Here is a 56298-nt window from a genome sequence, read left to right on the forward strand (position 1 = left end):
TGGCAATGCGTGCCGGGTCCGTGGCGGTCTCCAGCTCGCTGAAGGCGGTATCGAAGGCCGCGTCGCGCCAATGGCCGGCGTTGGAACCGCGCGGCGTGAAGTTCGCCGAGTAGAACCAGCGCCCCATCTGCGCCGCGTCAGAGGAGACGAGGCTGATGTTCAGAGCATCGGCATTGAGCCAAGCGGGCTGCGTCGGTTCGGCACGCAGGCCGCCCAGCAGCGTGTTCCACTCCACCACCTCATAGTTCACGCGGACGCCGCAATGTTCCTGCAGCTGCTGCTGCAGATACTCGTTCATCGGCAGCGGCAGCATCTGGCCGGAGCCGCTGTTGGAAATGCCGATGCGCAGCGTCAGCGGGCGCTGGGCGTTATAGCCGGCTTCGGCCAGCAGGGCGCGGCCGCGGGCGGCATCCAGCCGGTAGCGGTTCTGCGGCGAGCCGAAATTGGGGTCGTTCGGCTTGAAGAAGCCCACGGAGGGCTCCGCCGTGCCGTTCAGCATCTGCACCATGCCGTCGCGGTCGAAGCAGTAGTTCAGCGCCTGGCGCACCCGCACATCGGCCACCGGGCTGTTGGGTCGGCCGGCGGCGAACACCCAGGGCCAGACATGCGGATAGCTGCCCGTGGTGATCTGGAAGCCCGCCGAACGCAGGGACTGAAGGGCATCGGGCGGCGGCACCTCGATCCAGTCCACCTGGCCGGAACGCAGGGCGGCGAGGCGGGTTGTCGCCTCAGGCATCGGCAGCAGCTGCACGCGGTCCACCTTCGGGCGGCGGGCCGGGTTCCAGTAGGTGTCGTTGCGCGACAGCTCGACCGACTGGCGTGGCACGAAGCGGGTGATGCGGAAGGGGCCGGTGCCGGCGGCGCCCGTGGCGGCGACGCGCGCCCAGTCGCGGCCCGCGGCTTCCCAGCTCTGCGGTGAGGAGAACAGGATCAGCGTGGCCAGATAGGGGAAGTAGGAGACAGGCCGGGCGGTGGTGATTTCCACCGTGCGGTCGTCGATCTTGCGGTAGCCCTCGATGCCCGCGACGCGGCCGCGCGCGATGGCGGCGGTGCCGGCATCGAATTGCGGGGCATCGTTGCGGAAGAAGCGGTCCATGTTCCAGATCACAGCGTCGGCCGTGAAGGGCGTGCCGTCATGGAAGGTCACGCCCTGGCGCAGGGTGAAGCGCCAGGCGCGGGGGTTGGCCGGGTCCTGGGCCCAGCTCTCGGCCAGGCCGGGGCGCAGGCCCGCCGGGCGGGAGGCATCGCTCAGGTCCCAATCCACCAGCGGCTCGAAGATCGGGTAGCCGAGGAAGCGCATCCCCTCATAGCCCTGGGTCGGCATGCCGGTGGTGGTCGGCACATCGGCCGCGGTCATGGCGATGCGCAGAACGCGCGGCTGCTGGGCCTGCGCCGGGGCGGCGGCCAGCAGGGCGCCGACCAGTGCCAGCGCGGCACCGAATTTCTTTTGCATACTGTCTACACTCCAAACTCTACCCCACCATGCAACCAATCCGGACCATGCCGGGGCAACAGGTAATTCCGGTAATTCAGTAAGGTGCGGCAGCGCTCTGCCTGCGGAGTGGGCGAAGGCCCTTCGGGCAGAGCGGCCAGGATGCAGGCCAGCCTCGGCCCGAGCGTGACATGTCAGCGCCGCCGATGGCGGGCCGTCCACCGGGTGAGGGGCGGAGTGCCCCAGGGGCTTCAGTTCGCCGGAGTCGGCGTGCCGCCGGAATGCCCGGACAGGCAGCGCCGCATGAATTCCTTGCGCGCGTCGCCGGTCAGGTTGTTCGTGCGCGCGTCGGTGTTGCACTGGCGCATGCGCTGCTGCTGCGCGGCTTGGGCCTCGGTGGGTTGGCGGGCTGGGCGGGTCTCGGCCACCGCGGGCGAAGCCAGGGCCAGCATGGCCGGAATCAGAAGCAGCGCGCGCATCCCACAACCTCCTGTTGGTGGTGGCAGGATGCGATACAACTTCGTGCCGTTCAATCCGCCCGGATGTTGGCGGCCCGGATCACATCGGCCCAGCGCGCCCGGTCCTCCTGGATCAGGCGGCGGAAACCGGCGGGGCCGTCGAAGATGATCTCCATCGCGTTCTCGGCCATGCGGCGCCGGAAATCCGGATGCTCCGCCACCTGGCGCAGGGCGATTTCCCAGGATTGCAGCACCTGCTCGGACATGCCGCCGGGCCCTGCTACGCCGAACCAGCTGCGCACCTCGAAGCCAGGCAGGGTGGCGGCGATCAATGGCAGGTCCGGCATCAGCGGGCTGGGGCGCGCCGCGCCGTAAGCCAAGGGCCGCAAGCCTCCGTCGCGGATCTGGCCCAGGAATTCCGGCATGTTGCCGAACATCATGTCCACCCGTCCCGCCGTGATCTCCAGAATGGCGGGCGCGCCGCCGCGGAAGGGGACATGCAGCATCTCCACCCCCGCCGCGCGCTGGAACATCGCGCCCGCCAGATGCTGGGAACTGCCATTGCCGGTGCTGGCATAGCTGAGCCGGCCCGGATTGGCGCGGGCGGCGGCGACCACATCCGCCACGCTGCGCAGCGGGCCGTTCGGGCTGACCACCAGCATGTTGTAGACATTGGCGATGCTGGCGATCGGCGTGATGTCGCGATCCACGTCGAAGGGAATGCGCAGGCCGGGGGTCACGGGCATCACCGCCGGCAGGTTCATGGGCACCACAAACACCAGATGCCCGTCCGGATTGCCGCGCGCCACCGCCTCGGCCGCGATCAGGCCGGTGGCGCCGGTGCGGTTCTCCACCACCACGCGCTGGCCGAGCACGGGGGTCAACTGCTCGGCCAGCAGCCGCGCCAGGATGTCGCAGGTGCCGCCCGGGGCGAAGCCGCAGAGCAGCCGCACCTCCCGCTCCGCGCGGAACGGGGCCTGGGCGAAGGCGGGAAAAGCAAGCAGCAATGCCGCCAGCAGGGGGATGATGCGCCTAGACATAGCCGGGGCCCTCGATGGCGGGATGGGCTCGCAGCCAGTCCTCGTCCACTTCCACGCCGATGCCCGGCGTATCGTTGGGCAGTACCGTGCCGTCGGGCCGGATGGACCAGGGCGTGCTGCACATCTCGTCGCGGAACTTGTTGGCGGTGCTGATGTCGGCCTCGAAATACCCGCCATTGTCGATCGCCGCGAGCAGATGGATCGAGGCCGCCTGGTTCACCCCGGTCATGGAGGAATGCGGGTGGAACGGGATCTTGAAGGCGCTGCCCATCGCCGCGATCCGCAGGCATTCCGTGATGCCGCCGGATTTGGACAGATCCCCCTGCCAGATGCGGATCACGCCGTCTTCCAGCACGCGGTTGAATTCATAGCGGGTGAAGTGGTTCTCCCCGGCCGCGAGCGGTGTGCGGCCATATCCCGCCGCCTGGCGATACAGGTGGTGGTCGTAGGCCGGGAAGGGTTCCTCCAGCCACCCGATGGCCAGGGCATCCATCGCCGGCATCACCCGGCGCACATCCTCGATCGTGTAGCCGATATTGGCGTCGGTCAGGATGTCGGCGTCGGGGTAGGCTTTTCGTGTCGCCTCCATGCGAGAGATGTCGGCGGCCACCGTGTCGCCCACGCGCAGTTTCACGGCGCGATAGCCCGCCGCCATGTGCGGCGCCATTTCGGCCAGCAGGGCCGAGGGCTCCTGGTATCCCAGCGCCACGCCACCGGCATAGGCGGGAATGGCGCGCCGCGCGCCGCCCAGCAGCCTGTAGAGCGGCCAGCCGGCCGCCTTGCCGCGAATATCCCACAGCGCCATGTCGATGCCGCTCATGGCCAGCGAGGCGCCGGCGCCCATCCCATGGGAGGCCAGCTGATACTTGTACATCCGTGCCCAGAGGCCGGTGGTGTCCAGCGCGTCCTGCCCCAGCAGCAACTGGCGCAGCGTGGTTTCGATCAGCCGTGCCACGGCGGTATGGGCGCGGCCGTGATGGGCCTCTCCCCAGCCGCTGATGCCGTCCTCCGTGGTGATTTTCACCATGACGGCATCGCGCTTCACCGCCTGGCCGATGCCGAGCTTCGGACCGCCCTTGGGCAACGGAAAGCTGGTTGGATAGGCTTTCACTTCGACGATTTTCATGGGTGCTGACATCCTCCCGGGGGTGGGCCCCCGTTGTTGCGCGCGGCCTTGTGGCCCCGCATTTGCTTAGTCGTTTACCTGGCGGGCAGCGTGGCATCCCATGACCCGGCCTGCAACCAGGAGAAAACGATGGAAGAACCGGCACTGGTGCCCCCCACCATGGAGCAGATCGCGCGCTGGCAAGGCGTGCAACTGCCCAATGCCACGGCACGTCACGGTCTCGGTGAGATGCAGGGGCTGATCGACGCCATGGCGAAGCTGCGCGGCACGATGGTGTTCGAGGACGAGCCCAGCAGCTTCGAAGCCGCCCTGCGCGACTGCAAGGAGCAGGAGGCATGAGCGCCCTCACCTCCCTCTCCATGACCGAGGCCGCGGATGCCGTGGCGCGCGGCGAAGTCACCTCCGAGGCATTGGTCGAGGCCTGCCTGGCCCGCATCGCCGCCCATGATGGCGGCGTGAACGCGGTGATCCGCCTGGATGCCGAGGAAGCCCGCGCAGCGGCCCGCGCTGTCGATCAGGCACGCGCCGCCGGCAAGATCCTGGGGCCCCTGGCCGGCGTGCCGATGATGCACAAGGACATGTATTACCGTGCCGGCAAGGTCAGCACCTGTGGCAGCAAGATCCGCAAGGATTTCGTGCCCAAGGTCACGGCCACCGTGCTGAACCGGCTGGATGATGCCGGCGCCGTGGACATGGGCACGCTGAACATGGCGGAGTTTGCTCAGAACCCCACTGGCCACAACGCGCATTTCGGCCACTGCCACAATCCCTGGAGCCTGCCCTACTGCACCGGTGGTTCTTCCTCGGGTTCGGGTGCGTCGGTGGCGGCGCGTTTCGTGTTCGCCGCGTTGGGTTCGGATACGGGTGGCTCCATCCGCCTGCCGGCGACCATCTGCGGCGTGACCGGGCTGAAGGGCACCCAGACCCGGGTGCCGCGCACCGGCGTGATGCCGCTCTCCTTCTCCGCCGACAATGTGGGCCCGCTGGTGCGCACGGCGCGCGATGCCGCGCGCTTCCTGAAGGTGACGGCCGGGCCCTGCCCGAAGGACCCGACCAGCGCGAAGGAGCCCGTGCCCGATTATGAGGCCGCGCTGACCGGCAGCATCGCCGGGCTGAAGATCGCGGTGGTGGAGGACTGGTTCCTCGACGGGATCGACCCCGAGGTGCTCAAGACCTTCGAGGCGGCGCTCGACGTGCTGAAGGGGCTGGGCGCCAGCGTCACCCGCATCGCCGTGCCGGAGATGGCGGCGATCGGCACCTACACGGCGCTCGTCTCCCGCTCCGAGGGCGCGGCCATCCATGCCAACTGGATGCGCGAATACCCGCAGGACTACGCGGTGCACCTGAACGCCCGGCTCTATGGCGGCTATTCCCTGCCGGCGACCTTCTACATCGAGGCGCTGTCCCGCCGGGGGCCATTGCTGCGGGCGTTCTGCGAGCGGGCGCTGACGCCGTATCACCTGGTCGCCACGCCCACGCTGCGCATCAAGGTGCCGACGCTGGCGGAGACGGACATCGATGTGGACCCCGCCAACTGGGATCGCTTCATGGGCGTCTCGGCGAACACCCGGCCCTTCAACTACCTGGGCCTGCCGACCTTGAGCGTGCCTTGCGGTTTCGACAGCAATGGCCTGCCGATCGGCCTGCAACTCTCTGCCCGGCCCTTTGCCGAGGCACGGGTGCTGCAGGCAGGCGATGCCTTCCAGCGCGTGACGGACTGGCACAAGCGCGAACCGGTCCTGTGACCTGACGGCGAGGGGCCTGGCCCCTCGCCACTTCCGGTACGCCATGTCACGCTATTCCTTACCTCCAGGGAGTTGATGCCGATGGCCGAGTTGGCGCCGGATGCAGAGATCGGGCTGATGCCCGCGACCCAGCTGGCCGCGAAGATCGCGGCCCGCGAGATTTCGCCGGTGGAGGCCACCCAGGCCATCATCGGCCGGATCCAGCGGCTGGACCCGGAACTGGGTGCCTTCGCGCAGCTTGATGCCGAAGGTGCCATGGCCGCGGCCCGGGAGGCCGAGGCGGCGGTGATGCGCGGCGATCCGCTCGGGCCTCTGCATGGCGTGACGGTCAGTATCAAGGATGTGACGGCGGCCAAGGGCCTGATGCTGGAACGCGGGTCGCTGTCGCATCGCGGAGAGATCGCGGCGGCGGATGCCCCGGTGACGGCCCGGTTGCGGGCGGCCGGGGCGATCATCCTCGGCAAGACCACCACCTCCGAATTCGGCTGGACTGCGGTCAGCCGCAGCCCGGCCAGCGGCATCACCCACAACCCCTGGAAGAAAGGGATGAATGCCGGCGCTTCCTCGGCCGGGGCGGCGGCTGCGGCGGGTGCCGGCTTCGGCGCGCTGCACCAGGGCTCGGACGGTGCCGGATCGGTGCGGCTGCCGGGCCATTTCTCGGGGGTGGTAGGGTTCAAGCCCAGCTTCGGCCGGGTGCCCTACGCGCCGCCGGGCAACAATGATTCCATGAGCCATATTGGCCCGTTGACCCGGGATGTGGCCGATACGGCGCTGATGTTCCATGTCATGTCCGGCCATCATCCGCTGGATTTCACCACGCTGGACGGCGTGCTGGATGCCCGGCCGCAGTCCCTGGTGGGCAGCGTGCGTGGCCTGCGCGTGGCCTACAGCCCCGATCTGGGCGTGGCGCGGGTGGACCCGGAAGTGGCCGCGCTGGTCGCCGCCGCCGCCCGGCGCTTCGAGGCGCTGGGCGCGACGGTGGAGCAGGTGCCCACCCCTTGGGCCGCCCCGGGGCCGGAGATCGCGCGCGGCATGTGGGCCGCGCACATGACGGCCTATGCGCATCTGCTGCCGAAATGGGCGGACCAGATGGACCCTGGCCTGGTGGCCTGCATCCGCTCGGCCCTGGATATGAAGGCCGCCGACTACATGACCCTGCGCGCCCGCAAATACCTGTACGCCATGGCCTGTGCCGAATGGTTCCAGGATTGGGACCTGTTGCTGACCCCCGCGGCCTCCGTCGCCGCCTTCCCGGTGGAGCGCCTGGCCCCTGAACATTGGCCGGAACCCGAATGGGATTGGCTGAGCTGGGCGGAGTTCAGCCATCCCTTCAACATGGCGCAGAACCCCGCGATCTCGGTGCCCTGCGGGTTGACGGCCGATGGCCTGCCGGTGGGAGTGCAGATTGTGGGCCGCAAGCTGGATGATCTGGGGGTGCTGCGGGCGGCCCTGGCCTTCGAAGCCGCGGAACCCTGGACGGATTCCCCCGCTCCGGCGGCCTTCGGTTAGGACTATCCACCGTTTCCGGGGGCTTGACTCGGTGTTTGTCCACAGAAATCTGATTCGGCCCCCTTCCCACCGCTTGTGTTCCCCGGCCGCCTTCCCCTACCGTATCTAGTGTCAGGGGAAGCTGAAGGGGGCCACATATGGACTGGACCGTGGAAGCCATCGACCGGCTTCGTGCCCTTTGGTCTGAGGGGCACAGTACTGCCGAGATCGGTCGTCGCATGGGCGTTTCGAAGAATGCGGTAGTGGGCAAGGCGCACCGGCTGAATCTGCCGGCTCGTCCCAGCCCCATCCGCCGTGATGCGGCGATGCCGCCCAAGCCGGCGCCCGCGCGCCGGCACACGCTGCCGCCGTTGCGCGCCGCTCTGCGGGAACCCCCGCCGATCCTGCGCCGGCCTGAGCCGCAGCCGGGCGTGCCCACCGCGGCTACCTCGCCGTTGTCGGTGCCTGTGCGCCCCGTCGCACCGGTGGCCGTGGCCCCGGTGGTGGAGCGCCCCATCGCCCGTGCGCCGCAGCCCGCACCGCGGCCTTTTGGCTCCATGAGCGCCAAGAGCTGCTGCTGGCCGATCGGTGAGCCTGGCACCAAGGGCTTCACCTTCTGCACGGCGGTGTCCATGGCGGGCAAGCCGTATTGCCAGGAGCACGCGGCGATCGCCTATGTCCGCGTGAAGGACAAGCGCGAGGACGCCGCCTGATGCGGCCACTGCCCGAGCGGGGCTACGGCTACGCGCCTGGAGTGTTCCAATACTCCTGTGGTGTGGCCGCCCTGCCGGGCTTCCGGCTGGAGCGTGCCCGCTTTCGCAAGCCGGTGCCGCTGGCCGAGGGCTTTGCCCGGATCAAGGCCCATATGACGGCGCTGGGCGTTCCTCTCACGGCCTTCGCAGCCTGTGAGCTGCGTAGCCCGGCCCCCTTCACCGAGGACGGCTTCGCCGCCTTCAACCGCATCTATGCGGGCACCTTGCAGGAATGGGGTGTCTTCATCGGTGAGGAGAACCCGGTGGCGCGCAGCAATGTCTGCCCTGAGGTTTCCCCGCCCGCTGAGCCGGGCTTTCATGCCTTCACCTACGCGGTGCCGGATGTCTCGGCGGGCACCAGCTTCGTCATCGCCGGCAATGGCGAGGCGAAGGAGGGTGGCGCCACCTATCGCGAAAGCGTCGTGGCCTATGGCGATACCTCGCCGGCCGGGCTTTCCGCGAAATGCGCCCATGTCATGACCGAGATGGAACGCCGGATGCAGACGCTCGGCGTTTGGTACGACACGGCGACGGCGGTGAACCTCTATACGGTGTTCGACCCGCACCCGATCCTGGCACAGGAGATTCTGGGCCGTGGCGCGCCCGCGCTTGGCCTGGAATGGCACTTCTGCCGCCCGCCCATCGAAGGGCTGGACTGGGAGATGGATTGCCGCGGCATCCCCAAGGAATTGGTGCTGTAATCCCGGGGGGGGGAATGGGCGCAACAGGGATCGAACCTGTGACCCCCACCGTGTCAAGGTGGTGCTCTACCGCTGAGCTATGCGCCCGGAATGCGGGCGTGATTAGCGTGGTCCGGCAGGGTGCACAAGGGTGGGGGCGCATATTCCGGTGGTGACATTGTGCATCGGCTGAGGCCAAACTCTCTCCAGCCGATGGATATGAACACCGCCACGCAGGAGCTTCTGGCTCCGCATCCCGCCCTTGCCGCCGACAGCACGGCTTTCAGCCTGTTGCGGCCTGTCCGTGCGCTCAGCCCGGTGATTTTCGCTTCTGCACATTCCGGCCGGGATTACCCCGCCGACTTTGTCGCGGCGGCCCGGCTGGACCCCGTGGCGCTTCGCCGGTCGGAGGATTGTTTCGTCGACCAACTGTTCGCCGCGGCCCCGGAACTGGGGGCGCCCCTGCTGCTGGCGCATTTTCCGCGGGCCTATTGCGATGCCAACCGCGAACCATGGGAACTCGACCCCGCCATGTTCGAGGGCACGTTGCCGCCCTGGGTGAACAGTGCCAGTGCCCGCGTGGGGGCTGGGCTGGGGACCATCGCCCGGGTGGTCTCGACCGGGGAGCCCATCTATCGCGGCAAGCTGCCCTTCGCGGAAGCTGAGGCCCGGGTGCGAGGGTGCTGGCAGCCCTATCACGCGGCGCTGGCGGCGCTGATCGCAGAAACCCGGGCCCAGTTCGGCACCTGCATCCTGATCGACTGCCACTCCATGCCCAGCGCGCCCACGGTGTATGGCCCCCTGCCGGACATGGTGCTGGGGGATGCCCATGGCACCACCTGCGCGCCGCGCATCACGCGCATCGTGGAGCAGTCGCTGGGCGGCTTCGGTTATCGCCTGGCGCGCAATGATCCGTATGCGGGGGGGTATGTCACCCGCCATTACGGCCGCCCGCGAGAGGGCGTGCATGTGCTGCAGCTGGAAATGTCGCGCAAGCTGTACATGGATGAGCAACGCATCGAGCCCAATGCCGGTATGGAGCGCCTGTGCGTGGACATACGGCGGCTGATCGCGGAATTGATCGGGGTGGACTGGGGCTTTCTGCGGTAGCCGGCTGATTCAGCCAGCCAGGGCAGCCCAGAGCATCTTCATTCCCACCAACCCCATGAAGCCGGCAAAGCCGCGCCGCAGCAGTACGGGCGGTAAGCGATGGGCCATCCGGGCGCCCAGCGGAGTGGCGAGAAGGGCCACAGGAAGCACGATCGCCACAACAAGCAGATCGAGGTATCCCACCCCGTAGAGCGGGCGCCCCGGGGCATCCAGCCCCGCCCAGATCAGGCCAAGCGTCGCGGGTGCGGCGATCAATACACCGAAGCCGCTTCCCAGAGCCACCGCAGGTCCGATCGGTGAGCCGAACAGCACCAGGGCCGGCACACCCAAGGTGCCACCGCCCACGCCCATCATGGCGGAAACCCCGCCGACGATGGCCGAGATCAGGGCGCGCCAAGGTTCGGGCGGCAGGGCATGCGCCATATGGGGGTGGGCGCCAGCCAGGCCGAGCCAGCAAGCGACTGCCAGGGCCACGACACCGAATACCGCCTGCAATACGCCGGCGGGCAGCACTGTGGCGCCCCAGCATCCCAGCATCACGCCGGCCAACATGCCCGGTGCCAGAGCCTTCAGCAGCTTCATGTCCAGCGCACCACGTCGCGCATGGGCGATCATGGCCAGCGCCGAAGTGGGCACCGTGACGGCCAGCGCAACGGCCAGAGCCACCTTCATCTGGCTGTCTGGCGTGACGCCTGGCGTCAGCGGCAGCGCGACCATCACAGGTACCAGCACCACACCGACACCCAGGCCGAACAGCCCGGCCAGGAAGCCGCCGGCTGCCCCGGCCAGCGCAAGGGCAGCACCCAGCGCCGCCAGTTCCATCAGGCGAACAGGCTGTAGAACATCCGCGCGCTGGTCACCGCCAGGAAGATGGCGAAGGCCCGCTTCAGCCACAGCGGCGGAATGGTGTGGGCGAGCGTGACGCCCCAGGGCGTGGCGATGATGGAACTCGGCACGATCAGCGCGAAGCCGATCAGGCTCACCCAACCCAGCGAATAGGGCGGGCGCCCTTCGGCGCCGATGCCTGCCAGGATCAGCCCGATCGTGGCGGGCACGGAGATGATCAGACCAAAGGCCGAGGCGGTGGAGACCGCCGCTCGGATCGGCGCACCGAACATGGTCATGATCGGCACGCCCACCGTGCCGCCACCAATGCCCATGACGGCGGAGAAGGTGCCGATCGCCGCCGCGATACCGGCCCGCGGGGCGCCTGTCGGCATCTGGTCGCGCAGGCGGAATTCCGTGCCCGTCAGGCCCATGTTCAGCGCCACCAGCAGCGCCACGCAGGCGAAGATGAAGGACAGGGTCGGCCCCTTCAGCCAAACGGCCAGCCAGGTGCCCACCAGCACGCCCAGGAACATCGGGATGGCCATGCTGCGCAACAGGGACACATCCATGGTGCCCTTGGCGAAATGCTTGCGGGCCGAGATGATGGAGGTGGGAATGATGGTCGCGAGCGAGGTGGCCACAGCGACCTTCATCTGCGTCGCCTCGGGGATGCCCAGCAGAGGCAGTACATAGAACAGCACCGGCACGATCACGATGCCCCCGCCGACACCCAGCAGCCCCGCCAGCACGCCGGAGACGAGCCCCGTCGCCATCATCGCGGCAGCCATGCCCAGCAACCACATCACGCTATGTTCCATAAGGCCCCTGCCTTCGCCACACTGTCCTCACGCGTTACACTCCGCCGCGTGAGGCGCAAGGGACCCGGCCGCTGATTCTCATCACTGATCCCCTCTTCTATGCGCTGGCCATTCCGGCGGTGCTGCTGACCGCCATCGGCAAGGGGGGCTTCGCGGGCGCCGCCGGGGGCGTGGCCGTGCCCGCCATGGCCGTGGTGCTGCCGGTGCCGCAGGCGGCCGCCATTTCCCTCATTCTCCTCTGCGCGATGGACCTGTCCGGGCTGAAGGCCTGGTGGGGGCAATGGGACAAGCGGGAGATGCGCGTGATCGTCCCGGGCGGCATCGTGGGCGTGGGGTTGGGGGCGCTGCTGCTGGGCATCCTGTCGCCGCGCATGGTGGCGGGGCTGCTGGGGGTCATCACCCTCAGCTTCGTGGGCTACCGGCTTTGGGTCACGCGCCGGGGCCTGCCGCCGGCGGAGCCGCATTCGGTGGTGAAGGGGGCGGTCTGCTCCGCCGCGTCCGGCATCACCAGCACCCTGGCCCATGCGGGGGCACCGCCGCTGCAGATCTATATGCTGCCGCGCCGTCTGCCGCGCGCCACCTTCGCCGCCACCAACGTCGTGTTCTTCGGCGTCATCAACTATGTGAAGCTGGTCCCCTATGGCGCTTTGGGGCTGTTCGACTGGACCAATCTTTTCACCTCCATCGCGCTGCTGCCGCTCTGCCCCATCGGCGTGCATCTGGGCATCTGGCTGCAGAAGCGGATCTCGGAGGTCGTGTTCTACCGCATCGTGGTCTGGGCCCTGCTGGCCTCGGGCTGCAAACTGATCTGGGACGGGTTTCTGGCATGAGCGATCGTATTCTCGGTGTCCTGGGCGGCATGGGCCCGCTCGCTTCGGCGGAATTCATGCGCCGCCTGACCCTGCTGACGCCCGCCGCGCGCGATCAGGACCACATCCCCGCCATCCTGGTCAGCGATCCGCGCGTGCCGGACCGCACCGAAGCCCGGTTGCATGGTGGTGAAGACCCGCTGCCCGCCCTGCTGCGCGGCATCCGCGTGCTGGAGGCCGCGGGTTGCGGCGCCATCGCTATCCCCTGCAACACCGCCCATGGCTGGTTCGAGGGCATGGGCGCCGCCACCCCTCTGCCGATCCTGCATATCGTGGACGCGGCGGAGGTCGACCTGCTGCGCCAGGGCGTGCGGCCGGGCCGCATCGGCCTGATGGGCACGGCTGCCACCCTGGCGATGCGGCTGTATCAGGAACGGCTGGAGGCACGGGGCTGGGAATGCCTGGTGCCGACGCCGGAGGAGATGGCGAGCCATGTCTCGCCCGCCATCGCGCAGGTCAAGGCCAATGACGTGGCGGGCGCCTATGCGCCGCTCGCCGAGATCGCGGGCCGGTTGATGGCCCGTGGTGCGCATGCCGTGGTGCTCGGCTGCACCGAGATTCCGCTGGGTGTCGATGCCGGGCCGACCTTGCCCTTCCCGGTCACGGACACGATCGCGGCCCTGGCCCGGGCCGCCATCGGCTGGGCCAGGGGTTAGCTCAGGTCAGATCCAGCAGCAGCGTCTTGGTCGCGATGGCGCCAAGCGCCGCCGCGGCGATCGCCCCACCCGAACCCAGCAGTGGCCGGGCGTAATGGAACGCGACAGCGGCCGCGATGATCGCCCATCCGATCAGGGCTCCGTATTGGAATGCGTCCGGCAGGTTATGGAACATGTCAGCCTCCCATGAAGTTCAGACTACATACGAGAAATTTACTCTGAATTCCATGGGAAACTTCAGGCACCTAGCCGCCGCTTCGCCACGCCGTCGGGGCCGAAATTCGTATCATCCAGCCAGGCCGCGATGCGCGCTCCGGCCGCCGGCCATTCATCTGCCAGGATGCTGAACCAGGCCGTGCTGCGGCTGCGCCCCTTGGTCACCAGCACGTTCCGCAGCGTGCCCTCATAGGTGAAGCCCAGGCGCTGGGCGGCCCGGATGGAGGGCTCGTTCAGCGCGTTGCACTTCCAGGTCAGGCGGCGATAGCCCAGATCCTCCATGGCGTGGCGCATCAGCAGATACATCGCCTCGGTCGCCGCGCGGCTGCGCTGCATGCGCGGGCTGAACCAGATATTGCCCAGTTCGATGGCGGCATCGCCCGGATGCACTTCCATCAGCGTCAGCCATCCATCCGCCGTGCCGGTGCGGTGCGGGCGCACGGCCCAGGCGTAACGATCATGGGCCGCGACGAAACCGCCCAGAAAGCCGCGCATCGCGGAGGCATCCGCGAAGGGGCCATAGCCCAGATAGGTCCAGGAAGCGCCGCTGGCGTCGCTTTGCGCGGCCTGCCACAGCTCCGCCGCGTGGCGCGCATGCAGCGGCTCCAGGTCCACCTGGTGGCCCTTATGGGCGATCCGGGCAGGCAGGGGGCGCGGCAGCGTATCGACCTTGGCGCCGACAGGCGGGTTGCTGCCGGGTTCGGGAGAGGGTGGGTGCAGGATCATGCCGCCATGCTGGCAATGGGTCGAATGACGCACAACCCAGCCCCTGACAGATTGCGGCTTGCGTGCGCCTCGCACCCGCAGCATATCGGAAACCCATGAGCGAAACCGCCACGCAGACCATCCCCGCCGCCTTCTATGGTGAGCGCGTGACCTGGGTCCATCACTGGACCGACAGCCTGTTCAGCTTCCGCTGTACGCGCGACCCGGCGCTGCGGTTCGTGGCCGGGCAGTTCTGCATGATCGGCCTGATGGTGGACGGCAAGCCCCTGACCCGGGCCTATTCCGTCGTCTCGCCGCCCTGGGACGAGGAGTTGGAATTCCTCTCCATCAAGGTCCAGAACGGTCCGCTGACCTCTCGCCTGCAGCACATCAAGGTGGGCGACACGGTGCTGATTGGCCGCAAGCCGGTGGGCACGCTGATCGCCGAGAGCCTGCTGCCGGGCAGGAACCTGTGGATGATGTGCACGGGCACGGGCCTCGCGCCCTTCATGTCCGTGATCCGGGACCCCGACACCTATGACAAGTTCGACCGCGTGATCGTGGCCCATACGGTGCGCAACGTGAACGAACTCGCCTATCGCCAGTACATGACCGAGGAACTGCCGCAGCATGAATTGCTGGGTGAGCTGGCGGCCGAGAAGCTGGTCTATGCCCCGGCTGTGACGCGCGAGCCCTTCCCCTTCCAGGGCCGCATCACCGACCGCATCCGCACCGGCCAGCTCTATACCGACACCGGGCTGGAGCCGCTGGACCCCGCCAAGGACCGCGTGATGCTGTGCGGCAGCGAGGTCTTCAACACGGATATGGAGAAGCTGCTGGAAGAGGCGGGCTTCGAGGAAGGCACCAACAACAAGCCCGGCACCTATGTGCTGGAGAAAGCCTTCGTCACCAAGTGACGGCGGCTTGGCGCGCTACATCGCGTAGCGCGCCAGGGCTGCGGATGCGCAGCCGGTTCAATGGTGCCGCCATGTCAGCTCCTGCGGGGCGGGTTCACGCGGGTCCATCTCCAGCCACTCCCCATTGCCCAGGGAACGGCCGGTGCAGGCCAGGATGAAACCCCAATGGCTGACGACCACCGTGTGGGCCCAATCCTCCCTCGCGGCGAGCTCGGCCCGGAAATCCCGGGCGCGGGCGACCACGCCATGTTCGGGTTCTTCCTCGGCGGGCCACCAGACATCCTCGATATGGTCCAGCGCTACTTCGGGGAACTCCGCGGCCACCATGCGGGCCGGGCGGCCGACATCGCAGGTGAAGGCGTAGCGTTCGCGCACCATCGGCGTCACATGGATGGACAGCCCCAGCCGCCGCGCCAGGGGCAGGGCCGTCTGCAGGGCGCGGGTATAGGGAGAGGCCAGGATGCGCCGGACATCGCGGGAAACCAGCGTCTCGGCGGCGCGTTCAGCCTGCTCATGGCCCAGATCGGTCAGTTTCGGGTCGATAATACCGGGGTCCACCCGGGTGCGGGTGAAATGCAGGTTGAATTCGCTCTGCCCATGGCGCAGCAGGATCATGCTTGGCCCTCCCTTATGCAGCGATAGCGAGCATTGAGCACACTGGTCCAGACGGATGATTGCAGATTGGTCAGCTACTTCCTAAGTAGAGGTGCGGAGAACGGAACCATCATGCAAGGCAGCTTCCCTATCGATCTCATCCTGTTTGGCATGGTGGCGGCCTTTCTGGTGCTGCGGCTGCGCAGTGTGCTGGGCAAGCGGCAGGGCTTCGAGCGCCCGCCGCAGCCTGTTGGCGCCCCCACGCCGGCCGTGGAACGCGATGTGCCGCCCCCGCCCAGCACCAAGGTGCCGCTGTCCGGCCCCGTCGCGCAAACTGTCAGCCGCATTCGCGCCGTGGACCCGGCTTTCGATCCCGCGCACTTCCTGACGGGTGCCGAGGGAGCTTTCCGCATGATCGTGGAGGGCTTCGCGGCCGGTGACCGTGCCACCTTGCGCAACCTGCTGGCCGACGATGTCTATGCCGGCTTCGAGCAGGCGATCACAGAGCGTGAGAACCAGGGCCACACCCAGCGCACCGAATTGCGCAACGTGCAGAGCCTGACCATCGAGGATGCCTCGTTGAACGGCACGCTGGCGGCCATCACGGTGCGTTTCGTGACCGATCAGGTGAACATGACCACCGCCCGCAGCGGGGAGATCGTGACCGGCTCCGATGCGATTACGGAGCTGACGGATGTCTGGACTTTCCAGCGCGATCTCAAGAGTGGTGACCCGGCCTGGAAGCTGGTGGCGACGCGCAGCCTGTAGCGCCGCGCTGTTCCTGGCGGGATGCGCCGGGGGGCTGCCCTTGGGTGCGGTCCCGGTGGGCTCCATCCCCTCCTGGCCCGGCGAGGAACCTGCCCAGGCATTGCCCGCTCTGGCCGCCAATTGCCAGGCCATGGCCGGCATGGCCGATGACGCACCGCTGGGCGGTTCGGGCCCGGGTAGCACCCCGGGGCGGTGGCGCGCCTTCTGTGGCGAACTCGCCACCACCCCGCCCGAGGGGCTGCAACGCCTGATCGAGCGCCGGTTGGTCGCTATCAACCAGGGCGAAGGCCGCATGACCGGCTATTACGAGCCCATGCTGCGTGGCTCTCGCCGGCGCTCCGCCCGCTATCCTGTGCCGTTGCTTCGGCGGCCGGCCCAGCCAGGCAGCCTGCCGGCGCGTGCCGCGATCGAGGCCGGAGCCCTCGCGGGCCAGGGGCTTGAACTGCTCTGGGTGGACAGCGCCGAGGACGCCTTCTTCCTGCAGATACAGGGCAGCGGCCGTGTGGTTCTGGACAGTGGCGAGGTGGTCCGCGTGTCCTACGCCGGGGCGAATGGGCATCCCTATGTTCCGGTCGGGCGGCTGCTGATCGAACGCGGGCTAGTGGCGCGCGAGCAGATGAGCATGCAGGCCATCCGGGCCTGGATGCGCCAGGCGGGGCATCGCGCCGCCATGGCCCTGATGCACGAGAACCCGAGCTACATCTTCTTCCGCGAAGTGCCCGGTGCCTCGCCGGACACGGGGCCGCCCGGCACGCTGGGCGCGCCCCTCACGCCTGGGCGCAGCGTGGCGGTGGACCGGGATTTCGTGCCGCTGGGCGCGCCGGTCTTCCTGCTGCCGCAGGGCGGGCCGGCCCCGCGCATCGCCGCCGCGCAGGATACGGGCGGCGCCATCCGGGGGCAGGCCCGGGCCGACTTCTTCGCGGGCTGGGGCGATGACGCGGGCGAGCAGGTGGGCGCCATGAACCTGCCCCTGCGCCTGTTCGTGCTGGTGCCCCGATAGGGCTTCAGCCCAGCAGCGTGCGCCGGGCCCAATCGGCATCCGCGTCGATGACAGGCGCACAGGCCTCAGCGATGGCCAGCAGCCGGGCATCATCCAGGCGGGGCCCCACGAGTTGTACGCCAACCGGCAGCTCCTTCGGGCCTCGGATGCAGGGGATGCCCACGCAAGGCACATGCAGCAGCGTCCACATGCCGTTGAACACCCAGTCCCCCACCGTGTGCAGGCCCTCCGGGGCTTCGCCAGGTGCCGCGGGCGTCAGCACCACGTCCAGGTCGGCGCCGAACAGGGCGTCGAAGCGCGGGCGGCAGGCATCGGCCAAGTTATAGGCGGCCATGACCTCCGCAGTGGGCAGCTGCGCGCGGTTCAGGGCCTTGTTGAGCAGCGCGGGCGCGAAGGCATCGCCGAAGACCAGGGCTTCCGGCAGGAAGGCGGCGCCGGCCTCATAGTCGCCGATCAGGGTGCGGGCATCCGGCAGCCCGGCGAATTCCACCGGCAGGGTCAGGTCGGTGACGATGGCGCCCGCCTGTTCCAATCGCTGCGCCGCCGCCATCAGGGCAGCCTCGCCGGCCGGTTCGATGCGGGACCACACCGGGCTGCGGCACAGCCCCACGCGCAGCCCGCGCACCGAGGGCGCCTCAGGCACCGCCACGCCATAGGCGCTGGCGACCAGCGCCAGATCGGGCACGGAGCGCCCATACCAGCCAACCGTATCCAAGGTGGCGGAGGAGTTCTTCAACCCCTCGCGACTGACCAGCTGCCAGCTAGGCTTCATGCCGTACAGGTTGCAGAAGCTGGCCGGGCGGATCAGCGAGCCGGCCGTCTGCGTCCCGAAGCTGAGCGGGGTCATGAAATCCCCGACCGCGGCAGCGGAGCCGGAGGAAGAACCGCCCGGCGTGTGCTTCGGGTTGAACGGGTTGGTCGAGAGTGCCTTGCGCCCCGTGGAGGCGAATTCCACCGTATCCGCCTTGCCCAGGATCAGCGCGCCCAGCGCCCGCACCACCGCCACCGCGGCGGCATCCCGGCCGGGCTGGAAATCCTCATAGAGCGGGGAGTTCAGCGTGGTCGGCATGTCCTTGGTGTCGAACACGTCCTTCACGGCGAAGGGTAGGCCGTGCAGCGGGCCCAGCTTCGCGCCGAAGGCCTGGCGCTTGTCCAACTCCCGCGCGCGGCGCAGGGCCAGTTCCGGGTTCAGATACAGGAAGGCGCGGGTCACGGGCTCGCGCTCGGCGATGCGTTCCAGGCAGGAGCGCAGCAGCGCCTCGGCGGTCAGCGCGCCGGCGCGGATCTGGGCGGCGGCTTCGGCGGCGGTCAGGGCATGGGGCTGCATGGCGGGCTCCGGAATTTTCGCGGGTACTCTGCGGCAGGGGCGGGTGGATACAAGAGGGGCAGCCCAGCCCCCTTGCGCCGGTGCGGCGCTTTGGTGCCTATCCTGGCGGCATGCGCATCTGCCAGGTTACCAACGTCGATTTCTCCCTGCGGCACTTCCTGTTGCCGCTGATGCGCGGTGCCCGGGACCGTGGGCATGAGGTGGTGGGGGTGGCCGCCGAGGGGCCGCTGCTGGATGTGCCGCGTGCCGAGGGTTTCCGCATCGTCACCATGCCTTTCGCGCGCAGCCTGAACCCGCTGGCGCAGGGGCGTGCCTTCCTGGCGCTGCGGCATTTCCTGCGGGAGGAGAAATTCGACCTGGTGCATGGGCATATGCCCATCTCCGGCCTGCTGGCGCGGGCGGCGGCGCGCTCCGTGGGCGTGCCGCGCATCGCCTATACCTGCCATGGCTTCCTGTTCAATCAGCCCGGCCCCGCCTGGCGCCGGCACCTGGCCCTGGCGCTGGAGCGCGCGGCGGGGCGCATCACCGATGTCTACATGACCGTCAGTGAGGAAGAGGCCGAGGACGCCCGGCGCCTGGGCATCCACCCCGGGGCCGTGGCAATCGGCAACGGCCGTGACCCCGCGATCTTCCGGCCAGACCCGCAAGCACGCGCCCGCATCCGCGCCGAGCTGGGCGCCGAGGGCCCTGTCATCATGGCCACCGCCCGCCTGGTCCGCCACAAGGGATGGCCCGAACTGCTGGAGGCGATGCGCGAGGTGCCCGCCACGCTCTGGGTGGTCGGCAGCCGGCTGCCCTCGGACCATGGCGACGCGATGGAACGGGAATTCAGCGAGGCGGAACAGGCGCTGGGGCCGCGCCTGAAGCTGCTCGGCTATCGCCATGACGTGCCGGCCCTGCTGGCCGCCGCCGACATCTTCTGCCTGCCGAGCCATTTCGAAGGCCTGCCGATGAGTATCATCGAGGCGATGCTGGCCGGGCTGCCGGTGGTCGCTACCGATATCCGGGGTTCGCGCGAGCAGGTGCGGGAAGGGGTGACCGGGGCCCTGGTGCCAGCGGGACAGGTGGCCCCGCTGGGCGAAGCCCTGGCGCGGCTCGCCCGTGATCCCGCGCTCTGCGCCCGCATGGGGGCGGCCGGGCGCGAGATCGCGCTCGACCGCTATGATGAGGCCCGGGTGGTGGGCCGGACGCTGGATCTGCTGGGGCTTTAACGCCCCACCGCATATCCCTGCATGCCGCGCGGGTTGGCGCCGGCGTGCAACTGGCCATCGGCCTCGCGCCGGGCGCCGGTGAGGCGGCCTTCGGACCAATCGCCGCCACGCTCCACGACATGGCCCTTGGCGGCCAGCGCGGCCTCGGCCTCGGCGCTGTAGCGGCCTTCCAGCACCAGCTTGCCGGGGCGGGCCCCGCGCGGCCAGAAGCTGGAAATCCAGTGCTCCGAATGGAAGGCCGGGGCGTCGATCGCTTCCTGGATGTTCATGCCGTAGCGGTTCATCCGCAGCAGCATCAGTGGCTGCCACTGGTCCTGCTGCTCGCCGCCCGGGGTGCCGAAGCTCATCCAAGGCTTGCCATCCTTCAGCGCCATGGCGGGGCTGAGCGTGGTGCGCGGCCGCTTGCCTGGCGCCAGCGAGTTCGCCAGCCCTTCCTGTAGCCAGAACATCTGGCAGCGGCTGCCCAGGCAGAAACCCAGCCCCGGCACCGCAGGCGAGGATTGCAGCCACCCGGCGGAAGGCGTGGCCGAGACCATGTTCCCCCACTGGTCGATCACATCCACATGGCAGGTGTCGCCCGAGGAGGCGCCGAGCCGCGAGACGGTGGGCTCGCCACTGCCGGCGGCGGCCTTGGCTTCCTGCGCACGGCGCACGGCGTCGGCATAGCTGGGGGCATTCGGCGCGCGGCCATTCGGGCTGCCGGGGCGGAACTCCATCGAGGCCATGTCGGTGATCAGCTTGCGGCGCTCGGCGGCATAGGCCTCGCTCAGCAGCGCTTCCATCGGCACATCGACGAAATCCGGGTCGCCGCACCAGGCTTCGCGGTCCGCGAAGGCCAGCTTCTGGGCCTCGACGAACAGATGCACCAGCTCCGGCCCGTTCGGGTCCAGCGAGGCGAGGTCGAAGCCGCGCAGGATCGCCAGCGTCATCAGCATGGCCGGGCCCTGGCTCCAGGGGCCGCATTTCAGCACGGTGGTCCCGTGGAAATCGACGCTGGCGGGCTTGTCGTAGCTGGCGCGCCAGGTGGCCATGTCCTGCCCGGTCAGCACCGAGGTGTGGCGGCGGCCTGAGGTATCGAGTGCCTCGAAGCTGCGGCCGAAACCGTCGATGGCCTCGGCCACGAAGCCTTCGTACCAGCAGCGGCGCGCGGCCTCGATCTGGGCGATGCGGTCGCCGCCGGCGGCCTCGGCCTCGCGCAGCACGCGCTCATAGGTATCGGCCAGCAGCGGGTTGGCGAACAGCTTGCCGGGCTGCGGCCCGCCATCGCGCAGCCAGAGCTGGGCGGAGGTCGGCCAGGCTTCCTCGAACAGCGGCTTCACCGTGTTCAGCGTGGCCCGCACGCGGCCGACCATATGCGCGCCGCGACGGGCATAGCCGATGGCGTATTCCAGGATCTCGCGCGGCTTCCATGTGCCGTGGTCGCGCAGCATCAGCATCCAGGCGTCGAAGGCGCCGGGGATGGGTGCCGCCAGGAAGCCGGTGCCGGGGATCAGATCGAGGCCCAGATGATCCCGCACATGCGCGATGGTCAGGCCGGCGGGCGCGGGGCCCTGGCCGCAGATCACCTGCTGCTGCCTGATCTTTTCGGAGTGGATGATGATGGGGCAGTCGCCGCCCGGGCCATTCAGGTGGGGTTCCACGATCTGCAGGGTGAAACCGGCGGCGGCGGCGGCGTCGAAGGCATTGCCTCCGCGCTCCAGCACTGCCATGCCGACCTGGCTGGCGATCCAGTGGGTGGAGGCGACGACACCGAAGGTGCCGGCGATCTCTGGGCGGGTGGTGAAGGCCATGGGCGGGATGCTCTCAGGTCAGGAAGGAATCCACCAGGGCCAGGAACCCGTTCGGGTCCTCGGCGTGCACCCAGTGGCCGGTGTCCAGGCTCGCATGCTGGACGAAGGGGAAGAGTTCGGCGATGCGGTCCATGTGCTTCTCGCGCACATAGGCGCTGCGGGTGCCGCGGATAAACAGGGTGGGGCCGGTGTAGCGAGCCCCTTCGGGCGGGGCGAAGGATTCGATGTCCGACATGCCGGCCGCTATTTCCGAGAGGCCCACACGCCAGCGCGGCATGTTGCCGTCGAAAGCGAGGTTCTGCACCAGGAAGGCCCGCACGCCTTCCTCCTCCACCGCTGGGACCAGCTGGGCCGCGGCTTCGCGCCGGGTCATCCCGGGGCGTAGTTCCATCGCCTGCATGGCCGCGACATAGGCGCGGCTGTCGGCCCGATAGCTGGTCGGGGCGATGTCGGCGACGACTAGGCGCTCCACCAGCTCCGGCCGTGTCAGGGCCAGCATCATGGCGATCTTGCCGCCCATGGAATGGCCGATCACCCGGGCCTGCGGAACGCCGTGCGCCGCCAGGGTTTCCGCCACATCGGCTGCCATGGAGGCGTAATCCATGCCGGGCGCATGCGCGCTGGCGCCATGGTTGCGGGCATCGAGGGCCAGCACGCGGAAGCGCTGCCCGAGCCGCTTGGCCAGCCCACCCCAATTCTGCGCTGCGCCGAACAGGCCGTGCAGCAGAACCAGCGGTTCGCCCGTGCCTGTCTCAATCGTGTTGAGGATCATCCCTTCGCCGCCACCATCACGCTTGCCACGATCAGGGCCCCGCCGATGACGAGATCCCACCCCATCGGCTCATGCAACCAGAATGCCGAAAGGCCAAGCCCCAGCACCGGCACCAGCAGAAAGCCAACCGAGGCGGTGACGGCATTCAGCAGCCGCCCGCTCTCGATCACGGCCCAGGTGCCGATCGGTGCGGCCACCAAACCCACAAAGGCGGCGTGCCACATGGCGCCGGGGCCGATGCCGCCCTGCGGTTCCCGGATCAGCGCCGCCACCAGCAGCAATGAGCCTGCGATGGCGAAGCAGAACGGCAGCAGCCGCACCATCGGGGAAACCGGTGGAAAGCGCCGCGTGATCAGGATGGCGAGAGACCAGGAGAGCGATGCCGCCAGCAGCCACAAATGCCCGGCCAGCATGTGGGGGTTCGAGGTGTCCATCGTCCAGGGGTTCAGCATGACCAGCACGCCCAGCGCGGCGAGGCCCACCGCACACCAGCGGCGCGCGGAAACCCGCTCCCCCAGCACCAGCATGGACAAGGGCACCAGCCACATCAGGGTGACGTTGCCCAGAATGGCCGTGCGCGCGGCGCCCACCATGGGCAGGGCGATGTGCGAGGCGAGGAAGAAGCCGGCCAGTTGGAAGCAGGCGATCGCCAGCATGGCGGGAATATCCCCGCGCACCGGCAGTTTGAAACGGCCGATCATCAGCAGCACGGCGGTGCTGCCCAGTGCCGCCAGCCCGGCGCGGGAGGTAGCGAACCACACCGGCGTCGCATCCTGCAGCGCATGTTTCGAGATGGGCCAGACCCCCCCGAACAGCACCACCGAGATCAGGAGAAGCCTGAGGCCCTTGGCCTGGTTCACGCCACGGTCAGCATGATCTTGCCCACATGCGCGCTGCTTTCCATCAGTGCATGCGCCTCCGCCGCGCGTTCCAGCGGCAGCACGGTGTGGATGACGGGCGCCAGGTCCCCTGCCTCCAGCAGGGGCCAGACCTGCTCGGCCAGGTCCATGGCGATGCGGCCCTTCTGCGCGGTGGTGCGCGGCCGCATGGTGCTGCCGGTCACGATCAGCCGGCGCAGCATGATGGGGCGCAGATCGACCTTCTCGGCGATCGCGCCGCCCAGGAAGGCGATGATGACCAGCCTGCCATCCGTGCCCAGGCTGCGTAGGTTGCGCTGGAAATAATCGGCGCCGACCATGTCCAGCACCACGTCGCACAGCTTGCCTTCCGTCAGGCGCTTCACTTCCTCGACGAAATCCTGCTCGCGGTAGTTGATGGCGGCATCGGCGCCGAGCTTCAGGCATTCCGCGCATTTCTCGGCGGAACCCGCCGTGGCGAAGACCCGCGCGCCGAAAGCCTTGGCCAGCATGATGGCCGTGGTGCCGATGCCGGAGGTGCCGCCATGCACCAGCACTGTCTCACCCGCCTTCAGCTTGCCGTGGCCGAACAGGTTGGCCCAGACGGTGAAGAAGGTCTCGGGCAGCGCGGCGGCGCGCACCGCGTCATAGCCCTTGGGCCAGGGCAGGCATTGCGTGCCGGGGGCGGTGCAGTATTCGGCATAGGCGCCGCCATTGGTCAGGGCGCAGACCTTGTCGCCGATCTTCCATTCCCCGGCATCGGGGCCGGTCTCCACCACCGTGCCGGCGCATTCCAGGCCGATGATCGGGCTGGCGCCGGGCGGGGGCGGATAGAGCCCCTTGCGCTGTTGCACATCCGGGCGATTCACGCCCACGGCTTCCACCCGGATCAGCACTTCATCAGGCTTGGCGGTGGGAAGGGGGCCGCGAGCGGGCGCCAGCACCTCGGGCTCACCGCCCGAACCGTAAGTGATAAAGGTCATCTCCGCCGGCAGGGCGGCGCTGGTGCTGGACATGGCTTATCCCTCCGGGATTCTGCGCACACCTCGCCCTGTGATGCTGATATCGTCAAGCCACGCCTTGCCCGCATGCGCGCGGGTTGCGATTGTGCAGGACAGAGATGTTCCGCTCCCGCCGCCGCAATATCCTCGCGTTACTGACCGCGCCAGCATTGGTGCGCGCTCCCTCAGCCCTCGCGCAGGGGGAGACGCGGGCGTTCGATTTTTTCCGCGCCCAGGCGGAGCCGCAGCGCGCCGCGGAGTTGCGGCTGGCGGCGGTCCTGCCCCTCTCCGGGCCCTTCTCCCTGCTGGGCGACGAAACCTGGCGTGGGTTGGAGCTGGCGGCCCAGGCGGCCGAGACCCCCATTCGCCTGACGCGCTTCGACACGCCCGATCCGGCGCAGGCGGTGGCCGAGATCCGCCGCATGCAGGGTGCGGAGAAGCCGCTGGCCATCTTCGGCTCCGTCTCCTCCGCGCTGGCGCTGGCGGCCAGCCAGGCGGCGGATTCGGCGGGCATCATGTTCTTCGAGTTGAACGCCACGGCCGATGCCATCACGGAACGCGGGCTGCGCCAGGTCTGGCGCCTGGGCACTCCGGCGCAGCATTTCGGCGTGGCGGTCGTCGAGGCGCTGAATGGCCCTCTGCGCCAGGCGGCGCATGGGCTGAAGTTGGCCATGCTGGGCGATGGCGGCGGTTCCGCTGAAAGCATCGCCGATGCCGTGCAGACTGCCTTGCAGGGGGCTGGCCTCAATCTGGCCCTGCGGTTTTCCGCCCCCGCCAGCGAGATGGCCGGTGCCGTGCAGCGCCTGCGTGCCGCGGGGGCGGAGGTCCTGCTGCACACCGGGCAGGAAGGCGACATCGCCGCCCTGTTTCGTGTGTTCCGTGAGGTGAATTGGCGCCCGAAGCTGATCCTGGGCTGCGGCGGCGCCCATGCCGTGGAGGATGCGGCCCGTGCCGCCGGGGCCGGCCATGACGGCTGCTGGGTGCTGGATGTGCCGCCCACGCCACCTGCGCACCCGTTCGTGGAGACCTATCGCCGCCGTTATGGCGCGGCGCCGCGTTCCGGGCATTCCCTGGCGGCCTTTAGCGTGACGCAGCCGGTGCTGATGGCGCTGCGCGCGCCGGACCCGCGCGCGGCCGTGGGGGCGCTGGATGAACCCCAGGGCCGCCTGCCCAATGGCTGGGGCATCGGCTTCGATGCCCGGCAGCAGAACACCCGCGCCCGCCCCGTGCTGGCGCGCTGGGAGGATGGGCGCCTCAGCCTGCCCTGATGCCGGCGGCGCGCACGATGGGTTCCCATTTCGCGATCTCCCGTGTCAGGAAATCGGCGGTCGTTTCCGGGGTGGAGCCCTGTACCACCTCGATCGCCAGCTCCGCGAGCCGGTTGGCCACGGCGGGGTTGGCGAGTGCGCGATTGGTGGAGGCATTCGCGGCCTCGATGATCCGCGCGGGCGTGCCCGCGGGCGCCATCAGCATGTGCCACGTATAGGCCTCGTAACCCGCCACGCCTGATTCCTGGAAGGTCGGGATCTCCGGCGCCAAGGGGCTGCGGCGCGGGGTGGAAATGGCCAGGGCCCTGACATCCCCGCGCGCCGCATAGGGCAGGGCGGTCGCCGCCACGTCCAGGATCAGCGGAATACGGCCGGACAGGATCTCCGGCATGGCGGGGGCGGAGCCGCGGAAGGCGATGTGGTTCATGCGCAGCCCGCCCGCCATGTGCAGGAACAGCTCCGTACCCAGATGCACCGCCCCGCCATTGCCGGAGGACGCGTAATCGTACCGTCCCGGATTGGCGCGGATCAGAGCGATGAACTCGCGGAAATCCCGCACGGGCAGGTCCTTGTTCACCAGGGCCATCAGGGGCACCTGGCCCAGCAGCGCCACCGGCGAGAAATCCGCGACCGGATCGAAGGGCAACCTGTCGAACATGGCGCGCAGCACGGCGTGGCCCACCGTGGTGTAGAGTAGGGTCTGGCCGTCCTTGGGTGCCTTGGCCACCATCTCCGTGCCCACCAGCACGCCGGAGCCGGTGCGGTTCTCCACCACGACGCGCTGGGGCAGCTGGCGCGACATCTCCTCGGCGATCAGCCGGGCCGGGATATCCGTGGGCCCGCCAGCGGCGAAAGGCACGATCATGCGCACCGGGGTCTGGGGCCATTCGGCCGTCTGGGCCAGGGCCGGGGATATGGTGCCGGCCCCAAGCCCGGCGAGAAGCGCGCGACGCAGCACGGACATTGCTCCCTGTTCATTTTCGGGGAGCATGAGCCGCGCCATCGGCGAGGTTCAAGCGGAAATGCGTTGGCCTGTCTCGCGGTCGAACACATGCAGCCAGGCGGGGTCGGGGCGCAGCATCAGTTCCCCGCTCTCCGGCACATGGCCCAGCAACTTGGCCGTCAGGGCGGTGCCATCGGCCATGCGGCCGTGGACCACGGTCTCACTGCCCAGCGGCTCCAGCAACTCCACCTGCATGGCGATGCCATCCGGGGCGGGTGCCAAATGCTCCGGCCGGATGCCCAGGGTGACCGATCTGCCCGTGGCGCCGGCGATGGGGGCGGGCAGTGTCAGCTGAATGCCGCCATCCAGCGCCACCACCCCATCCGCCGCCATGATGCCGGGCAGCAGGTTCATCGAGGGGCTGCCGATGAAGCTGGCCACATAGGTGTCCGCCGGCTTGGCCCAGACCTCCATGGGGCTGGCCACCTGGGCGGCGCGGCCCTGGTGCATCACCATCAGGCGGTCGCCCAGCGTCATGGCCTCCACCTGGTCATGGGTGACGAACAGGGATGTGACGCCGAGGCGCCGCTGCAGGCGGCGAATTTCGGCCCGCATGGTCACGCGCAGCTTGGCGTCGAGGTTCGACAGCGGCTCATCGAACAGGAACAGGTGCGGTTCCCGCACGATGGCACGGCCCATGGCCACGCGCTGGCGCTGGCCGCCCGAAAGCTGGCGCGGCTTGCGGTCCAGCAGGTGGCCGATGTCGAGCAGTTTCGCGGCCTCGGCCACGCGGCGTTCGATCTCTGGCTTGGGCAGGCGCCGTATCTTCAGGCCATAGGCCATGTTCTGGAACACGCTCATATGCGGGTAGAGCGCGTAGTTCTGGAACACCATGGCGATGTCGCGCTCGGCGGGTTCCAGCGCGGTCACATCGCGACCGCCGATCAGCACCTGGCCCTCGCTGGCGCTTTCGAGGCCGGAGACGATGCGCAGCAGCGTGGATTTGCCGCAGCCCGAAGCGCCGACGATGACGATCATCTCGCCATCCGCGACTTCCAGGTCGATGCCATGCAGGACCTGGGTGGTGCCGAAACGCTTGGTGATGCCGCGCAGGCTGAGGGTGGCCATCTACTTCTCCGTCTCCACCAGCCCCTTGATGAACCAGCGCTGCATCAGCAGCACCACCCCCACCGGCGGCAGCAGGGCCATCACGGCGGTGGCCATGATGACGTTCCATTCGTTTTGCGAGTCGCCCCCGCCGATCATCTTGGTCAGGCCCACGATGATCGTCTCCAAGCCACGGTCGTTGATGATCAGCAGCGGCCAGAGGTACTGGTTCCAGCCGTAGATGAACAGGATGACGAACAGGGCAGCGATGTTCGTCACCGACAGCGGCAGCACAACGTCCCGGAAGAAGCGCATGGGGCCGGCGCCGTCGATCTTCGCGGCCTCCACGAATTCCGGCGGGATGGTCAGGAAGAATTGCCGGAACAGCAGCGTGGCGGTGGCCGAGGCGATCAGCGGTATGACCAGCCCGGCCATGGTGTTCACCAGGGAAAGGTTCACCATCACCTCGAAGGTCGGGATGATCCGCACCTCCACTGGCAGCATCAAGGTGATGAAGATCGCCCAGAAGCAGATCATCCGGCCGGGGAAACGGAAGAACACGACGGCGAAGGCCGACAGCAGCGAGATCACGATCTTCCCGCCCGCGATCAGCAGCGCCATGGCCAGGGAATTGGCCAGCATGCTGACCGCCGGCGTGCCCATGTAGCGCCCGCCGCCGGCCCCCCAGGCCTGGGCGTAATTCTCCAGCGCATGGGTGCCGGGCAGCAGCGGCACGTCGCCGCGCCCGATGGTGGCGCCATCATGGGTGGAACCGATCAGCGTGATGTAGATGGGGAAGCTGAAGATCAGCACGCCCAGCACCAGCCAGACATGCGGCCAGATGTTGCGCCCCCGCATCAGTAATGCACCCGGCGTTCGATGAAGCGGAACTGCACGAAGGTCAGCGCCACCACCAGCAGCATCAGGATCACGCTCTGCGCCGCCGAAGTGCCGAGGTTCAGGTTCATCACGCCATCGGTATAGGCGCGATAGATCAGGGTTTCCGTCGCCTTGCCCGGGCCGCCCTGGGTCAGGCTGTGGATCACGCCGAAGGTTTCGAAGAAGGCGTAGGTCAGATTCACCACGAGCAGGAAGAAGGCGGTGGGCGAGAGCAGCGGGAAAATGATGGTCCAGAACCGATAGCGCGGGCTGGCGCCGTCGATGGCCGCCGCCTCCAGCACCGATTTCGGGATGGATTGCAGCCCGGCGAGGAAGAAGATGAAGTTGTAGCTGACCTGCTTCCAGGCGCTGGCCAGGATGACCAGCCCCATCGCCTGGCCGCCGTTCAGCTTGTAGTCCCAGGCAATGCCCATGGCGTTCAGCGCCCGGCCGAAGATGCCGATGTTCGGGTGGAACATGAACAGCCACAGCACCGCCGCGACAGCGGGCGCCACGGCATAGGGCCAGACCAGAAGCGTCTTGTAGGTGGTCGCGCCCCGGATGTTCCGGTCCGCCTGCACCGCCAGGAACAGCGCCGAACCGAGCGCCAGCGCCGCCACTGCCGCTGAGAAGAACAGCGTGCGGAAGGCGGCATCCAGCCAGGTGGGATCGGTGACCACCTCGATGAAATTCTCGAACCAGACGAATTCGCTGTTGAGCCCGAAGGCGTCCTCACGCAGCAGCGATTGCCAGATGGCCTGGGCCGCCGGCCAGAAGAAGAAGATGGCCGTGACCAGCAGCTGCGGCGCGAGGAGCAGGTAGGGAACCACCACCCCCTTGAAGATGGCGGATTGGCTCATCAGCCGCGATTCGCCCGCTCGAAGTTGCGCAGCACCACATTGCCGCGCGTGACGGCGTTGTTCAGCGCGGCCTCGGCGGTCTGCTGGCCCTGCAGGGCGCGCTCCATTTCCTCCTGCATGATCACGCGGATCTCGACGAAGCCACCCAGGCGGATGCCGCGGGTGTTGCCCGTCATCTGCCCGCCGCCACGCAGCAATTGCTGGATGGGAATGTCGGCGCCCGGGTTCTGGGCATAGAAGCCGCTGGCGCGCACCTGCTCGAAGGCCTTCTTGGTGACGGGCAGGAAGCCGGTATCGGTGTGCCACTTCGCGGCCACCTCGGTGCTGGCCAGATGCGCGAAGAATTCGGCGATGCCGCGATTTTCGTCCGCGTTGCGGCGGGCGTTGGGGCCACGGTTCATGGCCCAGAAGGCCGCGCCACCGATGATGCTGTTGTAGGGGGCGCCCTGCACGTCCGGGCTGTAGGGCAGCATGGCCGCGCCGACATTCGCGGCACCGCCCGGCACTTCCCGCAGGTAACGCGCCCGCGCGCCGGAACTGGCATGGATGATCGCCGCCTGGCCGGAGGCGAATACCGCATCGCCCGCCGAATCGCGGCCGCCCCAGCGGAAGCTGCCCTCGCGGCTCATTTCCATCAGCAGCGCCAGCTGCCGGGTCATGCGCGGGTTGTTCACCTGCAGCACGGTGCCGAGCCCGCCGAAGCCATTCTCCAGCGAGGCCAAGGGCAGGTTGTGGATCGCGCTGAACTGCTCGATCTGGCACCAGGTGGGCCAGGCGGAGGAGAAGGGCATCTCATGCCCGGACGCCTTGATCTTCTGCGCCGCCTCCCGCAGCTCAGCCCAGGTCGCGGGCGGCGCGTCCGGGTTCAGGCCGGCGCGGCGGAACGCCTCCTTATTGTAGAACATGATGGCGGTGCTGCTGTTGAAGGGCATGCCCATCATGCGGCCGTCCGGCAGGCTGTAGTAGCCTTTCACCGCCGGCAGGTAGTCCTCGAAATCAATGCTGACGCCGGTCTCCGACAGCAGCTCATGCACCGGCTTGATGGCGCGGCCGGCGGTGATCATCGTGCCGGTGCCGACCTCGAACATCTGCACGATGTGCGGGGCGGTGCCGGCGCGGAAGGCGGCGATGGCCGCGACCATGGTTTCGGGATAGCCACCCCGATAGCTGGGCACGATACGGAAGCGGGACTGCTTCTGGTTGAAGTCGGCCGTGATTGCTTCCAGAAGGCCGCCCAGCGGCTGGGCCAGCCCATGCCAGAACTGGATCTCGACAGGTCCGCCCTGGGCAAGGGCGGGCGCGCTCAATGTCATGCCTGCGCTGGCGAGGCCGAGTGTGCGGCGCTTCATGAAAACTCTCCCGACTTTTGTTGGCCGCGCGGCCTTAGACCCGCGACATTGCAAAGTTATGACATATTAGCGTCAACTGGGTGAAGCAGCGCCGACGAGTTCCGCATAGAGCTGCGGATCGGTGGCCCCTTCGGTGCCGAAGACCAGCACGCGGCTGTCCGGCCCCAGGCCCAGCGCGCCATCACGGCCTGCCAGCCAGGCCCCGACCAGGCCGGCCACCGCCGATTCGCCCGCCGTAATGCCAAGCCCCGCCAGGGCGCGCATCGCTTCAACCGCGGCCTTGTCCGGCACGGCCATGAAGGCGAAGGCGGCGCGCTCCAGCTCCTGCCAGGCGAGCAGGGAAGGCTCGCCGCAGGCCAGACCGGCCATGAGTGTGGGCAGATCGCCCTCGACCACGGAAAGCGCGCCGGCCTGGGCTGATTTCAGCAGGCAGGCGGCTTCGTCCGGCTCCACCACGATCAGCTTCGCATCCAGGCCCATGCTGCGCAGCTGCACGGAGACAGCGGCTGCCACGCCGCCCACACCACCCTGCACGAACACATGGGTGGGGGGCTGGGGCAGGGCCGCCAGCGCTTCCTCCGCCATGAGGCGATAGCCTTGCATCACGTCGCGCGGCACCTCGGTATAGCCAGGCCAGGAGGTGTCGCTGACCACGTGCCAGCCGTGTTCCGCCGCCGCGCGGGAGGCTTCACGCACCGCATCGTCATAGTTGCCGGGCACTTCCCGCACATCGGCCCCATAGGCTGCGATGGCATCCCGGCGGCCCTGGCTGACCGTATCATGCACATAGATCACACATCGCGCGCCGATGTTCTGCGCCCCCCAGGCGACGGAGCGCCCGTGATTGCCATCCGTGGCGCAGGTGACGGTGATGTCGCCGGCATCCTTCTTCGCCAGCAGTTCCGCGCCTGTGGTGTGGCGGCCGTGCTTGGCCAGCTCCGATACCACCAGGCGCATCACGGCATAGGCGCCCCCCAGCGCCTTGAAGGAGCCGAGGCCGAAGCGTCCGCCTTCATCCTTGTAGTGAAGCGCGGCAAACGGGGCCGGGGGCAGCTCGCGCAGAGGAGTGGGGGCATAGCCGGGCCAGGACGTGATTTCGGCTTTCGCCCGGCGCCAGCCGCCGTCTGGCAGCACGACCACCCCAGGGGTGCCGTGGCGCGGATTGAGAAAGAGGCTGTAAGAATGGTGTCCAATCATGCGCCCATGGTGCGCGCGACAGGCATGAGCCGGGAAGGGGGGGATATGCACATCACGATTCTGGGTGGTGGTGGTTTTCTGGGCCGCAAGCTGGCCGCGCGGTTGGCGCGGGATGGTTCCCTGAGGGGGCAGGCTGTCACAGGGCTGACGTTGTTCGACATCACCACGCCGCAACCGCCCACGGGCGCCGCATTTCCGGTGCGCTGCCTGGCGGGGGACGTGGCGGATGCCGCGGCGGTCGCGCAGGCGGTGCCCGCGGACACGCAGGTCGTGTTCCAATTGGCGGCTGTGGTCAGCGCGGCGGCCGAGGCGGATTTCGATCTGGGGGTGCGGGTGAACCTGCTGGGCAGTCTGGCGCTGATCGACGCGGCGCGGCGTTGCGCGGTGCCGCCTCGCATCGTGTTCACCAGTTCCGTCGCCAGCTTTTCCGGCAGCCAGCAGGCCGAAATGCCCGACGACGCCCGGCAGATGCCACTGAACAGCTATGGCGCCGAAAAGGCCGCCGCCGAGCTGATGCTGCAGGATGCGTCGCGGCGAGGCATGCTGGACGCGGTGAATATCCGCCTGCCCACTGTGATCATCCGGCCCGGGCGGCCGAACAAGGCCGCCTCCAGCTTTGTCTCCGCGATTCTGCGCGAACCGCTGCTGGGCCTGGAAACACCATTGCCGGTGGGTGAGGATTTCGCCCTGTGGGTCAGTTCCCCGCGGGTGGTGGTGGAATGGCTGCTGCACGCAGCCGCCATGGATACGGCGCCGCTCGGTACGGACCGGGGCATCAATCCGCCCGGCCTGACCGTGACTGTGCGAGAGATGCTGGCCGCGCTGTCGCCAGCTGAGCGGGCATTGGTGAAGCAGGAGCCTGACGCGACGGTGGCCGGAATCGTGGGGGGATGGCCCGCCCGTTTCGCTTCCGCACGGGCCCGTCGCCTGGGCTTCCAGGAGCAGGTTGGTCTGCCGGATATTGTGGCCGCGTTTCGCGAAGATGATCTGGCGGCGACCCGCGCTGAGCGCGGGCTTTAAGGCACAAAAAAAGAGGGGAGGCTTTCGCCTCCCCTCCCATACTCGAAGAACTCGCCGAGATTACTTGAGAACGATCTCAACGCGGCGGTTCTGCGGCTCACGCACGCCGTCGGCGGTCGGCACCAGGGGGCGGCTCTCGCCGAACGCCTGGATGACCATCTCGCTGCGGGGCACGCCACGGCGGGCGAGCTCAGCGGCAACCGACTCAGCGCGACGCATGGACAGCGCCTGGTTGTACTGCGGCGTGCCGGAGCGGTCGGCGTGGCCGGACACTTCGATGCGCGTCGAGGACACGGTCGTGCGGGCCGTCGCGGCCTCGGCGATGATCTGGCGCGCGCGATCGGTCAGATCGGCACGGTTCCAGTCAAAGAACACGAGGTAGGTGCGAGCCACGGTCTGCACGGGGGCCGGAGCCACCGGGGCAGCCACGGGCACGGGGCGCGGGGTGTTGAACGCATAACGCAGACCGACGAGGCCGGTGTGGTTATAGTTCGTGCCCTCGGCGCGCACGGCGCGGCCGTTCAGGGTGCCGTTGATCGTCGGCTCCAGGGTGCCCATGAAGCGGTATTCGACGGTCAGGGCCAGGCCGGGGACGACGTCGCCCAGGCCGAAGGCGCCACCGACGATGCCCTGGTAGGCGAACTGGCCGTCCGTGTCGTTCAGGCGCAGGGAAGCGCCCGTCACCGCACCGCGAACATTGCGGTACTGGGACCAGATGTAGCCAACGCCAACGCCCAGGTAGGGGCTGAAGGTGCGCGGGCTGACGCCGAAGCCGGTCAGGTCGAAGTCATACAGGGCGTTGACCATCGCGCCGTACTGATGCACGCCGCCGCCGTTCAGACGCGAGCCACGGAAAGCGTGGTCGATCTGGTTGTAGCGGTAGTTGCCTTCGATCTCAGCGCGGAAGCCGTTGCCGAAGCCCCAGCCGATGCTGCCAACGCCGGCATAGCCGACGCGGGTCTCGGTGCGGTCACGCAGGTTCACACCCGCGCCGCGGAGGCTGTAGTTGCTGTCCTGGCGATAGTTCACGCCAGCGCCGGCACCCACATACAGGCCGGTGATCGGCTGTGCCTGCGCCGCGATCGGCAGCGACAGCATCGTCGCCGCCAGAAGCGCCTTCTTGAGGCTCATTTCATCTCTCCTCGATGCAAACCCAAGCTGATCGCGGTGTGGAGCACCCCACGTTGCAAGGGCCCATCACTGCGTCGCTCAAACATAACGCGATAACGCCACGATGGGCACTACCAGATCGACCATTTCCACACACTGTGACTAAAACACCACAGGGGCGGTCGGACCCCTGTCGCGAAACCTTCTTAGCGCATTGTCCCCTTGGCCCACAACTCATTGGCGTGGCCAAGTTTTCTGCCCTTGCGGACCTCGGTCTTGCCATACCAGTGCGGCACGACATTCTTCTGCGCGAGGAGGGGAGACCAGGCGTTGAAACCCTCTGTCCCCACCAAATTGTGCATCACGACGTCGAAATGACGTTCAGTCGTCCCGAGCGGCAAACCGGCGACAGCGCGAATATGTTGGTCGAATTGACTGCAAGGACATGCGTCCATTGTCCAATGGCCTGAGTTGTGCGGCCTTGGCGCGATCTCGTTGCCCAGGATACGGCCATCCGGCAACGCGAACATTTCCAGGGCCATGACCCCCACGAAGCCTAACGCTTCCGCCAGGCGCGCGGCATAGCCCGTGCAAATATTCGTTTGTTCCGCGCTCAGCCGCGCGGGCAGGATGGATTGGTGCAGGATATGGTGCTGATGGATGTTCTCCACCGGCTCATAGATCGCCAACTCGCCACCCACCCCCCGCGCCAGCACGATCGAGATCTCGCGCTCGAAAGGCACGAAAGCTTCGGCGATCAGCGGGTGCGGGGCCAGATGCTCAAAGGCCGCGATGGCGTCCTCGCGGCTGCGGGCCACGGCCTGCCCCTTGCCGTCATAGCCCATACGGGTGGTCTTGAGGACGAACGGGAAGCCCAGCTTGGCGCAGGCCGTGTCGATATCGGCCAGCGATGAAACCTGTAGCCACTCGGCCACTGTGATGGAGGAGGTCTCCATCCAGGTCTTCTCGGCGATCCGGTCCTGGCAGATCAGGATGGCGTCGATGTTCGGGCGGCAATGCGGCAGGGTCGCCAGATATTCCAGCGTGGCGCGGGGAATATTCTCGAACTCGAAAGTGAGGACATCCACCTTGGCGGCGAATGCCGCGACGGCCTCGATGTCATCAAAGGCCCCGTAAGTGACATCGGCCGCCACCTGGGCGCCGGGCGAATCCTGTTCCACCGAATAGATGTGCGGGCGATAGCCCAGCCGCTCCGCCGCCATGGCGGACATCCGGCCCAGCTGGCCGCCACCCAGAATGCCGATGGTCGAGCCAAGCGGGAGGGGCAGGTTATTGCGGGTCATGCGGAACGCCATCGGTTTGCCGCGCGCGCCAGGCGGCCAGGCGCTGCGCCAGCCCGGAGTCGCCCAGCGCCAGGATGGCCGCGGCCAGCAGGGCGGCATTGATGGCGCCGGCCTTGCCGATGGCCAGCGTGCCCACCGGGATGCCGCCGGGCATCTGCACGATCGACAGCAGGCTATCCATGCCCTTGAGGGCGTGGGACTCGACCGGCACGCCCAGCACCGGCAGGGCGGTCATGCTGGCGGCCATGCCCGGCAGGTGGGCGGCGCCGCCGGCGCCCGCGATCACCACCTTCAGGCCGCGTCCGGCCGCCGACTTGGCGTATTCCACCAGCCGGTCCGGGGTGCGGTGGGCCGAAACGACGCGGGTTTCGAAGGGAACTTCCAACTGCCGCAGCACATTCGCCGCGTGTTCCATGGTCTGCCAGTCAGATGTGCTGCCCATGATGATGCCCACGACAGGGGCATCCGTATCCGTCTTGATCGTCACGCAGAAATATCCGGAAGGAGCTGGCTTTCCAGCCTGGCGATGTCATCCTTGAGGCGAAGCTTACGCTTCTTCAGGCGCTGGATGTGCAATTGGTCCACCACGCCATCGAGACTGCGCATGATGACGGTGTCGAGGTCGCGATGCTCACTGCGAAGCTGGTGCAGCTGGCGCTGCAGACTCTCCCGATCAGCCAACATCATCCAGGCTCCCCTGCGCCACCATGCGGAGTGACACGCATGGATGACAGTGAACAAGTCCTCAAATGAACGGAAGTGGTGGGCGCTCACGGGCTCGAACCGTGGACCCGCTGATTAAGAGTCAGCTGCTCTACCAACTGAGCTAAGCGCCCGTCCGGGGCGCTTTCTACACTGGGATTCACGAATGTCCAGCCCTATCGCCGCACTGAAAAAATTTCCGCGCGCGGGGCAGGCATGCGGAAATATGCGGCGTGCTTCAGCGGCCTAGCTGGCGAATGTCTGGGCCCGCACCAGCCGGGCATAGACGCCATCCGCCTCGATCAGCGAACGGTGGGTGCCGCGCTCCACGATGCGCCCCTGGTCCATCACCAGAATGGTGTCGGCGTTCTGCACGGTGGACAGGCGATGGGCGATCACCAGGCTGGTCCGGCCCTTGCGCAGCCGGCCCAGGGCTTCCTGCACGGCGGCTTCATTGTCGGCATCCAGCGCGCTGGTGGCTTCGTCCAGCAGCAGCACGCGCGGATTGCGCAACAGGGCCCGCGCCAGGGAGATCCTCTGCCGCTGCCCGCCCGAAAGCCGGCCGCCGCCCGAGCCAAGCCGCGTCTTGTAGCCATCCGGCAGGCTGGCGATGAATTCATGCGCCTGGGCGGCGGAGGCGGCCTCGACCACCTCAGCCTCCGTCGCGCCGGGCCGGCCGCACAGGATGTTGGCCAGGGCGGTATCGTCGAAGATCAGGCTGTCCTGCCCGACATAGGCGATGGACAGGCGCAGGCTATCCAGCGTGACCTGCCGCACATCCTGGCCATCCAGCAGGATGTGCCCGCCGCTGGCATCGAACAGGCGTGGCAGCAGCATCAGCGCGGTGGATTTGCCGGCGCCGGAGGGGCCGACCAGGGCCAGGGTGGTGCCAGGCTCCGCCGTGAAGGAGATATCCGCCAGCGCCAGCGGCTCCGATTCGGCGTAGCGGAAATTCACGTCGCGGAACTCGACCCGGCCCGGCCCTTCGGCCAGAGGCGCGGCGCCCGGGGCGGAGTTGATGCGGCGGGGCTCATCGCAGGCCTCGAACACACGGGCCAGGCCCGCCAGCCCCTCCTGCAGCACGGCATTCATCGCGCCCAGCGACCGCACGGGGCGGGAGGCGATGAGCAGCGCGGCCACGAAGCCCGTGAACTCGCCGATCGTGCCGTAGCCCGCGGCCACCCGCCAGCCGACCAGCCCCAGCACGGCGGCCACGGTCAGCCCGCCCAGGGCCTCCAGCACCGGGTCCACCCGGGCGCGGGTCACGGCGATGGCGAACAGGGATTTGCGCAGCTCGCCGAAGGCGCCGAAAGCCCGGCGCTCCTCGATCTCCTCCAGCCCATAGGCGCGGACGACCCGCGCTCCCGCGAAGCTTTCGGTCACCAGCGCCGCTGTCTCACCAATGCGGTCCTGCATGCCGGCGCTGGCGCGCCGGATGCGCTTGCCCAGATTCACGATCGGCCAGGCGGCGATGGGATAGAGCAGGGCCGCCATGGCCGCGAGCTGCCAGTCCAGCCACAGCATGGACCCCACCAGCCCGATCACCGTGAACACGTCCCCCAGCCCATTGAGCGCGCGGGACAGCGCATCGCGGATCACGGTGGCGTCGGTGGTGAAGCGGGAGGCCTGGCGCGCCGGGGCCCAGCGCCCGATCACGTTCAAATCCGCCCGGGTCAGGGCCGAGAACATCTTCTGCTGCAAGGTCTCGATGGCGCGCAGCACGGTGCCGTGCAGCACATACTGCTGCAGATAGAGGAAGGCGCCGCGCAGGCTCGTCACCACGATGATGGTGGGCGGCAGCACCCAGATCACCGAGGCATCGCCCGCCGTGAAGCGGTCGAAGGCCTGCTGGATGACGATGGGATAGAGCGCCGTGATGCCCGCGAGCCCCAGCGTCGCCAGGATCGCCAGCGCGATCCGGGATTTCAGCGGGGAGAGGACTTCCTGCCAGAGGCGGCGGAGCAATGGGAAGGTACCGTGCATGGCAGCCGCCTATCAGGCATGGCCCGGCTTGGCGAGTTCCGCGAGCCGGAGCAGGCAGGCTTCGCGCCCGGCCTCGGCACCCTCGGCCACCCACCAGGCGCGGAGCTGTTGCAGTGTCCGGCCCATCTCCGGCCCGGCGGCGTAGCCCAGCGCCAGCAGATCCCGGCCTTGCAGGGGGAAGACCGGCACCGCGACCTGACCAAGGGCTTCGCGGATATCGGGGGGGGACAGCCCCTCGGCCTCACGCAGCCACAGCCAGGCTTCGGCGTCCGGCTGTGGATCGTGGCCGTTGCGGGCCACGGCCAGCAGGAACAGCCGCATGCCGCGCTTGTCCACGGCGCTGGCGGGGGGCGGGATGTCCCGGCGCCGCAGCAGTTTGAGGCGGGCGGCCTCATCCCCTGAGAATTTCAGCCGGCTGGCGATGGCATGGGCGGGGGCGCCTGGCGGCAGCAGGGCCGCGAAGCGCAGCAGGGCATCGCGCGGAGCCTGGCGCCGGATCAGTTCACGCAACAGGCGCGTGTCCACGGGGGCTGCCTCGGCCAGCAGGGTCGGCCAGACGCCGCTGGCCTGCATGTGTTCCAGCGCGTCGCAAGGGTCGGGGGCTTCCAGCAACCGCTTGAATTCCATCCAGACCCGCTCGACGGAGAGGATGCGCAGCCCGTCCAGATGGCCGGCGATGGCGGCCATGGCCTCGGCATCCGGCGCCCCTCGGCCGTAACGGGCCCAGAACCGGAAGAAGCGCAGGGAGCGCAGGTAATCTTCCCGGATCCGGGTCGCGGCATCGGCGATGAAGCGCACGCGCCCGACCCGCAGATCGGCTTGGCCCTGGAAATAGTCGAACAGATTGCCATGGGCATCCATGCTCATGGCGTTGATGGTGAAGTCCCGCCGCTCCGCGTCCTCACGCCAGTTCCGCGTCCAGGCAACCGAGGCGTGGCGCCCATCCGCCTCCACATCGCGCCGCAGCGTCGTCACTTCGACAGACGTGCCGTGCCGGACCGCGGTGACGGTGCCGTGGTCCAGTCCGGTTTCGAAAATCCGGAAGCCGGCCTGCCGCAGGCGGGTGGTGGCTTCTTCCGGCGGAAAGGCGGAACCCACATCGATGTCATGGATGGGCCGCCCGGCCAGATGGTCCCGCACGGCGCCGCCCACCACGCGGGCGCCGGGCAGGGCGGTCAGCAATTCCCGCACCACGCCTTGGCGCAGCATGGCGGGAAGGCTCAACGCTCCCCTCGCATGGCGGTGGCCAGATTCACCAGAATCGCGGCCGTGGCGCCCCAGATAAAATGTTTTTCATGCGGCCACACCCAGTATTCCCGCATCCGGCCAGACCACATCTTCGATTCGCGGCGCGGGGCGGCGGGGTCCAGGATCATGCTGAGGGGGACCTCGAACACTTCCTCCACCTCGCCGGCTTCCGGCATGACTTCGAAGTCAGGCCGCACCAGCCCCACGATGGGGGTGACGCGATAGCCGGTGCCAGTGATGTGCTCCGGCAGCCGCCCGATTCGCTTCACCAGCTCCCGCGGCAGGCCGATTTCCTCCTGCGCCTCACGTAGCGCGGCCTCGTCCGGGGTTTCTCCCATCTCGATCCGCCCGCCGGGGAAGGCCACCTGCCCGGCATGGCTGGAGAGCGATTTGGTGCGCAATGTCAGCAGGATGGTGGGATCGGGCCGCGTGACCAGGGGCACCAGCACCGCCGCGGGTTTCAGCGATGGCGTCGAGTCGCTGGCGGGCAGATGCTCGCGCTGGAGCAGCGCCGTCAGCGTGGTGGGGTCGAGGTTCAAGCCGCATCCCCAGGCAGATCGTCGATGGGAAAGAACACGCCTTCGCTCCAGACACCCAAGACGGATTTCCCGTCCAGTTCCTCGGAATCGGCCAGTGCGACCATCTCATAGAAGACAGAACGGCTGATCTTGGCCTCCAGCCCCGGCCGCACCGTGACATAAGGGCGGGGCTCGCGGGAGATCGGGCAGATATGGACGCTGATCGGGTGTTCGGCATCCGCCGTGACCATTTGATCGAGATTGGTCCGGAAGCTAAGCGTCTGCTTGCCGTTATCGGCCTTCCAGAACAGTTCGACCGCGATGAAAGGCGCGTCCTCCACGCGGACAAGACCGCGCTCCACCGGCGTTTCCAGCCAGTAGGAACCATCTGCCTCACGCTTCAGTACCGAGGCGAACAGGCAGACCAGTTCTTTGCGGCCGATGGGCGAGCCTTTGTAGAACCAGGTGCCATCGCGCGCGATGAACATGTCCAGGTCGCCGCAATTCCACTTGCCATCGGGCCGCTTCAAGGGCTGCTGCCCGAGCGACGGCAGGCATCCGCCCTGCGGCATGTTGTGAAACGGGTCGGCCAACCTAAAATTCCTACTCAAGCTCGCTGTCTGCGAGCCAATATAGGAAGGACGCCGCCTGGATGGGAGAGCGCACCGACGTGGCTGCAATGGAACAGGCTCTGGACATGGCGTCGCAGGCGGAGGCGATCGCGGATCGGCTCAGCCGGGTGAAGGATGAGGTGGGGCGGGTGATCCTCGGCCAGGATGGTGTGATCGAGCAGGTCACGGTCACCATCCTGTCTGGCGGGCATGTGCTGCTGGTGGGTGTGCCCGGCCTCGGCAAGACCAAGCTGGTGGAGACCCTGGCCACCGTGCTGGGCCTGGATGCCCGTCGCGTGCAGTTCACGCCGGACCTGATGCCGGCCGACATCCTGGGCAGCGAGGTGCTGGAGGAAGGCGCCGATGGCCGGCGCGGTTTCCGCTTCATCAAGGGGCCGGTATTCTGCCAGTTGCTGATGGCGGACGAGATCAACCGTGCCTCTCCGCGCACCCAGTCCGCCCTGTTGCAATCCATGCAGGAGGGCAAGGTGGCCGTGGGCGGCGAGATCATGCCTCTGCCCCGCCCCTTCCACGTTCTGGCCACCCAGAACCCCATCGAGCAGGAAGGCACCTATCCCCTGCCGGAGGCCCAGCTCGACCGCTTCCTGCTGGAGGTGGAGGTGCGCTACCCGGATGAGGCCGCCGAGCGCCAGATGCTGCTGGCCACGACCGGCGCGCAGGAGGCACGGGCCAATCCGGTGCTGTCCGGGCAGGAATTGCTGGCGGCCCAGGCCCTGGTGCGCCGCCTGCCGGTGCCCGACGACGTCGTGACGGCCATCCTGCGCCTGGTGCGCGGCGCGAGGCCGGAGACGGCGGCTTCCCAGCGGTTGGCCTCCAGCCTGTCCTGGGGCCCTGGCCCGCGTGCCGCCCAGGCGCTGATGCTGGCCACCCGCGCCCGCGCCTTGTTTTCCGGCCGGTTGGCGCCGAGCGTGGAGGATGTGCTGGCCCTGGCCGACCCCGTGTTGCGGCATCGCATGGCGCTGACCTTCTCCGCGCGGGCGGATGGTGTGACGATCGCCAGCCTGATCGATGAATTGAAGGCGACCATTGGCTGACCAACTCGCCGCCGCGCAATCCCTCGCGGCCAGGCTTCCGGGCCTGCTGGTGGAGGCCGAGCGGGTGGCCTCCACAGTGATGCAGGGCAGCCACGGGCGCCGGCGCAGCGGCTCGGGCGACAGTTTCTGGCAGTATCGCCCCTTCATGCCTGGTGACCCGGTGAACCGGATCGACTGGCGGCGCTCCGCGCGCTCCGACCGGGTCTCGATCCGGGAGACGGAGTGGGAGGCGGCGCAGACGGTCGTGCTGTGGCTTGATCCGGCTTCCCGGCTGGATTGGCGCAGCCGTGCCGCCCCTGTCACCAAGCGGATGCGGGCGCAGTTGCTGGCGCTGGCGGCCGGTATCCTGCTGCTGCGCGCCGGAGAGCGCGTGCGGCTGGCCGGCGCCGAGCTTCGCAACTTCCAGGGCCGCTCTGCCATCGAGCGGCTGGCTCAGGCTATCCCCACCTATGCGTTCGACCTGGACGCGGCGGTGGTGCCGCGCCACGCACGGTTGCTGCTGATCAGTGATTTCCTGTTCGAGTTGCCCGAGGTGGCGGCGCTGATCGGCCCCGTCGCGGGCCTCGCGCCCCGGCCCGCGCTGGTTCAGGTGCTCGACCCGGCCGAAGCCCAACTTCCCTACGCCGGCCGCATCGAACTGCGTGATGCGGCCGGCGAGCACCGGGAATTGCTGCGCAACGCTTCTTCCGCCGCTGAGACCTATGCCTTGCGCTTCCAGGCGCATCAGGAAGGGCTGCGCCAGGTGGCGACGCATCTGGGCGGCACGCTGGTCACCTGCGGCACGGAGGAGGCGGCCTCTCCCGCGCTGCTGGCCATCTGGCATGCGCTGGCGAGCCAGCGATGAGTTTCGCGGCACCTATCCTGTTGGTGGCGTTGCTTGGCCTGCCGGCGCTGTGGTGGCTGCTGCGCGTGCTGCCGCCGCAACCCCGGCGAGAGGTCTTTCCCACCCTGTTCCTGCTGCGCCGCCTGCCGGTGCAGGAGGAGACGGTGGCGCGCACGCCCTGGTACATCCTGCTGCTGCGTTGCCTGGTGGTGGCGGGGTTCATCATCGGCCTGGCCAACCCGATTCTCGGCTCGCGCGGGGTGGAAACAGCCGATGCCATCCGGCTGCTGGTGCTGGATGATGGCTGGGCCTCGGGGCTCGACTGGTCGGCCCGGCGTGCCCGGGCCCTGGCCGAGGTGGACGCGGCCGGCCGGGATGGGGCCCGGGTGGCCTTGCTGACCACGGCATTCCGCGGGCCGGATCTGCCGCCCATCGTGACGCCGCCCATGCCCGCCCCCGAATTGCGCGCCACGCTGGAGCAATTGCAGCCCAAGCCCTGGCCGCGTGACCATCAGGCCGCGGTCGCGGCCCTGGCCCCGTGGCGCAACCAACAGCGCGATCCGGTACGCGTGACCTATCTGGCGGACGGGTTGGCCGAAGCCGGGTTGATGGACGCCCTGCGTGGTGTTGGCGAAGTCGCTGTCCGTGGTGCCTTCGGCAATCCCCGCCGTATTCTGCTGCCGCCCCGGCAGGAAGGGGAGGCGCTGGTGGTCTCCCTGGCGCAGACACCCTCCCAACTGCCGGCCGAGCGCCGCATTCTGGCCCGCACCGCGGATGGCAGGGCGGTGGGATCGGTCGCCATGCGGCTGGAACGCGGGGTTGAGACCGGCACCGCCTCGCTGCTGCTGCCCTCCGAGATCCGCAACCAGGTCACCAGCATCGAGATCGAAGGGGACACCTCGGCTGGCAGTGTATTCCTGCTCGATGAACGTTTCCGCCGCCGCCCGGTGGGATTGCTGAGCGGCGACGCGCCCGAGGCGCAGACGCCCCTGCTGGGAGAATTCTATTATCTGGAGCGCGCCCTGCAGCCCTTCGCCGAGCTGCGGCGCGGCACGCTGGACAGCCTGCTGGCCCGCTCGCTGTCGGTGCTGTTCATTCCCGACCGCACCATCGGCTCGCCCGCCGATCAGGCCCTGATCGGCGAATGGGTGAACCGGGGCGGTGTGCTGGTGCGTTTCGCGGGCTCCGCCCTGGCGGAACGGCAGGATCCGTTGTTGCCTGTCCGCCTGCGGAATGAGCGCGCGCTGGGCGGCGGGATGAGCTGGGAGCGCCCGCAAGGGCTGGGCTCCTTCCCGGAGAATTCCCCCTTCGCCGGGCTGACGCCGCCCCAGGACGTGACCGTGGAGCGCCAGGTCCTGGCCGACCCGTCACCCAGGCTGACCGAACGCACCTGGGCCCGGCTGACCGATGGCACGCCCCTGATCACCGCCGAGACCCGGGGTGCGGGGCGCATCGTGCTGTTCCATGTGCCGCCCACGGCGGAGTGGTCGAACCTGGCCCTGTCCGGCCTGTTCGTGCGGATGCTGCGGCTGATCGTGGCCCAGGCCAATGGCGCGGGCAACGCCTCGGAGGCCGGAGACATGCCGTTGCCGCCCAACCAGCTGCTCGACGGGTTGGGGCGGCTGGGCCGGCCGTCCGCCACGGTCGCGCCACTGAACGCGGTGGCGCAGCCCGTGCCTTCCCCGCGCAATCCTCCGGGCTGGTACGGCAATGGCAGTCTGGAGAACGGGACGCTGGTGGCACTGAACCTCGGTGGCCAGGTGCAGAAGCTGGAGCCGCTGGTACTGCCGGATGGCCAGCTGGCGCTGGAGCTGAGTGAGGCTGCGCCTGGCCGGGCCTGGGGGCCCTGGCTACTGCTGGGGGCGCTGGGCCTGCTGCTGCTCGACCTGCTGCTTTCGGCGCGGATGCGGGGCCTGCTGGGCCAGATGCGCGTGGCGGCGCTGGGCTGCACCTTGCTGCTGGCCTGTGTCCCGGGGGCGCGGGCACAGGAAGGCGGCTTCGCGAATGCGCCGCGCCTTGCCTATGTGCAGACCGGTGACGCAAGCCTGGACGATACCTTGCGGCGGGGCATGGCGGGGCTGAGCGACTATGTGAATCGCCGGACCTCCGTGACCTTGGCGGAGCCGCAGGGCGTGCAGCCGGGCCAGTCCGACCTGTCCGTGTTTCCTTTGCTCTACTGGGCCGTGACGGCCAACACGCCGGCACCCGATGCCGCGGGCCGTGCGGCACTGAATGCCTTCATGCAGAATGGTGGCATCCTGGTGCTCGACACCCGGGATGAAGGTTCGGGCGAGGGCCAATCGCCCGGTGCCCGCGCGGCGCTGCGCCGGGTCACGGCTGGGCTTGCCGTGCCGGCCCTGGCCCCGGTCGCGGAGGATCATGTGCTCCGGCGGGCCTTCTATCTGTTGAACGATCTGCCGGGCCGCTTCACCGGCGGGGTCGTCTGGGCCGCCCGGGACCAGGACCGGGCCAATGACAGCGTCAGCCCCGTGATCATCGGCGGGCATGACTGGGCCGGGGCCTGGGCGGTGGATGACCGGGGGCAGAACCTGCATGCGGCCATCCCCGGCGGCAGTCGGCAGCGCACCCTGGCCTATCGGTTCGGCGTGAACCTCGTGATCTATGCCCTGACCGGCAACTACAAGGGCGATCAGGTGCATATCCCCGCCATTCTCGAAAGGCTGGGGAATTGACCATGCCGGAACCGCGCCCGTGATCCGCTCCGTCTTCCGCATCGACTTCGCACCGCTGGTGCCGGAATGGACCCTGATGGTTGCGGCCGGGCTGGCCGTTCTGCTGGTCGGCTTCCTGTTATTCCGGCGGGCCGCGGGCACCGGCTATCGGCTGCTGGCCATCGCCGCCTGCCTGCTGGCCCTGTTCAACCCGCGCTGGGTCAGCGAGGTGCGGGAGGAGCGCCCGGATATCGCCCTGATCGTCGTCGATCGCTCCGACAGCACCCGGCTGGTGGCGAACCGCACGGCCGCCATCGACACCGCCCGGCAATGGCTGATGCAGCGGCTGGAGGGGCTGGATCGCCTGGAAACCCGCGTGGTGGAGGTGCCGGAGGAAGGCCAGCAGGGCACGAGACTGCTGCAGGCGGTGGAACTGGCCCTGGCCGAAATCCCCCGCGCCCGCCTGGCTGGCATCGTCGCCATCACCGATGGCCAGGTGCATGACGTGGCGGAGCGGGCCGCCATGTTGTCCGCCCCCTTCCATGTCCTGCTGCCCGGCCAGGCCGGTGAAATCGACCGGCGGCTGCGCCTGGTGGAGGGGCCGAGCTTCGGCATCATCGGCCGCACCGTGGACCTGCGCGTGCTGGCCGAGGATCTAGGCGTGCCGCGCGCCTCCGGCACCGCGCGGATGACGGTGCGCATCGATGGGGGCGCGCCGCGCACGGAAAACCTCCCCCTGGGGCAGGAGCACATCATCTCCGTGCCGATCGAGCGCGGCGGGCCGACCGTGGTCGAGGCGGTGGTGGAGGAGCGGCCCGGCGAGGTCAGCACCGAGAACAACCGCCTGGTCTTTACCGTGAACGGCATCCGCGACCGGCTGCGGGTGCTGTTGGTCAGCGGAGAGCCGCATGCCGGCGAGCGCACCTGGCGGCGCCTGCTGAAATCCGACCCCGGCGTGGATCTGGTGCATTTCACCATCCTGCGCCCGCCGGAAAAGGACGACCTGACGCCGTTGAACGAGTTGGCGCTGATTGCCTTCCCGGTGCGCGAATTGTTTCACGTGAAACTTCGCGAATTCGACCTGATCATTTTCGATCGCTTCTCCAACCGCGGCATCCTGCCGCCGGCCTATCTGCGCAACATCTCGGATTACGTGCGGGCGGGCGGCGCCCTGCTGGTCTCGGTGGGGCCGGAGTTCACCGGCGGCACCAGCCTGTCCAACACGCCGCTGGGGCCCATCCTGCCGGCGCGGCCGCTGCCCGGCGGCCAGGCGTTGCTGGAAGAACCCTACCGGCCGCAGATCTCCGATATCGGCCGCCGGCACCCCGTGACCAGCGATCTGCTGGCAGGCGCCACGCCCAGCTGGGGCCGCTGGTATCGGCTGCTGCGGGCCACGCAGAGCTCCGGCAATGCCGTGATGCAGGCGCCGAACGGCTCCCCTCTTCTGATTCTGGACCGGGTGGGTGAGGGGCGGGTGGCGCTGATGCTGTCGGACCACATCTGGCTGTGGGCGCGCGGGCATGATGGCGGCGGGCCCCATCAGGAGTTGCTGCGCCGCCTGGCGCATTGGCTGATGCGGGAGCCGCAGCTGGAGGAGGAGGAACTGCGTGCCCGCCAGGCTGGCGGTGCCTTGCAGATCGAACACCGCACCCTGCAGGTGCCGGGACCGCGGGAATTCGAGGTCAGCGCCCCCGATGGCACCGTCACGCGCCTGCCGGCGCAGGATGACGGCCATGGTCGCAGCGTGGCGGAGCTGCAGGCCACGGCCCCGGGCATATGGCGTGTCACGGCTGGCCAGCGCGTCGCCTTCGCGGCCGTACCTCCCGGCAATCCGCAGGAATATCAGGATCTGCGCGCCTCGCCGGAACCGCTGCGTCCGGCGATGGCCAATACGGGCGGCGCCTTCCGCTGGGTGGGGGATGGCGCGCAGATGCCGGAATTCCGACGGGTGCCCGCCGGGCGGGCCATGGCGGCCAGCAATGCCGGCGGCTGGCTGGGGCTGCGCCGGAATGAGGATCATCTGGTGACGGAGGTGCGCGCCACCTCCCTGTTGCCCCCCTGGGCCAGCCTGTTGCTGATTGCCGGCTTCACGCTGCTGGCTTGGCGCCGAGAAGGGCGCTAGAAGGTCGCCATGCGTCTTCCTGTCATGCTCTGCGCCCTGGCCGTGATGGCTCCTTCCCTGGCGATGGCCCAAGGCCGTCTTGGCAGCGGCGGGGCGGCGCCTGGTGGCTCCGGGGCATCCGACCCACGGTTGCAGCAGCAGCAGCGGGAACGCCCGCCGGGTCTGCCCGGCCTGCTGGGGCGCCAGGCCCCGGTCATTCCGGCACAGACCCCCGGTTCGTCGATGAACCCGAACGATGCGCTGTTCGATGCCATCTCTCGCGGTGATGTGCCCGCCGCCCGCGATGCCGTGGCTCGTGGTGCCGAGACCAGCGCGCGCAACGCCCTGGGCCTGACCGCGCTCGACTCGGCCGTGGATCAGGGGCGGCCGGAGATGATCTTCTACATCCTGTCCCTGCGCGGCCCCTCCGGGCCTGGCGCCGGTGACGCGCCGGAACCGGGCCGGGCGGCTGCGCCCGCCCGGACGGGCCGTGGCCGTGAGGCCCAGCGCCCTGCCGCCTCCGCGGCTGTTCCCGCGCCCCCGGCCCCTCCGCCGCGTGCGCGGCTCTGGGCGCGCGATGGCGGTGCCGCGCGTGAGGATGTCGGCTTCCTGGGCTTCGATGCCGGGCAGGTCGGCGGGCCGCCGGCGGGAAATCCGGAACGGGAACCCACGCCCGCGCGTCGCCGTCGGGGCTGAGGGAAAAAACTTCCCACGCTTCGGAAAAGGCTTGCGTTGGGAAATCTAATCCCGGTATGTCCGGGGCATGCGCAGTGTCGAAGATATCATCTCCCTTCTCGGTGGCCCTGATGCGGCCGCCCAGCGCCTGAGCCTCGGGACCGAGGCGCTACGAAAGTGGCGCCAGGCCAAGGCCATTCCCGCCAAGCATTGGTCCGCCATCGTCGCGGCCACCGGGCTGGACTTCTCTGAGATGCCGGGGGCCGAGCAGGTTCCCGCCGTCACGGAAGTGCCCGAAGGTGCCACGGCCGCCCTGGTGCTGGCCGATGGCGCGGTGCTCTGGGGCCGTGGCTTCGGTGCCCATGGCACCCAGGTGGCCGAGATCTGCTTCAACACGGGCATGACCGGCTATCAGGAAACCCTGACCGATCCGTCCTATGCCGGGCAGATCATCACCTTCACCTTCCCGCATATCGGCAATGTCGGCACGAATGCCGAGGACGAGGAGGCGACCAACCCCGCCGCCCGTGGCCTGGTCGTGAAGCAGGATGTGACGGAGCCCGCGAACTGGCGCGCCGTGGCCCATCTGGATGGCTGGCTGAAGCGGCATGGCGTGCCCGGCATTTCCGGCGTCGATACCCGCTCGCTCACGGCGCGGATCCGTGACCTGGGCGCGCCCAACGGCGTGCTGCACTTCCCGGAGAACGGCCGTTTCGACATCCCGGCCTTGGTGGCTCAGGCCCGCGAATGGCCGGGGCTGGAGGGCATGGACCTCGCCAAGGACGTGACCACCCGCCAGACCTATCATTGGTCCGGCAGCACCTGGCGCTGGGGTGAGGGCTTCCAGCCCGTCCCCAGCCCGCGTTACCGCGTGGTGGCGGTGGATTACGGCGCCAAGCGCAACATCCTGCGCAGCCTGGTCGAGGTGGGTTGCGACGTGACCGTCGTGCCCGCGACCGCGACCGCCGAGGAAATCCTGCGCCATCAGCCCGATGGCGTCTTCCTGAGCAATGGCCCGGGTGACCCGGCGGCGACCGGCGTCTATGCCGTCCCCGCCATCCGGGAAGTGCTGGAGAAGAAGGTGCCGGTGTTCGGCATCTGCCTGGGGCATCAGCTTCTGGCCCTGTCGCTCGGCGCCAGCACCTACAAGATGGACCGTGGCCATCGCGGCGCGAACCAGCCGGTGAAGGACCTGACGACCGGCAAGGTGGAGATCACCAGCCAGAACCATGGCTTCGCCGTGGATGAGGCTTCGCTGCCCGAAGGCGTGCGCGTGACCCATCGCAGCCTGTTCGACGGTTCCAACGAAGGCATCGCCAGCGATGCGCTGCCCGCCTTTTCGGTGCAGTATCACCCGGAAGCTTCGCCCGGGCCGTCCGACAGCCATTACCTGTTCACCCGCTTCGCGGAGCTGATGGACAAGAATCGCGCGGCCTGAGCGCGCCAAGGACGGGGCCAGGGAAGGAACGCGGCGATGTTCAATCTTGCGGGAACGGTGGCGCTCGTCACCGGCGGGAATGGCGGCATTGGGCTCGGCATGGCCAAGGGGCTGGCCGAGCACGGCGCGCGGGTGGTCATCACCGGCCGCAACCCGACCAAGAACGCCAAGGCGCTGGCGGAACTCCCCGCCGGCAGCATCGCTATCGAACTGGACCTCTCGGCCCCTGGTGCCACGGAGCAACTGGTGGAGAAGGTGCTGGCCGATGCCGGGCGCCTCGACATCCTGATCAACAATGCCGGGATGAACATCCGCAAGCGGCCGGAGGAGATCTCCGACGCCGAATGGGCGACCATCCTGGAGATCAACCTGGGCGCGCTGATGCGGCTGACCCGGGCGGCCTATCCCTCGCTCAAGGCCTCCGGCCGCGGGCGGGTCATCAATATCGGCTCGATCCTGTCGATCTTCGGCGTCCCCTTCTCGCCGGCCTATGGGGCCAGCAAGGGGGCGGTGGTGCAGTATACCAAGTCCCTCGCCTCGGCCTGGGCCGCGGAGGGCATCACGGCCAACACCGTGCTGCCCGGCTGGATCGAGACCGAGCTGACCGACGGTGCCCGCCGCGACGTGCCGGGCCTGTACGACAAGATCCTGTCCCGCACGCCCGTCGGGCGATGGGGCAGGCCCGACGATCTGGCGGCGATCGCCGTCTTCCTGGCCAGTGAGGAAGCACGCTTCGTCACCGGCACGGCCATCCCGGTCGATGGCGGTTTCGCCTCGATGGGCTGAGCCCACACCACATCCGCGCCGGCGCCTTCGCGCCGTTTCCTGAACACTCCTTTCCGGTAGCCCCCATGCCCAAGCGCACAGATATCAAGTCCATCCTCATCATCGGCGCGGGTCCGATCGTGATCGGGCAGGCCTGCGAGTTCGACTACTCCGGCGCCCAGGCCTGCAAGGCGCTCCGAGCGGAGGGCTACCGCGTCATCCTGGTGAACTCCAACCCGGCCACGATCATGACCGATCCCGGCCTGGCGGATGCCACCTATATCGAGCCGATCACCGTCGAGATCGTCGAGAAGATCATCGCCAAGGAGCGCCCGGACGCGCTGCTGCCCACCATGGGCGGGCAGACCGCGCTCAACACCTCCCTGAAGCTGGCCGAGGCCGGCGTGCTGGAGAAGTACGGCTGCGAGCTGATCGGCGCCAAGGCCGAGGTGATCGACAAGGCCGAGGACCGGCAGAAATTCCGCGATGCCATGGCCAAGATCGGCATCGAGAGCCCGGCCAGCGAAATCGCGCACAGCATGGAGCAGGCGCGCGCCGCGCTGAAGATCATCGGCCTGCCCTGCGTGATCCGCCCCTCCTTCACGCTGGGCGGCACGGGTGGCGGCATCGCCTACAACACCGAGGAATTCGAGCAGATCGTGGCCGCCGGTCTCGATGCCTCGATGACCACCGAGGTGCTGATCGAGGAAAGCGTGCTGGGCTGGAAGGAGTATGAGATGGAGGTGGTCCGCGACAGCGCGGACAACTGCATCATCATCTGCTCCATCGAGAATCTGGACCCGATGGGCATCCACACCGGCGACAGCATCACGGTTGCCCCGGCACTGACGCTGACCGATCGCGAATACCAGCGCATGCGCGATGCCTCCATTGCCTGCCTGCGCGAGATCGGCGTGGACACCGGCGGTTCCAACGTGCAGTTCGCGATCAACCCGAAGGATGGTCGCATGACCATCATCGAGATGAACCCGCGCGTCTCCCGCTCCTCCGCGCTGGCCTCCAAGGCCACCGGCTTCCCGATCGCCAAGGTCGCGGCGAAGCTGGCCGTGGGCTACACGCTGGATGAGCTGACGAACGACATCACGCGCGTCACCCCCGCCAGCTTCGAGCCGACCATCGACTATGTGGTCGTGAAGATCCCCCGCTTCACCTTCGAGAAATTCCCCGGCACCCCGGCGCTGCTGACCACCAGCATGAAGTCGGTCGGTGAAGCCATGGCCATCGGCCGCAGCTTCTCCGAGGCCCTGCAGAAGGGCCTGCGCAGCCTGGAGACGGGTTTCTCGGGCCTCGACCCGGTGGAGCGCCCCGGCGATGCCAGCCATGAGGCCTTCCGGGCCGCCCTGGCCCAGCCCGCGCCCAACCGCATCCTGATGGCGGGCGAGGCCCTGCGCGCCGGGCTGACGGTCGAGGAGATCGCCGAGGTCAGCAAGTTCGAGCCCTGGTTCCTGCGTGAGGTGGAGAAGATCATCGCCGCCGAGCGCGATGTGACGGCGCATGGCCTGCCCGGCACCGCGCTGGCCATGCGCAAGCTGAAGGCGCTGGGTTTCTCCGATGTCCAGCTCGCCCGCCTGTCGGGCCGCAAGGAGACGGACGTAACGGCCCTGCGCGCCAAGCTGGGCGTGCTGCCGGTGTACAAGCGCATCGACACCTGCGCCGGCGAATTCGCCTCCGAGACGCCCTACATGTACTCCACCTATGAGGGTGGATTCGATGTGCCGGTCTGCGAATCCCGGCCCACCGGCCGGAAGAAGGTCGCGATCCTGGGCGGCGGTCCGAACCGCATCGGCCAGGGCATCGAGTTCGACTATTGTTGCGTCCATGCCGCCTACGCCCTGAAGGAAGTCGGCATCGAGACCATCATGGTCAACTGCAACCCGGAAACCGTCTCGACCGACCCCGACACTTCCGACCGGCTGTATTTCGAGCCGCTGTTCCATGAGGACGTGCTGGCGATCCTGGAGAAGGAAAAGCAGGACGGCGAGCTGCTGGGCTGCATCGTGCAGTATGGCGGCCAGACGCCGCTGAAGCTCAGCCAGTATCTGTCCAAGGCCGGCATCCCCATCCTGGGCACCAGCGCCGAGGCGATCGACATCGCCGAGGACCGCGAGCGTTTCCAGCAGCTTCTGAAGGGCCTGGGCCTGAAGCAGCCGCAGAACGGCATCGCCCGCAATCTGGATGAAGCGTTGGTCCAGGCTGAGCGCATCGGCTATCCGGTGGTGGTCCGCCCGTCCTATGTGCTGGGCGGCCGGGCGATGGAAATCGCCTATAGCCCCGAGCAGCTCCGTCGCTTCGGCGCCGAGGCCGTGAAGGTCTCGGGCGAGAACCCCATCCTGATCGACCAGTATCTGCAGGACGCCATCGAGGTGGATGTGGACTGCGTCTGCGACCGCGAGGGCAATGTCTATGTGGCCGGCGTGATGGAGCACATCGAGGAAGCCGGCATCCATTCCGGCGACAGCGCCTGCTCCCTGCCGCCCTACTCCCTGCCGCCCGCCATCGTGACGGAGCTGAAGGCCGAGACCGAGGCCATGGCCCGCGCCCTGAAGGTGCAGGGGCTGATGAACGTGCAGTACGCGGTGAAGGACAACGAGATCTACGTGCTGGAGGTGAACCCCCGTGCCTCCCGCACCGTGCCCTTCGTGGCCAAAGCGACCGGTGTGCCGGTAGCCAAGATCGGCGCGCTGATCATGGCCGGCACGCTGCTGTCCGAGTTCAAGCTGGATGACGATGCCGTGCCCCGCCACGTCGCGGTGAAGGAGGCGGTGTTCCCCTTCAACCGCTTCCCGAATGTGGACGTGATCCTGGGCCCCGAGATGAAGTCCACCGGCGAGGTGATGGGCCTCGACCTGTCCTTCGAGCGGGCTTTCCTGAAGTCTCAGCTGGGCGCGGGTGTGAAGCTGCCGGCCTCCGGCACCGCTTTCATCAGCGTGAAGAACAGCGACAAGTCCGCCGCCGTGCAGCTGGCGCGCCGCCTGGTCGATATGGGCTTCGGCCTGCTGGCCACGCGGGGCACCGCCGCGAAGCTTGAGGAAGCGGGCATTCCCTGCGCCCGGGTGAACAAGGTGATGGAAGGCCGCCCGCATTGTGTGGACGCCATCAAGAACGGCGATATCCAGCTGGTGATCAACACCGCCCAAGGCGGGCAGAGCGTGACGGACAGCTTCGATATCCGCCGCAGCGCCCTGACTCAGGCGGTGCCGCACTACACCACTTTGGCCGGTGCGCGTGCTGCGGTGCACGCGATCGCGGCCCTGCGAGCGGGAACCCTTGATGTCGCGCCGCTGCAATCCTACTCTCAAGGGACGTTTTGAGCGGGCGCGCGCAGGTTTCTGACCGCCAACTCCCCTGAATGACCGGTACGGGCGGGCAGGCAACTGGCCGCCCTTTCCCATTGGTGAGAGGTGACAATACAGTGCAGAAGTTCCCGATCACGGCACCGGGGCTCGCGAAGCTCGAGGAAGAGCTGAAGCATTTGCGGGTGGAGGAACGCCCTGCGGTGATCCGCGCCATCGCGGAGGCGCGCGCCCATGGTGACCTTTCTGAGAATGCCGAATACCACGCGGCGCGGGAACGTCAGTCCTTCATCGAAGGCCGGATCGCGGAGCTGGAATCGATCATTCCTTCCTCCGAAGTCATCGACGTTTCCAAGTTTTCCGGGCCCCAGGTGCGCTTCGGCGCCCATGTGACCGTGGTGGACGAAGAGAGCGACGAGGAAAAGACCTATCGCATCGTTGGCCAGTATGAGGCCGACATGAAGACGAACTCGATCTCCCTCACCTCACCCTTGGCCAAGGCGCTGATGGGCAAGAAGGTGGGCGATAGCGTGGAAGTGCCGGCCCCCGGCGGCTCCCGCGCCTATGAGATCGCCGCGGTCTCCTACTGATGAGGCTCGGTCAGTGAACCCGGCGGTGCGGACGGAGCTGAGCCTCGCCGATGTGCGGGCCGCGGCCGCGCGCATCCAGGGGGCCGTGCGGCATACGCCCACCATGGAGATGCCCGCCGTCTCCCGCGTGGCGGGGGCGACGGTCTTTCTGAAGCTGGACAACCTTCAGGCGACGGGGGCCTTCAAGGAACGTGGGGCGGCGAACCGCATCGCCCTGCTGACGGAGCGGGAGCGCGCGGCGGGTGTCGTCGCCATGTCCGCCGGCAACCATGCCCAGGCGGTGGCGCGCCACGCGACGCTGGCGGGTATCCGCGCCGTCATCGTGATGCCGCGTTTCACGCCCGCGACCAAGGTGCTGCGGACCGAGGCCTTCGGCGCCCATGTGGTGCTGCATGGGGAGACCCTGGCCGAAGCCGCCGCCCATGCGCATGAGCTGGCGCTGAAGGAAGGCCTGACCTTCATCCATCCCTACGACGACCCTGCCGTGATCGCCGGCCAGGGCACGCTGGCGCTGGAATTGCTGGAGGACGCGCCGGAGGTGGACATGCTGGTGCTGCCCACCGGCGGCGGCGGCTTGGTGTCGGGCTGCGCTGTCGCCGCGGCGGAGCTGCGCCCGCGGGTGAAGGTGTTCGGGGTCGAGGTCGAGGGCTATCCGGCCATGGCGCAGCGCCTGGCGGGACAGCCGGTGCATGTGGGCGGCCCGACCATCGCCGAGGGCATTGCCGTGCGCGATGTCGGCCAACTTCCGCTGCAATTGCTGCGTGAGCTGGGCGTCGAGGTGCTGGTGGTGCCTGAGCGCGCGGTGGAGCAGGCCATCGCCCTGCTGGCCGAAGGCGCCAAGGTGGTGGCGGAGGGGGCCGGTGCCGCCGGTCTCGCGGCCATCCTGGCCTTCCCGGAGCGGTTCCGGGGCCAGCGCGTCGGCACACCGGTCTGCGGGGGCAATATCGACCCGCGCATCCTGGCCAATGTGCTGCTGCGCAACCTGCTGCGCGACGGCCGCATCCTGCGCCTGCATCTGGATATTCCGGACCGGCCGGGCGTGCTGGCCGATATCGCCACCCGTGTGGCGGCGGCCGGCGGCAACGTGATCGAGGTCAGTCACCAGCGCCTGTTCGCGGCACCCAGCGTGCAGACGGCGGAGCTGGAACTGATGATCGAGGTGCGTGACAACGCCCAGAGCGAGGCCATCATCGCGGCCTTGCAGGCGGGTGACTACGTGGTGCGCCGGGGCTGAGCCCCGGCGCCGCGGCTGCCTACTCGGCGGCCGCCTTCGCCTTTTCCGCCGCGGCGGCCGCGCGCAGCAGTTCCGCGCGCTTTTCCACCAGCTCGACCAGATGGGACACCATGTCCTCGGTGCCGGTGGTGTGGTCCTGCTTGCCGGCGGCATAGACCATGTGGCGGCCAGAGCCGCCGCCGGTCAGGCCGATATCGGTCATCAGCGCCTCACCAGGGCCATTCACCACGCAGCCGATGATGCTGAGCGTGATCGGCTCCACGATATGGGCCAGGCGATCTTCCAGGGTGGCGACGGTCTTGATGACGTCGAAACCCTGCCGCGCGCAGGAGGGGCAGGAGATCACCTTCACGCCGCGATTGCGCAGGTGCAGGGACTTCAGCAGATCCCAGCCGACATGCACCTCTTCCTCGGGCTCCGCGCTGAGGGAGACGCGCACCGTGTCGCCGATGCCGGCCCAGAGCAGGTTGCCCAGGCCGATCGCGGATTTCACGGTACCGGCCCGGCGCCCGCCAGCCTCGGTGATGCCGATATGCAGCGGGTGGTCGCAGGCCTCGGCCAGTTGCTGATAGGCGGCGACGGCCAGGAACACGTCCGAGGCCTTCACGCTGATCTTGAACTCATGGAAATCGTTCTGCAGCAGGTGGTCGGCGTGCCACAGCGCGCTTTCCACCAGCGCATCGGGGTTGGGCTCCCCGTACTTCTCCAGCAGGTGCTTTTCCAGGCTGCCGGCATTCACGCCGATGCGGATGGCACAGCCATAGTCCCGTGCGGCCTTCACCACTTCCTTCACGCGCTCCGGGCTGCCGATATTGCCCGGGTTGATGCGCAGGCAGGCGGCGCCGGCCTTGGCGGCCTCGATGGCGCGCTTGTAGTGGAAGTGGATGTCCGCGACGATCGGCACATTCACCTCGCGCACGATCTCCGCCAGGGCGGCCGTGCTTTCCTCATCGGGGCAGGAGACGCGGACGATATCTACCCCGGCCAGCTCGCTGCGCCGGATCTGGGCGATGGTCGCCGCGGCATCCGAGGTCAGCGTGTTGGTCATGGTCTGGATCGTGATGGGCGCGTCGCCGCCCACGGCCACGGAGCCCACCTGGATCTTGCGGGACTTGCGGCGTTCGATGTGCTGATAGGGACGGTAGCTGCTCATGGCCGGCTCCTTGTGCCGTAGGCAGGAGAGATAGGATGCCCGGGCCGCCAGGCCTAGGCATCGGGTATCACTGCGTCCGGGGGGCGGCGGGTGCCGCCGGGCGGGTGGCAGGCTGCTGCTGCGGCGCGGGTGCCGGGGCAGCGGGTGGGGTCGTGAAGCGGGCGCCGGGCTGCACCAAGCCGGCGCGGAACAGCACGGGGTCCAGCGGGATGGCGCGGC

Annotated in this window: 54 protein-coding genes and 2 tRNA genes (2 of these 56 only partly in view); 24 read left to right on the top strand and 32 right to left on the bottom strand. The window is 68.5% G+C overall.

All coding sequences use genetic code 11. The annotated features are described in order from the left end of the window. From GT007_RS03665 to GT007_RS03680, 4 genes are all read right to left on the bottom strand, one after another. Positions 1 to 1453, bottom strand: partial view of an ABC transporter substrate-binding protein gene (locus GT007_RS03665; protein WP_160120209.1) — the 5' portion only. It extends 155 nt beyond the left edge of the window; the window shows 1453 of its 1608 coding nt (coding positions 1-1453); it begins with the start codon at positions 1451 to 1453; the stop codon falls past the left edge of the window. Between the two features lie 230 nt (positions 1454 to 1683). After that, positions 1684 to 1911 carry a PsiF family protein gene (locus GT007_RS03670; RefSeq protein ID WP_160120210.1) on the bottom strand — a complete coding sequence of 76 codons (228 nt, stop codon included), beginning with the start codon at positions 1909 to 1911 and terminating at the stop codon, positions 1684 to 1686. A 50-nt stretch (positions 1912 to 1961) separates the two neighbouring features. After that, a complete protein-coding gene (locus GT007_RS03675) occupies positions 1962 to 2930 on the bottom strand; it encodes a Bug family tripartite tricarboxylate transporter substrate binding protein (RefSeq protein WP_160120211.1) in 969 nt (322 codons plus the stop codon). Continuing rightward, complete coding sequence (locus tag GT007_RS03680; RefSeq protein ID WP_160120212.1) at positions 2923 to 4056, bottom strand: mandelate racemase/muconate lactonizing enzyme family protein; 1134 nt, start codon at positions 4054 to 4056, stop codon at positions 2923 to 2925. The genes GT007_RS03675 and GT007_RS03680 overlap by 8 nt, the downstream gene beginning before the upstream one ends. A gap of 129 nt (positions 4057 to 4185) precedes the next feature. Between GT007_RS03680 and GT007_RS03685 the strand changes: the two genes are divergently transcribed. The 5 genes from GT007_RS03685 (at position 4186) to cnbZ (ending at position 8742) form a co-directional block, all read left to right on the top strand. After that, positions 4186 to 4395: a hypothetical protein gene (locus tag GT007_RS03685; protein ID WP_160120213.1), complete on the top strand. Its 210-nt coding sequence runs from the start codon at positions 4186 to 4188 to the stop codon at positions 4393 to 4395. Further along, complete coding sequence (locus GT007_RS03690) at positions 4392 to 5801, top strand: amidase (RefSeq protein ID WP_160120214.1); 1410 nt, start codon at positions 4392 to 4394, stop codon at positions 5799 to 5801. The genes GT007_RS03685 and GT007_RS03690 overlap by 4 nt, the downstream gene beginning before the upstream one ends. A gap of 81 nt (positions 5802 to 5882) precedes the next feature. Continuing rightward, positions 5883 to 7310 carry an amidase gene (locus tag GT007_RS03695; RefSeq protein WP_160120215.1) on the top strand — a complete coding sequence of 476 codons (1428 nt, stop codon included), beginning with the start codon at positions 5883 to 5885 and terminating at the stop codon, positions 7308 to 7310. A gap of 137 nt (positions 7311 to 7447) precedes the next feature. Next, entirely contained in the window at positions 7448 to 8002 is a 555-nt protein-coding gene (locus tag GT007_RS03700) for a GcrA family cell cycle regulator (RefSeq protein WP_160120216.1), read from the top strand. Further along, on the top strand, positions 8002 to 8742 hold the full coding sequence (gene cnbZ, locus GT007_RS03705; protein ID WP_201451783.1) for a 2-amino-5-chloromuconate deaminase CnbZ: 741 nt from the start codon (positions 8002 to 8004) through the stop codon (positions 8740 to 8742). Before GT007_RS03700 ends, cnbZ begins: the two co-directional genes overlap by 1 nt. A gap of 15 nt (positions 8743 to 8757) precedes the next feature. On the opposite strand, the gene GT007_RS03710 is transcribed toward cnbZ, so the two are convergent. Further along, positions 8758 to 8829: transfer RNA gene (locus GT007_RS03710), tRNA-Val, on the bottom strand. A 105-nt stretch (positions 8830 to 8934) separates the two neighbouring features. Here GT007_RS03710 and GT007_RS03715 point away from each other — a divergent pair. Further along, on the top strand, positions 8935 to 9831 hold the full coding sequence (locus GT007_RS03715) for an N-formylglutamate amidohydrolase (protein ID WP_236571482.1): 897 nt from the start codon (positions 8935 to 8937) through the stop codon (positions 9829 to 9831). A 9-nt stretch (positions 9832 to 9840) separates the two neighbouring features. Here GT007_RS03715 and GT007_RS03720 read toward each other — a convergent pair whose 3' ends face one another. Together GT007_RS03720 and GT007_RS03725 are read right to left on the bottom strand one after the other, a co-directional pair. Continuing rightward, positions 9841 to 10653, bottom strand: coding sequence for a sulfite exporter TauE/SafE family protein (locus tag GT007_RS03720; protein WP_160120217.1), 813 nt, complete (start codon positions 10651 to 10653; stop codon positions 9841 to 9843). Then, on the bottom strand, positions 10653 to 11462 hold the full coding sequence (locus tag GT007_RS03725; RefSeq protein WP_236571514.1) for a sulfite exporter TauE/SafE family protein: 810 nt from the start codon (positions 11460 to 11462) through the stop codon (positions 10653 to 10655). The genes GT007_RS03720 and GT007_RS03725 overlap by 1 nt, the downstream gene beginning before the upstream one ends. Before the next feature lie 134 nt (positions 11463 to 11596). On the opposite strand from GT007_RS03725, the gene GT007_RS03730 reads away from it, so the two are divergent. After that, entirely contained in the window at positions 11597 to 12307 is a 711-nt protein-coding gene (locus tag GT007_RS03730) for a sulfite exporter TauE/SafE family protein (protein WP_236571483.1), read from the top strand. Further along, positions 12304 to 13002, top strand: coding sequence for a cysteate racemase (gene cuyB / locus GT007_RS03735; RefSeq protein WP_160120219.1), 699 nt, complete (start codon positions 12304 to 12306; stop codon positions 13000 to 13002). Before GT007_RS03730 ends, cuyB begins: the two co-directional genes overlap by 4 nt. 1 nt (position 13003) lies before the next feature. Here cuyB and GT007_RS03740 read toward each other — a convergent pair whose 3' ends face one another. After that, on the bottom strand, positions 13004 to 13177 hold the full coding sequence (locus GT007_RS03740; RefSeq protein ID WP_160120220.1) for a hypothetical protein: 174 nt from the start codon (positions 13175 to 13177) through the stop codon (positions 13004 to 13006). 62 nt (positions 13178 to 13239) lie between these two features. Further along, on the bottom strand, positions 13240 to 13944 hold the full coding sequence (locus GT007_RS03745; protein ID WP_160120221.1) for a GNAT family N-acetyltransferase: 705 nt from the start codon (positions 13942 to 13944) through the stop codon (positions 13240 to 13242). A gap of 95 nt (positions 13945 to 14039) precedes the next feature. On the opposite strand from GT007_RS03745, the gene GT007_RS03750 reads away from it, so the two are divergent. Beyond that, positions 14040 to 14840, top strand: coding sequence for a ferredoxin--NADP reductase (locus tag GT007_RS03750; RefSeq protein WP_160120222.1), 801 nt, complete (start codon positions 14040 to 14042; stop codon positions 14838 to 14840). A 57-nt stretch (positions 14841 to 14897) separates the two neighbouring features. Here the strand turns inward: GT007_RS03750 and GT007_RS03755 are convergent, their stop codons facing one another. Continuing rightward, entirely contained in the window at positions 14898 to 15455 is a 558-nt protein-coding gene (locus GT007_RS03755) for a histidine phosphatase family protein (RefSeq protein WP_160120223.1), read from the bottom strand. Positions 15456 to 15566: 111 nt separating this feature from the next. Between GT007_RS03755 and GT007_RS03760 the strand changes: the two genes are divergently transcribed. Further along, a complete protein-coding gene (locus GT007_RS03760) occupies positions 15567 to 16202 on the top strand; it encodes a Tim44/TimA family putative adaptor protein (protein WP_160120224.1) in 636 nt (211 codons plus the stop codon). 40 nt (positions 16203 to 16242) lie between these two features. After that, the gene (mltA, locus tag GT007_RS03765; protein WP_160120225.1) at positions 16243 to 17202 is read left to right on the top strand and encodes a murein transglycosylase A; all 960 of its coding nucleotides are present in this window, start codon (positions 16243 to 16245) and stop codon (positions 17200 to 17202) included. Between the two features lie 4 nt (positions 17203 to 17206). Here mltA and GT007_RS03770 read toward each other — a convergent pair whose 3' ends face one another. After that, positions 17207 to 18529 (bottom strand): amidase, encoded by a 1323-nt coding sequence (locus GT007_RS03770; protein WP_160120226.1) that lies wholly within the window; start codon positions 18527 to 18529, stop codon positions 17207 to 17209. Positions 18530 to 18639: 110 nt separating this feature from the next. On the opposite strand from GT007_RS03770, the gene GT007_RS03775 reads away from it, so the two are divergent. Beyond that, on the top strand, positions 18640 to 19740 hold the full coding sequence (locus GT007_RS03775; protein WP_160120227.1) for a glycosyltransferase family 4 protein: 1101 nt from the start codon (positions 18640 to 18642) through the stop codon (positions 19738 to 19740). Here the strand turns inward: GT007_RS03775 and GT007_RS03780 are convergent. From GT007_RS03780 to GT007_RS03795, 4 genes are read right to left on the bottom strand one after another with little or no spacing between them, the layout of a single operon-like run. Next, positions 19737 to 21530: a gamma-glutamyltransferase family protein gene (locus GT007_RS03780; protein ID WP_160120228.1), complete on the bottom strand. Its 1794-nt coding sequence runs from the start codon at positions 21528 to 21530 to the stop codon at positions 19737 to 19739. The two genes, GT007_RS03775 and GT007_RS03780, sit on opposite strands and share 4 nt — an antisense overlap. 13 nt (positions 21531 to 21543) lie before the next feature. Then, positions 21544 to 22302 carry an alpha/beta fold hydrolase gene (locus GT007_RS03785; protein ID WP_160120229.1) on the bottom strand — a complete coding sequence of 253 codons (759 nt, stop codon included), beginning with the start codon at positions 22300 to 22302 and terminating at the stop codon, positions 21544 to 21546. Then, positions 22299 to 23162, bottom strand: coding sequence for a DMT family transporter (locus GT007_RS03790; protein ID WP_160120230.1), 864 nt, complete (start codon positions 23160 to 23162; stop codon positions 22299 to 22301). The genes GT007_RS03785 and GT007_RS03790 overlap by 4 nt, the downstream gene beginning before the upstream one ends. Beyond that, positions 23159 to 24175 carry an NAD(P)H-quinone oxidoreductase gene (locus GT007_RS03795; protein WP_201451784.1) on the bottom strand — a complete coding sequence of 339 codons (1017 nt, stop codon included), beginning with the start codon at positions 24173 to 24175 and terminating at the stop codon, positions 23159 to 23161. Before GT007_RS03795 ends, GT007_RS03790 begins: the two co-directional genes overlap by 4 nt. 104 nt (positions 24176 to 24279) lie before the next feature. Between GT007_RS03795 and GT007_RS03800 the strand changes: the two genes are divergently transcribed. Beyond that, entirely contained in the window at positions 24280 to 25428 is a 1149-nt protein-coding gene (locus tag GT007_RS03800) for an ABC transporter substrate-binding protein (protein WP_160120231.1), read from the top strand. On the opposite strand, the gene GT007_RS03805 is transcribed toward GT007_RS03800, so the two are convergent. The 6 genes from GT007_RS03805 to GT007_RS03830 all read right to left on the bottom strand — a co-directional run bounded on the left by GT007_RS03805 (position 25415) and on the right by GT007_RS03830 (position 31700). After that, entirely contained in the window at positions 25415 to 26392 is a 978-nt protein-coding gene (locus tag GT007_RS03805) for a Bug family tripartite tricarboxylate transporter substrate binding protein (protein WP_160120232.1), read from the bottom strand. The two genes, GT007_RS03800 and GT007_RS03805, sit on opposite strands and share 14 nt — an antisense overlap. Positions 26393 to 26440: 48 nt before the next feature. Beyond that, on the bottom strand, positions 26441 to 27499 hold the full coding sequence (locus tag GT007_RS03810) for an ABC transporter ATP-binding protein (RefSeq protein WP_160120233.1): 1059 nt from the start codon (positions 27497 to 27499) through the stop codon (positions 26441 to 26443). Then, the gene (ugpE, locus tag GT007_RS03815; RefSeq protein WP_160120234.1) at positions 27500 to 28336 is read right to left on the bottom strand and encodes a sn-glycerol-3-phosphate ABC transporter permease UgpE; all 837 of its coding nucleotides are present in this window, start codon (positions 28334 to 28336) and stop codon (positions 27500 to 27502) included. Further along, positions 28336 to 29217, bottom strand: coding sequence for a sn-glycerol-3-phosphate ABC transporter permease UgpA (gene ugpA / locus GT007_RS03820; RefSeq protein WP_160120235.1), 882 nt, complete (start codon positions 29215 to 29217; stop codon positions 28336 to 28338). Before ugpA ends, ugpE begins: the two co-directional genes overlap by 1 nt. Continuing rightward, positions 29217 to 30566, bottom strand: a complete 1350-nt coding sequence (gene ugpB / locus GT007_RS03825) for a sn-glycerol-3-phosphate ABC transporter substrate-binding protein UgpB (protein WP_160120236.1) — start codon at positions 30564 to 30566, stop codon at positions 29217 to 29219. Before ugpB ends, ugpA begins: the two co-directional genes overlap by 1 nt. Before the next feature lie 72 nt (positions 30567 to 30638). Continuing rightward, entirely contained in the window at positions 30639 to 31700 is a 1062-nt protein-coding gene (locus tag GT007_RS03830) for a diaminopropionate ammonia-lyase (RefSeq protein ID WP_236571484.1), read from the bottom strand. A gap of 108 nt (positions 31701 to 31808) precedes the next feature. Here GT007_RS03830 and denD point away from each other — a divergent pair, with 108 nt between their 5' ends. Continuing rightward, positions 31809 to 32783, top strand: a complete 975-nt coding sequence (gene denD, locus GT007_RS03835) for a D-erythronate dehydrogenase (protein WP_160120238.1) — start codon at positions 31809 to 31811, stop codon at positions 32781 to 32783. A 60-nt stretch (positions 32784 to 32843) separates the two neighbouring features. Here the strand turns inward: denD and GT007_RS03840 are convergent, their stop codons facing one another. The 9 genes from GT007_RS03840 to GT007_RS03880 form a co-directional block, all read right to left on the bottom strand. Beyond that, positions 32844 to 33914 (bottom strand): OmpA family protein, encoded by a 1071-nt coding sequence (locus GT007_RS03840; RefSeq protein ID WP_160120239.1) that lies wholly within the window; start codon positions 33912 to 33914, stop codon positions 32844 to 32846. Positions 33915 to 34099: 185 nt separating this feature from the next. Continuing rightward, entirely contained in the window at positions 34100 to 35197 is a 1098-nt protein-coding gene (locus GT007_RS03845; protein ID WP_160120240.1) for a 5-(carboxyamino)imidazole ribonucleotide synthase, read from the bottom strand. Further along, positions 35184 to 35639 carry a 5-(carboxyamino)imidazole ribonucleotide mutase gene (purE, locus tag GT007_RS03850; protein ID WP_160120496.1) on the bottom strand — a complete coding sequence of 152 codons (456 nt, stop codon included), beginning with the start codon at positions 35637 to 35639 and terminating at the stop codon, positions 35184 to 35186. Before purE ends, GT007_RS03845 begins: the two co-directional genes overlap by 14 nt. 41 nt (positions 35640 to 35680) lie before the next feature. Next, a complete protein-coding gene (locus GT007_RS03855; protein ID WP_160120497.1) occupies positions 35681 to 35881 on the bottom strand; it encodes a YdcH family protein in 201 nt (66 codons plus the stop codon). Between the two features lie 76 nt (positions 35882 to 35957). After that, positions 35958 to 36033: transfer RNA gene (locus GT007_RS03860), tRNA-Lys, on the bottom strand. 112 nt (positions 36034 to 36145) lie between these two features. Further along, entirely contained in the window at positions 36146 to 37864 is a 1719-nt protein-coding gene (locus tag GT007_RS03865; RefSeq protein WP_236571485.1) for an ABC transporter ATP-binding protein, read from the bottom strand. Between the two features lie 30 nt (positions 37865 to 37894). Beyond that, entirely contained in the window at positions 37895 to 39106 is a 1212-nt protein-coding gene (locus GT007_RS03870) for a CCA tRNA nucleotidyltransferase (protein WP_236571486.1), read from the bottom strand. Beyond that, entirely contained in the window at positions 39103 to 39669 is a 567-nt protein-coding gene (locus GT007_RS03875) for a CoA pyrophosphatase (protein ID WP_160120242.1), read from the bottom strand. Before GT007_RS03875 ends, GT007_RS03870 begins: the two co-directional genes overlap by 4 nt. Beyond that, a complete protein-coding gene (locus GT007_RS03880; protein WP_236571487.1) occupies positions 39666 to 40241 on the bottom strand; it encodes a DUF1285 domain-containing protein in 576 nt (191 codons plus the stop codon). Before GT007_RS03880 ends, GT007_RS03875 begins: the two co-directional genes overlap by 4 nt. Before the next feature lie 59 nt (positions 40242 to 40300). Here GT007_RS03880 and GT007_RS03885 point away from each other — a divergent pair, with 59 nt between their 5' ends. The 10 genes from GT007_RS03885 (at position 40301) to GT007_RS03930 (ending at position 54926) form a co-directional block, all read left to right on the top strand. Continuing rightward, positions 40301 to 41314 (top strand): AAA family ATPase, encoded by a 1014-nt coding sequence (locus GT007_RS03885; RefSeq protein WP_160120243.1) that lies wholly within the window; start codon positions 40301 to 40303, stop codon positions 41312 to 41314. After that, positions 41307 to 42158: a DUF58 domain-containing protein gene (locus GT007_RS03890; protein ID WP_160120244.1), complete on the top strand. Its 852-nt coding sequence runs from the start codon at positions 41307 to 41309 to the stop codon at positions 42156 to 42158. Before GT007_RS03885 ends, GT007_RS03890 begins: the two co-directional genes overlap by 8 nt. Next, on the top strand, positions 42155 to 44830 hold the full coding sequence (locus GT007_RS03895; protein ID WP_160120245.1) for a DUF4159 domain-containing protein: 2676 nt from the start codon (positions 42155 to 42157) through the stop codon (positions 44828 to 44830). The genes GT007_RS03890 and GT007_RS03895 overlap by 4 nt, the downstream gene beginning before the upstream one ends. Positions 44831 to 44849: 19 nt before the next feature. Next, a complete protein-coding gene (locus GT007_RS03900; protein ID WP_160120246.1) occupies positions 44850 to 46931 on the top strand; it encodes a hypothetical protein in 2082 nt (693 codons plus the stop codon). A 9-nt stretch (positions 46932 to 46940) separates the two neighbouring features. After that, on the top strand, positions 46941 to 47606 hold the full coding sequence (locus GT007_RS03905) for an ankyrin repeat domain-containing protein (RefSeq protein ID WP_160120247.1): 666 nt from the start codon (positions 46941 to 46943) through the stop codon (positions 47604 to 47606). A 67-nt stretch (positions 47607 to 47673) separates the two neighbouring features. Continuing rightward, complete coding sequence (gene carA, locus GT007_RS03910; protein ID WP_160120248.1) at positions 47674 to 49023, top strand: glutamine-hydrolyzing carbamoyl-phosphate synthase small subunit; 1350 nt, start codon at positions 47674 to 47676, stop codon at positions 49021 to 49023. A gap of 57 nt (positions 49024 to 49080) precedes the next feature. Continuing rightward, the gene (locus GT007_RS03915; protein WP_236571488.1) at positions 49081 to 49809 is read left to right on the top strand and encodes an SDR family NAD(P)-dependent oxidoreductase; all 729 of its coding nucleotides are present in this window, start codon (positions 49081 to 49083) and stop codon (positions 49807 to 49809) included. A 65-nt stretch (positions 49810 to 49874) separates the two neighbouring features. After that, on the top strand, positions 49875 to 53120 hold the full coding sequence (gene carB / locus GT007_RS03920; RefSeq protein ID WP_160120250.1) for a carbamoyl-phosphate synthase large subunit: 3246 nt from the start codon (positions 49875 to 49877) through the stop codon (positions 53118 to 53120). Between the two features lie 101 nt (positions 53121 to 53221). After that, positions 53222 to 53692: a transcription elongation factor GreA gene (gene greA / locus GT007_RS03925; RefSeq protein ID WP_160120251.1), complete on the top strand. Its 471-nt coding sequence runs from the start codon at positions 53222 to 53224 to the stop codon at positions 53690 to 53692. Between the two features lie 13 nt (positions 53693 to 53705). Continuing rightward, entirely contained in the window at positions 53706 to 54926 is a 1221-nt protein-coding gene (locus GT007_RS03930) for a threonine ammonia-lyase (RefSeq protein WP_236571489.1), read from the top strand. Positions 54927 to 54945: 19 nt separating this feature from the next. On the opposite strand, the gene ispG is transcribed toward GT007_RS03930, so the two are convergent. Together ispG and GT007_RS03940 are read right to left on the bottom strand one after the other, a co-directional pair. Beyond that, entirely contained in the window at positions 54946 to 56079 is a 1134-nt protein-coding gene (gene ispG / locus GT007_RS03935; RefSeq protein WP_160120253.1) for a flavodoxin-dependent (E)-4-hydroxy-3-methylbut-2-enyl-diphosphate synthase, read from the bottom strand. A gap of 67 nt (positions 56080 to 56146) precedes the next feature. Next, on the bottom strand, positions 56147 to 56298 hold the 3' end of the coding sequence (locus GT007_RS03940; protein WP_160120254.1) for a helix-turn-helix domain-containing protein. Its footprint extends 790 nt past the window's final position; only the last 152 of its 942 coding nucleotides appear in the window; its start codon lies off the right edge, out of view; it ends in the stop codon at positions 56147 to 56149.

It is taken from the genome of Rhodovarius lipocyclicus, assembly GCF_009900765.1.
GTDB classification, from domain to species: domain Bacteria; phylum Pseudomonadota; class Alphaproteobacteria; order Acetobacterales; family Acetobacteraceae; genus Rhodovarius; species Rhodovarius lipocyclicus.

Coding starts and splice junctions, on each gene's coding strand:
- GT007_RS03690 (WP_160120214.1), top strand. CDS start 4,392: ATGAGCGCCCTCACCTCCCTCTCCATGACCGAGGCCGCGGATGCCGTG.
- GT007_RS03795 (WP_201451784.1), bottom strand. CDS start 24,175: ATGTCCAGCACCAGCGCCGCCCTGCCGGCGGAGATGACCTTTATCACT.
- GT007_RS03810 (WP_160120233.1), bottom strand. CDS start 27,499: ATGGCCACCCTCAGCCTGCGCGGCATCACCAAGCGTTTCGGCACCACC.
- GT007_RS03905 (WP_160120247.1), top strand. CDS start 46,941: ATGCGTCTTCCTGTCATGCTCTGCGCCCTGGCCGTGATGGCTCCTTCC.
- ispG (WP_160120253.1), bottom strand. CDS start 56,079: ATGAGCAGCTACCGTCCCTATCAGCACATCGAACGCCGCAAGTCCCGC.
- denD (WP_160120238.1), top strand. CDS start 31,809: ATGCACATCACGATTCTGGGTGGTGGTGGTTTTCTGGGCCGCAAGCTG.
- GT007_RS03780 (WP_160120228.1), bottom strand. CDS start 21,530: ATGGCCTTCACCACCCGCCCAGAGATCGCCGGCACCTTCGGTGTCGTC.
- GT007_RS03755 (WP_160120223.1), bottom strand. CDS start 15,455: ATGATCCTGCTGCGCCATGGGCAGAGCGAATTCAACCTGCATTTCACC.
- GT007_RS03700 (WP_160120216.1), top strand. CDS start 7,448: ATGGACTGGACCGTGGAAGCCATCGACCGGCTTCGTGCCCTTTGGTCT.
- GT007_RS03845 (WP_160120240.1), bottom strand. CDS start 35,197: ATGACCCGCAATAACCTGCCCCTCCCGCTTGGCTCGACCATCGGCATT.
- GT007_RS03785 (WP_160120229.1), bottom strand. CDS start 22,302: ATGATCCTCAACACGATTGAGACAGGCACGGGCGAACCGCTGGTTCTG.
- ugpE (WP_160120234.1), bottom strand. CDS start 28,336: ATGCGGGGGCGCAACATCTGGCCGCATGTCTGGCTGGTGCTGGGCGTG.
- GT007_RS03805 (WP_160120232.1), bottom strand. CDS start 26,392: ATGTCCGTGCTGCGTCGCGCGCTTCTCGCCGGGCTTGGGGCCGGCACC.
- GT007_RS03800 (WP_160120231.1), top strand. CDS start 24,280: ATGTTCCGCTCCCGCCGCCGCAATATCCTCGCGTTACTGACCGCGCCA.
- GT007_RS03750 (WP_160120222.1), top strand. CDS start 14,040: ATGAGCGAAACCGCCACGCAGACCATCCCCGCCGCCTTCTATGGTGAG.
- GT007_RS03675 (WP_160120211.1), bottom strand. CDS start 2,930: ATGTCTAGGCGCATCATCCCCCTGCTGGCGGCATTGCTGCTTGCTTTT.
- ugpA (WP_160120235.1), bottom strand. CDS start 29,217: ATGAGCCAATCCGCCATCTTCAAGGGGGTGGTGGTTCCCTACCTGCTC.
- GT007_RS03775 (WP_160120227.1), top strand. CDS start 18,640: ATGCGCATCTGCCAGGTTACCAACGTCGATTTCTCCCTGCGGCACTTC.
- GT007_RS03715 (WP_236571482.1), top strand. CDS start 8,935: ATGGATATGAACACCGCCACGCAGGAGCTTCTGGCTCCGCATCCCGCC.
- GT007_RS03740 (WP_160120220.1), bottom strand. CDS start 13,177: ATGTTCCATAACCTGCCGGACGCATTCCAATACGGAGCCCTGATCGGA.
- GT007_RS03745 (WP_160120221.1), bottom strand. CDS start 13,944: ATGATCCTGCACCCACCCTCTCCCGAACCCGGCAGCAACCCGCCTGTC.
- carA (WP_160120248.1), top strand. CDS start 47,674: ATGCGCAGTGTCGAAGATATCATCTCCCTTCTCGGTGGCCCTGATGCG.
- GT007_RS03670 (WP_160120210.1), bottom strand. CDS start 1,911: ATGCGCGCGCTGCTTCTGATTCCGGCCATGCTGGCCCTGGCTTCGCCC.
- cuyB (WP_160120219.1), top strand. CDS start 12,304: ATGAGCGATCGTATTCTCGGTGTCCTGGGCGGCATGGGCCCGCTCGCT.
- ugpB (WP_160120236.1), bottom strand. CDS start 30,566: ATGAAGCGCCGCACACTCGGCCTCGCCAGCGCAGGCATGACATTGAGC.
- carB (WP_160120250.1), top strand. CDS start 49,875: ATGCCCAAGCGCACAGATATCAAGTCCATCCTCATCATCGGCGCGGGT.
- GT007_RS03760 (WP_160120224.1), top strand. CDS start 15,567: ATGCAAGGCAGCTTCCCTATCGATCTCATCCTGTTTGGCATGGTGGCG.
- GT007_RS03770 (WP_160120226.1), bottom strand. CDS start 18,529: ATGCAGCCCCATGCCCTGACCGCCGCCGAAGCCGCCGCCCAGATCCGC.
- GT007_RS03895 (WP_160120245.1), top strand. CDS start 42,155: ATGAGTTTCGCGGCACCTATCCTGTTGGTGGCGTTGCTTGGCCTGCCG.
- purE (WP_160120496.1), bottom strand. CDS start 35,639: ATGGGCAGCACATCTGACTGGCAGACCATGGAACACGCGGCGAATGTG.
- GT007_RS03725 (WP_236571514.1), bottom strand. CDS start 11,462: ATGTGGTTGCTGGGCATGGCTGCCGCGATGATGGCGACGGGGCTCGTC.
- GT007_RS03680 (WP_160120212.1), bottom strand. CDS start 4,056: ATGAAAATCGTCGAAGTGAAAGCCTATCCAACCAGCTTTCCGTTGCCC.
- GT007_RS03840 (WP_160120239.1), bottom strand. CDS start 33,914: ATGAGCCTCAAGAAGGCGCTTCTGGCGGCGACGATGCTGTCGCTGCCG.
- cnbZ (WP_201451783.1), top strand. CDS start 8,002: ATGCGGCCACTGCCCGAGCGGGGCTACGGCTACGCGCCTGGAGTGTTC.
- GT007_RS03720 (WP_160120217.1), bottom strand. CDS start 10,653: ATGGAACTGGCGGCGCTGGGTGCTGCCCTTGCGCTGGCCGGGGCAGCC.
- GT007_RS03885 (WP_160120243.1), top strand. CDS start 40,301: ATGGGAGAGCGCACCGACGTGGCTGCAATGGAACAGGCTCTGGACATG.
- GT007_RS03695 (WP_160120215.1), top strand. CDS start 5,883: ATGGCCGAGTTGGCGCCGGATGCAGAGATCGGGCTGATGCCCGCGACC.
- GT007_RS03685 (WP_160120213.1), top strand. CDS start 4,186: ATGGAAGAACCGGCACTGGTGCCCCCCACCATGGAGCAGATCGCGCGC.
- GT007_RS03855 (WP_160120497.1), bottom strand. CDS start 35,881: ATGTTGGCTGATCGGGAGAGTCTGCAGCGCCAGCTGCACCAGCTTCGC.